General features: G+C 61.3%; 48 protein-coding genes (2 of these 48 running past the window's edge). 18 read left to right on the forward strand and 30 right to left on the reverse strand.

Annotation, left to right across the window (positions count from 1 at the left end; translation table 11 throughout):
• A protein-coding gene (locus J5286_RS27360) for an Lrp/AsnC family transcriptional regulator (RefSeq protein WP_026282647.1) crosses the window boundary here: on the forward strand, positions 1 to 112 show its 3' end. The gene continues 371 nt to the left of window position 1, outside the view; the window shows 112 of its 483 coding nt (coding positions 372-483); its start codon lies off the left edge, out of view; it ends in the stop codon at positions 110 to 112.
• Between the two features lie 75 nt (positions 113 to 187).
• On the opposite strand, the gene J5286_RS27365 is transcribed toward J5286_RS27360, so the two are convergent.
• The 6 genes from J5286_RS27365 to J5286_RS27390 form a co-directional block, all read right to left on the reverse strand.
• The gene (locus J5286_RS27365) at positions 188 to 1786 is read right to left on the reverse strand and encodes an MFS transporter (RefSeq protein ID WP_209193137.1); all 1599 of its coding nucleotides are present in this window, start codon (positions 1784 to 1786) and stop codon (positions 188 to 190) included.
• Entirely contained in the window at positions 1783 to 2220 is a 438-nt protein-coding gene (locus J5286_RS27370; RefSeq protein WP_209193138.1) for a DoxX family protein, read from the reverse strand. The genes J5286_RS27365 and J5286_RS27370 overlap by 4 nt, the downstream gene beginning before the upstream one ends.
• Before the next feature lie 220 nt (positions 2221 to 2440).
• A complete protein-coding gene (locus J5286_RS27375) occupies positions 2441 to 4318 on the reverse strand; it encodes an amidohydrolase (RefSeq protein ID WP_209193139.1) in 1878 nt (625 codons plus the stop codon).
• 99 nt (positions 4319 to 4417) lie between these two features.
• Entirely contained in the window at positions 4418 to 4705 is a 288-nt protein-coding gene (locus J5286_RS27380) for a XapX domain-containing protein (RefSeq protein ID WP_209193140.1), read from the reverse strand.
• A 77-nt stretch (positions 4706 to 4782) separates the two neighbouring features.
• A complete protein-coding gene (locus tag J5286_RS27385) occupies positions 4783 to 5472 on the reverse strand; it encodes a hydrolase (protein ID WP_111560831.1) in 690 nt (229 codons plus the stop codon).
• Between the two features lie 141 nt (positions 5473 to 5613).
• A complete protein-coding gene (locus J5286_RS27390) occupies positions 5614 to 6546 on the reverse strand; it encodes a VOC family protein (RefSeq protein WP_111560830.1) in 933 nt (310 codons plus the stop codon).
• Positions 6547 to 6665: 119 nt separating this feature from the next.
• On the opposite strand from J5286_RS27390, the gene J5286_RS27395 reads away from it, so the two are divergent.
• Entirely contained in the window at positions 6666 to 7565 is a 900-nt protein-coding gene (locus J5286_RS27395) for a LysR family transcriptional regulator (RefSeq protein ID WP_209193141.1), read from the forward strand.
• Between the two features lie 101 nt (positions 7566 to 7666).
• On the opposite strand, the gene J5286_RS27400 is transcribed toward J5286_RS27395, so the two are convergent.
• From J5286_RS27400 to J5286_RS27410, 3 genes are all read right to left on the reverse strand, one after another.
• Positions 7667 to 8623 carry a quinone oxidoreductase family protein gene (locus J5286_RS27400; RefSeq protein WP_209193142.1) on the reverse strand — a complete coding sequence of 319 codons (957 nt, stop codon included), beginning with the start codon at positions 8621 to 8623 and terminating at the stop codon, positions 7667 to 7669.
• A gap of 116 nt (positions 8624 to 8739) precedes the next feature.
• Positions 8740 to 9426 carry a type 1 glutamine amidotransferase domain-containing protein gene (locus J5286_RS27405; RefSeq protein ID WP_209193143.1) on the reverse strand — a complete coding sequence of 229 codons (687 nt, stop codon included), beginning with the start codon at positions 9424 to 9426 and terminating at the stop codon, positions 8740 to 8742.
• A 78-nt stretch (positions 9427 to 9504) separates the two neighbouring features.
• A complete protein-coding gene (locus tag J5286_RS27410; RefSeq protein WP_245206594.1) occupies positions 9505 to 10920 on the reverse strand; it encodes a coniferyl aldehyde dehydrogenase in 1416 nt (471 codons plus the stop codon).
• On the opposite strand from J5286_RS27410, the gene J5286_RS27415 reads away from it, so the two are divergent.
• Both J5286_RS27415 and tehA read left to right on the forward strand, forming a co-directional pair.
• Positions 10861 to 11961 (forward strand): LysR family transcriptional regulator, encoded by a 1101-nt coding sequence (locus J5286_RS27415; protein WP_245206595.1) that lies wholly within the window; start codon positions 10861 to 10863, stop codon positions 11959 to 11961. The genes J5286_RS27410 and J5286_RS27415 overlap by 60 nt on opposite strands.
• Positions 11962 to 12156: 195 nt before the next feature.
• Positions 12157 to 13149, forward strand: a complete 993-nt coding sequence (gene tehA / locus J5286_RS27420; RefSeq protein WP_449090046.1) for a dicarboxylate transporter/tellurite-resistance protein TehA — start codon at positions 12157 to 12159, stop codon at positions 13147 to 13149.
• A 7-nt stretch (positions 13150 to 13156) separates the two neighbouring features.
• Here tehA and J5286_RS27425 read toward each other — a convergent pair whose 3' ends face one another.
• From J5286_RS27425 to J5286_RS27455, 7 genes are all read right to left on the reverse strand, one after another.
• Positions 13157 to 14233: an ABC transporter ATP-binding protein gene (locus tag J5286_RS27425; protein WP_209193373.1), complete on the reverse strand. Its 1077-nt coding sequence runs from the start codon at positions 14231 to 14233 to the stop codon at positions 13157 to 13159.
• A gap of 13 nt (positions 14234 to 14246) precedes the next feature.
• Positions 14247 to 16178: a glycoside hydrolase family 127 protein gene (locus tag J5286_RS27430; protein WP_209193146.1), complete on the reverse strand. Its 1932-nt coding sequence runs from the start codon at positions 16176 to 16178 to the stop codon at positions 14247 to 14249.
• A gap of 20 nt (positions 16179 to 16198) precedes the next feature.
• Positions 16199 to 17062: a carbohydrate ABC transporter permease gene (locus J5286_RS27435; RefSeq protein ID WP_112435368.1), complete on the reverse strand. Its 864-nt coding sequence runs from the start codon at positions 17060 to 17062 to the stop codon at positions 16199 to 16201.
• Positions 17059 to 17973, reverse strand: coding sequence for a carbohydrate ABC transporter permease (locus J5286_RS27440; protein ID WP_047504865.1), 915 nt, complete (start codon positions 17971 to 17973; stop codon positions 17059 to 17061). Before J5286_RS27440 ends, J5286_RS27435 begins: the two co-directional genes overlap by 4 nt.
• A gap of 65 nt (positions 17974 to 18038) precedes the next feature.
• On the reverse strand, positions 18039 to 19277 hold the full coding sequence (locus tag J5286_RS27445; RefSeq protein ID WP_209193147.1) for an ABC transporter substrate-binding protein: 1239 nt from the start codon (positions 19275 to 19277) through the stop codon (positions 18039 to 18041).
• A 41-nt stretch (positions 19278 to 19318) separates the two neighbouring features.
• Complete coding sequence (locus J5286_RS27450) at positions 19319 to 20329, reverse strand: LacI family DNA-binding transcriptional regulator (protein ID WP_209193148.1); 1011 nt, start codon at positions 20327 to 20329, stop codon at positions 19319 to 19321.
• A 145-nt stretch (positions 20330 to 20474) separates the two neighbouring features.
• A complete protein-coding gene (locus J5286_RS27455; protein WP_209193149.1) occupies positions 20475 to 21494 on the reverse strand; it encodes a LacI family DNA-binding transcriptional regulator in 1020 nt (339 codons plus the stop codon).
• Between the two features lie 128 nt (positions 21495 to 21622).
• On the opposite strand from J5286_RS27455, the gene J5286_RS27460 reads away from it, so the two are divergent.
• The 5 genes from J5286_RS27460 (at position 21623) to J5286_RS27480 (ending at position 27322) form a co-directional block, all read left to right on the forward strand.
• Positions 21623 to 21946 carry a MocE family 2Fe-2S type ferredoxin gene (locus J5286_RS27460; protein ID WP_209193150.1) on the forward strand — a complete coding sequence of 108 codons (324 nt, stop codon included), beginning with the start codon at positions 21623 to 21625 and terminating at the stop codon, positions 21944 to 21946.
• A 21-nt stretch (positions 21947 to 21967) separates the two neighbouring features.
• On the forward strand, positions 21968 to 23194 hold the full coding sequence (locus J5286_RS27465; RefSeq protein ID WP_209193151.1) for an NAD(P)/FAD-dependent oxidoreductase: 1227 nt from the start codon (positions 21968 to 21970) through the stop codon (positions 23192 to 23194).
• Positions 23195 to 23261: 67 nt separating this feature from the next.
• On the forward strand, positions 23262 to 24290 hold the full coding sequence (locus J5286_RS27470) for a sterol desaturase family protein (RefSeq protein ID WP_209193152.1): 1029 nt from the start codon (positions 23262 to 23264) through the stop codon (positions 24288 to 24290).
• The gene (locus J5286_RS27475; RefSeq protein ID WP_209193153.1) at positions 24287 to 25069 is read left to right on the forward strand and encodes a 3-methyl-2-oxobutanoate hydroxymethyltransferase; all 783 of its coding nucleotides are present in this window, start codon (positions 24287 to 24289) and stop codon (positions 25067 to 25069) included. The genes J5286_RS27470 and J5286_RS27475 overlap by 4 nt, the downstream gene beginning before the upstream one ends.
• 171 nt (positions 25070 to 25240) lie before the next feature.
• A complete protein-coding gene (locus J5286_RS27480) occupies positions 25241 to 27322 on the forward strand; it encodes a carboxy terminal-processing peptidase (RefSeq protein ID WP_209193154.1) in 2082 nt (693 codons plus the stop codon).
• A 110-nt stretch (positions 27323 to 27432) separates the two neighbouring features.
• On the opposite strand, the gene J5286_RS27485 is transcribed toward J5286_RS27480, so the two are convergent.
• The 10 genes from J5286_RS27485 to J5286_RS27530 form a co-directional block, all read right to left on the reverse strand.
• Positions 27433 to 31431, reverse strand: coding sequence for a hybrid sensor histidine kinase/response regulator (locus J5286_RS27485; protein WP_209193155.1), 3999 nt, complete (start codon positions 31429 to 31431; stop codon positions 27433 to 27435).
• A gap of 124 nt (positions 31432 to 31555) precedes the next feature.
• Entirely contained in the window at positions 31556 to 33694 is a 2139-nt protein-coding gene (gene scpA / locus J5286_RS27490) for a methylmalonyl-CoA mutase (RefSeq protein ID WP_209193374.1), read from the reverse strand.
• Between the two features lie 126 nt (positions 33695 to 33820).
• A complete protein-coding gene (gene nadC, locus J5286_RS27495; RefSeq protein WP_209193156.1) occupies positions 33821 to 34672 on the reverse strand; it encodes a carboxylating nicotinate-nucleotide diphosphorylase in 852 nt (283 codons plus the stop codon).
• 1 nt (position 34673) lies between these two features.
• Positions 34674 to 36212 (reverse strand): L-aspartate oxidase, encoded by a 1539-nt coding sequence (locus J5286_RS27500; protein ID WP_209193157.1) that lies wholly within the window; start codon positions 36210 to 36212, stop codon positions 34674 to 34676.
• A complete protein-coding gene (gene nadA / locus J5286_RS27505; RefSeq protein ID WP_209193158.1) occupies positions 36209 to 37180 on the reverse strand; it encodes a quinolinate synthase NadA in 972 nt (323 codons plus the stop codon). Before nadA ends, J5286_RS27500 begins: the two co-directional genes overlap by 4 nt.
• 67 nt (positions 37181 to 37247) lie before the next feature.
• Positions 37248 to 38147 (reverse strand): NUDIX hydrolase, encoded by a 900-nt coding sequence (locus tag J5286_RS27510; RefSeq protein WP_209193159.1) that lies wholly within the window; start codon positions 38145 to 38147, stop codon positions 37248 to 37250.
• A gap of 45 nt (positions 38148 to 38192) precedes the next feature.
• Positions 38193 to 39218 carry a type I glyceraldehyde-3-phosphate dehydrogenase gene (locus J5286_RS27515; protein WP_348529294.1) on the reverse strand — a complete coding sequence of 342 codons (1026 nt, stop codon included), beginning with the start codon at positions 39216 to 39218 and terminating at the stop codon, positions 38193 to 38195.
• A 202-nt stretch (positions 39219 to 39420) separates the two neighbouring features.
• A complete protein-coding gene (locus J5286_RS27520) occupies positions 39421 to 40926 on the reverse strand; it encodes a L,D-transpeptidase family protein (protein WP_245206596.1) in 1506 nt (501 codons plus the stop codon).
• Between the two features lie 252 nt (positions 40927 to 41178).
• Positions 41179 to 43125 carry a methyl-accepting chemotaxis protein gene (locus J5286_RS27525; RefSeq protein WP_209193160.1) on the reverse strand — a complete coding sequence of 649 codons (1947 nt, stop codon included), beginning with the start codon at positions 43123 to 43125 and terminating at the stop codon, positions 41179 to 41181.
• Positions 43126 to 43699: 574 nt separating this feature from the next.
• A complete protein-coding gene (locus J5286_RS27530) occupies positions 43700 to 45061 on the reverse strand; it encodes an FAD/NAD(P)-binding protein (RefSeq protein ID WP_209193161.1) in 1362 nt (453 codons plus the stop codon).
• A 140-nt stretch (positions 45062 to 45201) separates the two neighbouring features.
• On the opposite strand from J5286_RS27530, the gene J5286_RS27535 reads away from it, so the two are divergent.
• From J5286_RS27535 to J5286_RS27550, 4 genes are all read left to right on the forward strand, one after another.
• A complete protein-coding gene (locus J5286_RS27535; protein ID WP_209193162.1) occupies positions 45202 to 46122 on the forward strand; it encodes a hypothetical protein in 921 nt (306 codons plus the stop codon).
• A 54-nt stretch (positions 46123 to 46176) separates the two neighbouring features.
• Positions 46177 to 47025, forward strand: a complete 849-nt coding sequence (locus J5286_RS27540) for a hypothetical protein (protein WP_209193163.1) — start codon at positions 46177 to 46179, stop codon at positions 47023 to 47025.
• A 162-nt stretch (positions 47026 to 47187) separates the two neighbouring features.
• On the forward strand, positions 47188 to 48204 hold the full coding sequence (locus tag J5286_RS27545) for an Ldh family oxidoreductase (RefSeq protein WP_209193164.1): 1017 nt from the start codon (positions 47188 to 47190) through the stop codon (positions 48202 to 48204).
• Between the two features lie 221 nt (positions 48205 to 48425).
• Positions 48426 to 49238: an arginase family protein gene (locus J5286_RS27550; RefSeq protein WP_209193165.1), complete on the forward strand. Its 813-nt coding sequence runs from the start codon at positions 48426 to 48428 to the stop codon at positions 49236 to 49238.
• A gap of 111 nt (positions 49239 to 49349) precedes the next feature.
• Here J5286_RS27550 and J5286_RS27555 read toward each other — a convergent pair whose 3' ends face one another.
• Positions 49350 to 50510, reverse strand: a complete 1161-nt coding sequence (locus tag J5286_RS27555; protein WP_348529295.1) for an OpgC family protein — start codon at positions 50508 to 50510, stop codon at positions 49350 to 49352.
• Between the two features lie 369 nt (positions 50511 to 50879).
• Between J5286_RS27555 and J5286_RS27560 the strand changes: the two genes are divergently transcribed.
• The 5 genes from J5286_RS27560 (at position 50880) to J5286_RS27580 (ending at position 56492) form a co-directional block, all read left to right on the forward strand.
• The gene (locus J5286_RS27560) at positions 50880 to 52454 is read left to right on the forward strand and encodes a Re/Si-specific NAD(P)(+) transhydrogenase subunit alpha (RefSeq protein ID WP_209193378.1); all 1575 of its coding nucleotides are present in this window, start codon (positions 50880 to 50882) and stop codon (positions 52452 to 52454) included.
• Positions 52455 to 52484: 30 nt separating this feature from the next.
• Complete coding sequence (locus tag J5286_RS27565; RefSeq protein ID WP_209193166.1) at positions 52485 to 53918, forward strand: NAD(P)(+) transhydrogenase (Re/Si-specific) subunit beta; 1434 nt, start codon at positions 52485 to 52487, stop codon at positions 53916 to 53918.
• Positions 53919 to 54085: 167 nt separating this feature from the next.
• Positions 54086 to 54388, forward strand: a complete 303-nt coding sequence (locus J5286_RS27570) for a BA14K family protein (RefSeq protein ID WP_209193167.1) — start codon at positions 54086 to 54088, stop codon at positions 54386 to 54388.
• Positions 54389 to 54480: 92 nt separating this feature from the next.
• Entirely contained in the window at positions 54481 to 55875 is a 1395-nt protein-coding gene (locus J5286_RS27575; RefSeq protein WP_209193379.1) for a sensor histidine kinase, read from the forward strand.
• Complete coding sequence (locus J5286_RS27580; protein ID WP_209193168.1) at positions 55872 to 56492, forward strand: response regulator; 621 nt, start codon at positions 55872 to 55874, stop codon at positions 56490 to 56492. Before J5286_RS27575 ends, J5286_RS27580 begins: the two co-directional genes overlap by 4 nt.
• A 3-nt stretch (positions 56493 to 56495) precedes the next feature.
• On the opposite strand, the gene J5286_RS27585 is transcribed toward J5286_RS27580, so the two are convergent.
• From J5286_RS27585 to J5286_RS27595, 3 genes are all read right to left on the reverse strand, one after another.
• Positions 56496 to 57038, reverse strand: a complete 543-nt coding sequence (locus J5286_RS27585; RefSeq protein WP_209193380.1) for a hypothetical protein — start codon at positions 57036 to 57038, stop codon at positions 56496 to 56498.
• Positions 57039 to 57117: 79 nt separating this feature from the next.
• A complete protein-coding gene (locus J5286_RS27590) occupies positions 57118 to 57405 on the reverse strand; it encodes a hypothetical protein (RefSeq protein ID WP_209193169.1) in 288 nt (95 codons plus the stop codon).
• A 12-nt stretch (positions 57406 to 57417) separates the two neighbouring features.
• Positions 57418 to 57671, reverse strand: partial view of a response regulator gene (locus J5286_RS27595; RefSeq protein ID WP_209193170.1) — the 3' portion only. 157 nt of this gene lie beyond the right edge of the window; 254 of the gene's 411 nt are visible here — the last part of the coding sequence; the start codon falls outside the window, past its right edge — the gene reads right to left on this strand; the stop codon is at positions 57418 to 57420.

Here is a 57671-nt window from a genome sequence, read left to right on the forward strand (position 1 = left end):
TGCGTTCTACCAGAAGCTCATCACGAATTTCGATCTCGCCACGGTGACGGGCTTTTTCTCGATGGAGGCGATCATCAATAATCGTCCGGTGGATCTGACGCGGTTGCGCTGACGAAAGACGTGAGGAAGACCCCAGCTGTTATGACAAATGAAGGGGACCTCGCAGCCCCCTTCTATGTCCCGATTTTCAGGCCTTGCCTGGGCGGTTGATCGTCAGGAAGTGCCGGACGACAGGCTTTTCCGGGCCCGAGTGGTAGGCAAGCACCTTGCCCTGCAGGTCGGCATCGGCATTCGACACCCGCTTGTGCTGCCGAAGATGCTCCGCCCAACTTTCCACCATGAACCACTCGACGATCTTCTCAGGGTCAGCGGAGTCTTCCGTCACGCCCCAGCCATAGGCACCATCGCGGCGGCGTTCCTGCGACATGTCGTTCAGGGCACGAAGGAAGGCCGAACGGTTGCGCTTTTCGACATTATACTCGATCAGGATCAGAACCGGTCCACGATCATGGGCGACGGGCTCGGCGACAAGCGGCTCCGGCCAGTGGCTGGACGGGACCAGATCGGCATCGCCGGCAGGCAGCTTCACACGGTGCATGATAAGACCGGCGACGAGCAGACCGGCGGCACCGATCAAGAGAGCGCCAGGGACGCCGACCGCTTCGCCAACAGCACCCCAGCCGAGGCTGCCGGCCGTCATCGCGCCGTTGAAGACGGTGAGGTAGACGGCAAGACCGCGACCACGCACCCAGTTCGGAAGGACAGCCTGGGCCGCGCCATTCAGCGTCGTCAGAGCGGTGATCCATGCGCCGCCGAGGAAGAGCAGAGCGACGATCGCAACAGCCTTCGGCGGAGCAAGCGACAGGATAGCCATGACGACAGCGGTGGTGATCGCTGCGCCAAGCATGAGGCCATCGGCGCTCAGACGTTCACGCAGCTTCGGCATGACGAGCGCTCCGCCGATCGCACCAGCGCCAACCGCGCCGAGCAGGATGCCGTAGAAGCTTGCATCGCCGCCGAGAAGCTGGCGGGCGACGAGCGGCAGCAGGGCCCAGACGGCGCTGGCGAAGGCGAAGAAGATCGCGGCACGCAGCAACACGACATGCAGCGGGCGGCTGGCACGAGTGTAGCGAAGGCCGGCCCGGAAGGCGCCGAAAAAATTCTCCTGCAGGGCATCGTTGGCGCTCTTGGCGCGCGGCCACCAGATCAGCGCGGCGATGACGACCAGATAGCTGGCAACGTCAGCCCCGTAGGTAAGCCCCGCCCCGAACGCGGCAAGCAGGATACCCCCCGCTGCCGGGCCGATGGAACGGGCGATATTGATGCCGAGCGAATTCAGCGCGACCGCGCTTTTCACATCCTCGCGCTTGACGAGCTCAGGCACGATCGCCTGCCAGGTCGGCCCCATCAGTGCCGCGCCGATGCCACCGAGGAAGGTGAGACCGATCAGGGCGCTGACCGAGAGCATGCCCGTCTGCGCAAGAACCATCAGGCTGATGCTGACGGAGGCGAGCAGCAGCTGGACGGCAATCAGGAACTTGCGGCGGTCGAGAATATCGGTGAGCACGCCCGCCGGAATCGCGAGAAGGAAGATCGGCAGCGTGCCCGCCGCCTGAACCATGGCGACAGCAGCCGGCGAGGCCGAGAGGTCTGTCATCAACCAGGAGCTCGCGACATCGCGCATGAAGCTGCCGGTATTGCCGAGAACGGTGGCCGCCCAGAGAACGGCGAAGACGGGTTGGGCGAGTGGAGCGAAGCTGCCCCCGGAGGATTTTGCGGTGCTCATTGTTCAGCTCCCTTGGTGATGTCGAAGATGGTGACGAGAATGAAGGCGCCTGCGAGGCCGAGATGTTCGAAGAAGGCGTTGGTTGCCATCATCCGTTCCATGCCGGCGGGCAGTTCCCAGAAACGAAGCGCGATGAAGGTCGCGAGAATAGTGAAGCCGGCGAGCGCGAGAGCACCCATCCACCGGAGCTTGCCCGACACCACCATCGCCGATGCGCTCAGCTCGAATGCGATGACGACGACGGCGAAGACGGGGGCCGGGTGGAGACCGAAATGCTCCATCTCGGCGACTGCGCCGCCGAAATCGAAAATCTTGGTGAGCGGGCCTTGGATATAGGCGGCGCACAGCGCGAGCAGCGCGGCGGTTCGCACGGCAGGCGCCGAAGCGACGTCGGCCAGAAGCCTGCGCGGTATTGAAGGTGAGTGGCCGGTCATCGTTGCTCCTGCGATCTTGCCGGTCGGTTCGAGCGGCGCTGTGTTCGTCTGATGGAGCCATATTGACGGGACCCATTGCCGCCAACAATTGCATCAATAGTTTCGATTTAAGTGCATTATCCGCAATTATCCATGAGAGCTTTTTTACGCTTGCAAAACAGGCTTGGGCAGCGGTTTCCCGCTGCCCAAGATGATACGTCGTTCGGTTATCTCGTCAGCCTCAAACGGCCCAGCAGGAGCAACCGAGTGCACCGAAGAAGCCCTTGAGATCCGCGATCGGAAGCTTCGAGGTCCAGGCGCCGGCGTGGTCGTGGCCATGGACACTGCAGTCGCTGGCGCAGCCGCAGGTGGAGATGGCCGTGCGGCGCAGTGAGCGTGCGCCGGCGCCGTCGGGCTCGCCCCAGGCAGCGTAGCCACCGAACTTGCGCACCGGAGACCAGTCCGGCATGGCGGGCGGGATGTTGCTTTCGTCGTACTTGGCGAAGTCACCCGAGCCATAGACGATCTTGCCGCCAACCATCGTCAGATCGGAGGTGAGGAACGAGATCTCGTCCTCGGCGCAGGCAAAGAAGTCCTTGCTCGGCACCACGAGATCGGCGAACTGGCCCTTCTCGATGCGGCCCTTCTTGCCCTCTTCGTTGGAGAACCAGGTGACCTTCTCCGTCCACATCCTGAGCGCCGTCTCGCGGTCGAGGCAGTTTGCGCGCGGATAGAGCTGCATGCCGCCGACCGTCTTGCCCGTGACCATCCAGGAGAGTGACACCCATGGATTATAGGAGGCAACGCGGGTGGCGTCGGTGCCGGCCGAGACGTTGACGCCCTTGTCGATCATGCGCTTGATCGGCGGCGTGGCTTCGGCGACGCCGTGGCCATAGCGCTCGACGAAATATTCGCCCTGGTAGGCCATGCGGTGCTGGGTGGCGATGCCGCCGCCGAGTGCCGCGATACGGTCGATCGAACGCTCCGAGATTGTCTCGGCATGGTCGAAGAACCAGTTGAGGCCTTCCAGCGGAATGTCCTTGTTGACCTTCTCGAAGACGTCGAGCGAACGCGAGATGGTTTCGTCATAGGTGGCGTGCATGCGCCAGGGCCAGCGGTTTTCGGCGAGAATCCGCACGACTTCCTCGAGCTCGCCTTCCATCTCCGGCGCCATTTCCGGGCGCGGCTGGCGGAAGTCCTCGAAGTCGGCAGCGGAGAAGACCAGCATTTCGCCGGCGCCGTTGTGGCGGAAGTAGTCGTTGCCCTGCTTGTATTTGACCGAAGACGTCCAGTTGAGGAAATCCTCTTTCTCGGCCTTCGGCCTCTGCGTGAAGAGGTTATAGGCGAGACGAACGGTCAGCTGGTTCTCGTCGGAGAGCTTCTGGATGACCTCGTAGTCATCGGGATAGTTCTGATTGCCGCCGCCTGCATCGATCACGCCTGTCACGCCAAGACGATTGAGCTCGCGCATGAAGTGGCGGGTGGAGTTAACCTGGTAGTCGAAGGGCAGCTTCGGGCCCTTGGCGAGCGTCGAATAGAGAATGCCGGCGTTCGGCTTGGCAAGCAGCATGCCGGTCGGGTTGCCGTTGGCGTCGCGGGTGATCTCGCCGCCGGGCGGGTTGGGCGTGTCGCGGGTGTAGCCGACGGCGCGGAGCGCAGCACCGTTCAAAAGCGCGCGGTCATAGAGATGGAGCAGGAAGACGGGGGTATCCGGCGCGACCGCATTGATCTCCTCGATCGTCGGCAGGCGCTTTTCGGCGAACTGGTGTTCGGTGAAGCCGCCGACGACGCGAACCCATTGCGGGGCCGGCGTGATCGCCACCTGGCGCTTCAGCATGTCCATGGCATCCGCCAACGAACGGACGCCATCCCAGCGCAGTTCCATGTTGTAGTTCAGGCCGCCGCGCACGACGTGGGTGTGGTTGTCGATCAAGCCGGGCAGGACGCGTTTGCCCTTGAGGTCGACGATCTTGGTATCCGGGCCGGCGAGCGCCATGATCTCGGCGTCGGTGCCGACTTCAAGAAAGGCACCGTCCTTGATGGCGACGGCGCTGGCGGTTGGATTGGTGCGATCGAGCGTGGTGATCAAACCGTGGTGGAGGATGAGGTCGGCGAACATGGGAAATGCTCCAGGCTTCATTATTAATATTGATTTCAACGCTTTGCGCCGGGATTGGCCGGGCTGGGCCCCGCCGCAAGCGAATCTCCTCTTGCGGTGTCAGCTAGCAGACTTGTGCTGATCCTGGCGAGACACGACGACGTCATTGCGGCTCTCGCCCTTCGGCATATGGCCGAACATGTGCGGCTTGATCTGGTTGATCCAGGAGACGGCCGCCGGCTCCTTGGCGATTAGCGTCTTGGCGAAAGGAATGAGCTGCTCGCCAACCAGAATGCCGAGCAGCCCGACAAGGGCCACGATCGGCGGCGCGGGAGAGCGAACATTGAGCAAACTATAGACGATACCGACCAGAAGACCGGCGCCGATGGAAAGAAGGTAGATTTTCATGGGGGCATCCTCGACTGTGAATGAAGCCGCTTCCGCATCTGGACATTCGATCCTGCGGAAACGGCAGTGACGGGTGATTACTTGGCTGGGTTAGGGCCGATGCGCTTGCCGTGGCTGACGCGCTCGGCACCGCCGTGGACATGCGTGACCGCATAGTCGATGCCCATGCCATAGGCGCCGGAATGTTCCTTCACCAGCGAGGTGACCGCGTTGTAGGTTTCCTTGCGGGCCCAGTCGCGCTGCCATTCGAGCATGACCTGCTGCCAGGTAACGGGGATGACGCCTGCCTGTACCATGCGGTCCATCGCATATTTGTGGGCGTCGACCGAGGTGCCGCCGGATGCGTCGGCGACCATGTAGATTTCGTAGTCGGGAACGTCATGGAGGGCGGAGAGCGCGAAGGTGGTGTTGCACACTTCCGTCCAGAGACCGGAGACGACGATCTTCTTGCGGCCGCCGGCGGCGTTCTTGGCAAGGGCGTCACGAACGTTCTGGTCGTCCCAGGAGTTCATCGACGTGCGTTCCAGAATGTCGTTCTCAGGGAACACGCCGAGCAGTTCCGGGAAGGTGTTGCCGGAGAAGCTTTCCGTCTCGACCGTGGTGATCGTGGTCGGGATGTTGAAGATCTTGGCCGCCTTGGCGAGACCGACGACATTGTTCTTCAGGGTCTGGCGATCGATCGACTGGACACCGAAAGCCATCTGCGGCTGCTGGTCGATGAAGATGAGCTGGCTGTTTGCGGGGGTCAGGACTTCGAGCTTGGACATTTGATTTCTCCGTTTAGGTTTTGGTTGCCGATCTGGCGCTTAAGGATTGGGATGCCTCCGGCGGTCGGCTGCCTGCCTCAGGCAGCCGTTCGAAGGCGGAAATTGTTGGTGTTAGAGGTGCGCGGCAGTTTGCCGGGCGGGTTACGCTGCGAGCGGAACGAGGTTCTCTTCGATCTGGCCGCGATAGGCTTCATACCGGGTCGGCAGCTTCAAGGCTTCGCCGAGGTGGGCGGTATCTTCGTCGCGGTCGAAACCAGGCTCGTTGGTTGCGATTTCGAACAGGATGCCACCAGGCGTTCTAAAGTAGATCGCCCAGAAGTAATCGCGGTCGATAACCGGCGTCACCTGGTAGCCCGTGTCCATCAGGGCCTTGCGCACTTCGAGCTGCTTTTCGCGGTTCTCGACGGCAAAGGCGATGTGGTGGACAGAACCGGCGCCTTGACGGGCAAACGGCGTTTTCGGCAGCGATGCAATGTCGATGGTATCGGCACCATTGCCACCGGGAATGATGAACCGCGTGACATCGCCTTCGACCTCGGCGCGCTCATAGCCCATGAACTGCAGCAGTTCCGATGTGGCGGCGGTGTCGTGCAGGTCGAAGCGCGCGCCGGAGAAGCCGCGGATCGCATTGTCTTCCGAGATGCCGTCAGCCAACCATGGGGCGCGGGCGTCTTCGGCGGTTTCGATCAGCGCCAGTCCGTCGCCATCAGGGCCGGCGAAGCGCAGGCGGTTGGCGCCGAAGACCGTGTCGGCCTTCAGACCGACGACACCCTGGGCCGTCAGGCGGTCTTTCCAGAACGCCAGCGATCCCTTCGGGATGGAGAACTGCGTCTCGCTGACTTCACCGACGCCGGGGCGGCCGGTCATCATGTGCGGGAAAGGGAAGTAGGTCATGACCGTGCCGGGCGTGCCGTTTTCATCACCGTAGTAGAGGTGGTAGACGCTCGGGTCGTCGAAGTTGACGGTCTTCTTGACGCGGCGCAGGCCGAGTGCGTTGGTGAAGAACCGGTTGTTCTCTCGGGCATCCGACGCCATCGAAGTGACGTGGTGCAGTCCCTTGATATCCTTGATCATGGCCGTTGCCTTTCTCTGTGGGCGTTGCCGTTTCGATGACCAGAGATGTAACCGGGTTGATTGCATTGCGGAATTGCAATATTCCTGTCGAATGAATTGCGATTTTTGAAATAATTGAGATGAACGACTATAAAGCCCTGAAAACCTTCCTGCTCGCCGCCGAAAAGCGCAACTTCGCCCAGGTCGCCCGCGAGCTCGACATGACACCCGCCGCCGTCACCCGCGCGATCGCGGCACTCGAGGACGATCTCGGCGTCCAGCTCTTCGTACGCACCACGCGCCAGGTATCGCTGACCACTGACGGCGCCGTCTTCGCGGCGCAGATCCAGCCGGCGGTCGAAGCGCTCGAAAATGCCCGCAAGGATGTCAAGAACGCGCACAAGTCCGACCAGGGGCGCCTACGGATCAGCGCGCCGACCTGGCTTGGCAAGACGATCCTCACGCCAATTCTCTCCGGCTTCCGCGAGCTTTATCCGAAGATGAGCTTTGAGGTTTCGCTTTCGGACGGCTTGGTCAACATCATCGACGACGACTACGATCTCGCGATCCGCATTTCATCCGCCCCCTCGGACAAGTTCACCATCTGGCGCAAGATCAGGGCGGTCCCGAGGATTCTGGTGGCAGCGCCCGGCAGCCGCTTCACGGAGATGCAGCATCCGAACGAACTGACGCCCGACGATTGCCTAGCCTATAGCGGCGAGAGCCGTCGCGAGAACTGGGCCCTGTCGGACGGCGGATCGAGTATCTCGATCGCGGCCGGACGCGCATTCAGCGCCAATAATGGCGAAGTGCTCGCTGACATGGCCGCGGATGGCGTCGGCGTAGCGATGCTTCCGGGCTTTCACATCGCCGAGCATATCCGCACCGGCCGGCTGGTTCACGTGCTGCCGGGCTGGGCGCCGCCGGAACTTTGGCTGACGCTCTACTACCCGCCCTATCAGACGCTTCCGCCGCGTATCGCGACATTCTCGAAGTTTTTCGAGGAGCAGCTTCCGGCCCATATGGTCATGCTCGACTAGCAGGCTCCCGAAGCGGGACCGCAGTCAAGACCATCGACAACAATACGCCTCGCCGACCGTAGCGGGCGCGGCGCCTTGAATTGCGCTGCTTCCGCGAGGCTTTAGGCCGTCATGAGCACCCGGCCGATTCGGCCCCGCACTTCGGCGCGGCGGTGTGCGGCAGCAGCGTCGGACAAGCAAAAGGTTGCATCGATCGGCACGCGCAGATCGCCGTTCTTGGCCATCTCGAACAAATCCGTGATCAGGCGGCGGGGTATCTCCTTGCCCATGTCCGGGCCGAGAAGGCAGCCGATCACGGTCTTGCGATGCTTCAGCAAGTCGCCGGCGTTGATCATCGTGCTGCGTCCACCGAACACGCCGATCAGCACGGCGTTGCCACCATCCTTCAGGACTGAGAGGGCATCGACCAGCGCCGGGCCGCCGATCGTGTCGATAATCACATCGACTTCGTTGCCACCGAGAAGAGCACGAACCTGTTCGCTGACCGGTTGCTCGCCGACGACGATGCCATCATCGAGACCGTATTCACGGATGCGGTCGAGCGACTCTTGCTTCGTGCCGGTGCCGATCACGCGGGCGCCCATCCTGGCGGCAAGTTGTACGGTCGCGAGACCAACGCCGCCGGCCGCACCAAGCACCAGGACTGTCTGGCCGGGCTGCAGATTGGCCAGATGCAGAGCCCAGGCGGCCGTGCCGGGACCGACAGGAATGGTCGAGGCGACGCCGATATCCAGGCCATCGGGGATTGCGAAGCAGTTCGATGCGGGAGCCGCGCGAAGCTCTGCATGCGAACCCTTCCAGTTGAAGGTCGTGACCTTCTGGCCGACAGCAAAACCCTTAACGTTCTTGCCGAGTTGAACAATCTCGCCCGCAGCGGCGTAGCCCGGCACTTCGTTCTCGCCCGGCGTGAGATCTCGGCGGCCAACAAGGTCTCCGCCTTCGATGCTGATCGCTTCAACGCGAATGAGGATCTCGTCATCGGTCGGGACCGGGTCCGCCACATCCTCGTATCGAAACACATCCGGGTCACCGGCCTGGTGATAGACTGCTGCTTTCATAACCACTTCCTACTCAAACTCTTGAGATCGCCGGATAAAGGCGATCTCATCCTTATCAAATTGCGCCCACAGCCCGATCAGGAGAGCGAGCAGCTAGTCAACGAGGGATTGGCGGCTTACTTGCCGCCCCTCAATGCGTTGACCAGCAAGCCCGCGGTGGCCACCGACGAACCAGGATTCTGACCCGTGATTAAAAGGCCATCCTGCACGGTATAAGACTGCCAATCACCGACCTTCGAGTAAATGCCGCCCTTTTCCTTGAGCATGTCCTCGACGAGGAACGGTACGATATTGGTCAGCTGGACGGCGTCCTCTTCGGTGTTGGTGAAGCCGGTGACCTTCTTGCCGGCAACCAGCGGCGCGCCATCAGGAGACTTTACGTTGCGCAGCACACCAGGCGCGTGGCAGACGAAGGCAACGTGCTTGCCGGTGGCGTACATGCTTTCGATCAAGGCGATTGAAGTCCGGTCTTCGGCGAGATCCCACAACGGGCCATGACCACCGGGATAGAAGACCGCATCGAAATCACCCGACGAGACCGAAGAGAGTTTTACCGTATTGGCGAGCACCTTCTGGGCGGCTTCATCGGCGTTGAACCGGCGCGTCTCGTCGGTCTGGAAATCCGGCTCATCGCTCTTCGGATCGAGCGGCGGCTGGCCGCCCTTGGGCGAAGCGACCGTGATGTGGGCGCCGGCTTCCAGGAAGGCGTAATAAGGTGCCGCGAATTCTTCCAGCCAGAAGCCGGTCTTCTTGCCGGTGTTGCCAAGTTTGTCGTGCGACGTCAGTACCATCAGAATTTTCATGGAAATCTCCCTTGGGGCGACAAGCCCCGTTTCGTGAATATGGGTTTGAGTAAGTGAAGAGGCGAGGCTCAATTGCCGCTATTTGGCAAAGAAGCCTTCGAGAGCTTCGAGCTTCTCGGCATAAGGTGCCCTGAGGCGCAGGCCGGAGGCACCACTTTCGCTCTGAACGACGACGGGCTTTGCATGGCTGAAGCGAAGGAAGCCATGGACACCGTGATAGGCACCCATGCCGGCCGCGCCCACGCCGCCGAAGGGCAACGTATCGATGGAGGCATGGCTCATGATATCGTTGACGACTAGGGCGCCGGAGGTCGTCTTCTGCGCGAATTGATTGGCACGTTCCATATCCTGGCCGAAGTAGTAGGCGGCCAAAGGCCGCGGATGGGCGTTGATGTAGGCGATCGCGTCGTCATCGCTGTTGCGCGTCACAATCGGCAGAAGCGGACCGAATATTTCTTCCTGCATGATCTTCATGCCGTCATTGGCACCCACCACCGCCACCGGCGCGATCTTGCGTGTCGAGCGGTCGTAAATCGGCTCGTTCTCCGGTCCGAGCTTGGAGATCGCGGCACCCTTCTGCTGCGCATCATCGAGCAAGCTGACGAGACGTTCGAAATGCCGGTCGGTGACGATCGAAGTGTATTCCGGATTGGCCTGGATGGAGGGGAAGCTCTCCGCGACAAGCGCCTTGGCCGCGGCGATAAAGGCATCCGTCTTCGACTGCGCGATCAACACGTAATCGGGTGAGAGGCAGATTTGCCCGGCATTGAAGGTCTTGACGGTCAATGTCCGCTCGGCGGCGACCTTCACGTCCGCATCCGAGGCTACGACAACAGGAGATTTGCCGCCGAGTTCCAGCGTGACCGGCACCAGATTTTCGGCAGCGGCCCGCATGACATGGCGACCGACGTTGGTGCTGCCCGTGAAGATCAAGTGATCGAATGGCAGGCCGCTGAAGGCAGCGCCGACATTCGCATCTCCAAGAACCACGCCAAGTTCCATCGGGTCGAAATAGCTGGCAATCAGTTCGGCGACCGTTTCCGACGTATGGGGGATCAGTTCCGATGGTTTCAGGAGCGCGGTGTTGCCGGCCGCGAAGATGCCGGCGAGAGGGCTGAAAGCCAGGTTGACCGGGAAATTCCAGGGGCTGATGATGCCGACCACGCCGAGCGGCTGATGTTCAATCCATGCCTTGACGCCGACGTCGGGATCGTTGACGTGATCCGGCTGCATCCATGTTTCCAGCCGCTCGATGGAATAGTTGAGGGCCTTCACGGTCGTGGCGATGTCGGCCACCTTCGACTGGTAGATGCTGCGGTTGCCAAAGTCATCACTCATGGCCCGGGCCAGGCGGTCGTGATTTTCCAGCAGCATGCGAACGGCGCGCTTTAGACGGTCCTTGCGCAAGAACGCATCCGGCGCGCCTGCCTTGAGATGAAACGCCTTCATGGCGGCAAGGATGGCATTCAATTCGCCGGCGACATTGGTGCTCATATAAATCTCCATTCCAGTTTTGTTGGAGGAGCGGTTCGCGCAAGCGACCGGTTCCAACTGCTTGAAAGGGATGTAGCAACGACTGGCGCGCTCAAAAACAAAGAGAAATTGCCACTGCCCATAAATTATTTTATGTCTAGAGACATGTATCTTCAGCAATTGCGCACGTTCACCGAGGTTTATCGCCAACGCTCCATCTCCGGCGCGGCCCGCAATCTCGACCTGACACAGCCCGCGGTGTCGCAACAAATCGCCAGCCTGGAGGCCGCTATCGGGCGCCCTTTGTTCGAACGCCATGCTCGCGGCGTGCTACCGACTGCGACCGCGGACGAACTTGCGGCCGACATCGGAGACAAGCTCGACCACGCGGAAACGGCACTTGCGACAGCGCGATCTCGCTCCACCGATATCGCAGGTTCGGTTCAGATCATTGCCCATAGCGACTTTGCAGCCGAGACGATAGGTCCCGTTCTGAAGACATTGCTTGAGGCCGGCGTTCGCGTGCGGCTTCAGACCGGCGACCGAGAAAAGATCCGGATCATGGTGGCGGAGGGGCATTGCGATCTTGGGTTTTCGGCGCTCCCTATCACCGATGCCAGACTGCGGACCGAATCCCTGCACACAGAGAGCATCGTTGCGGTTGCCTCTCCGGAAATCGCGGGAAAGATCATGGCGCAGGGCAGCCTTGTCGACGCACTGAAAGCCGAGCCAGTGCTCGCCTACAACCTGTCCATGCCATTGATCAGGCGGTGGCTTGACGAGAATCACACAGATATCGACGATGACGTTACACCCGCCGTGGTCAGCCAGGACCTCAGGAGCCTGCGTTCGATCCTGATGAGTGGGTTTGGCTGGTCGGTGCTACCGGAATATCTTTGCCGTAATGAACTTGCGCGCGGCAATCTTGTCGAGATCAAGCCGCCGGTCGCTCGACCTCACAACACGTATTACGCGGTGTGGAGCCCCTCCGTGTTGAGAAATCATCGTATCGCTTTCGTTCGCCAGACACTGATCTGGCGGCTCAAGCAGGGCAAGAGTTAGATCCCCGACACAGAGAATTGCGCTCGTCGCAAAGCATGTGAATTCCGATGACTTCGCCACACCGCTTGTTGCAATATCGATAAAAGAAGGTCTTGATGCCGTAGGCCAACTCCCGCTGCGGCATCGTCGCCCGCAAGATCGCATTCCAGTCGTCGTAACCATCCGTTTCCAGCGTTGGAGCCAAGCATGACCGCAATGCCATCGCAAGCTGGTGAGACGACCGCAGCCCCACGAAAGTGGCTGCCTGTCGTTCCCGCGTCTGCCTTCGGCATTGTGCTCGGCATCGCAGGCCTTGCCAACGCCTGGCGGGCAGCGGTCGGTCACTTCGGGCTTCCCACCACTGTCGGGGATGGCATTGCACTTCTCGCGCTTGCCGTCTGGCTCGTGCTCGTTTGTCTCTATGGATTGAAGTGGATCCTCTTCGCGGAGGAAGCGCGCAAGGAGATCGTGCATCCCGTGCAGTGCTGCTTCATCGGCCTCATCGGCGTCGCCACCATGCTTTGCGCAGCGATGGTCGCGCCGTTTTCCGGCGCGCTGGCGCTGGCATTCTATTGGATAGGCCTGCTCTGGACGCTCGCCTTCGCGATATGGCGGACCGGTGCCCTGTGGCAGGGCGGACGCGATCAGACCACGACGACGCCTGTCCTCTATCTCCCGACGGTTGCCGGATGCTATGTCGCGGCAATCGTCGGCGCAGCGCTCGGCTATTCCGATCTGGCGCAACTGGCGTTCGGCGCAGGCTTCTTCTCGTGGCTGGCGATGGAATCTGTCATCTTGAACCGGCTCTTGAATGCAACGGAACTGGCAGAACCCCTGCGGCCGACGATCGGCATCCAGCTCGCACCGCCAGCAGTCGGCGCCGCCGCCTATCTGAGCGTGACGAACGGAGCGCCGGATCTGCTGGCCCATGCCATGGTGGGCTACGCCGTGCTGCAGCTGCTTCTGGCGCTTCGCCTTCTTCCATGGGTCATGAAGCAACCATTCGCGGCGTCCTATTGGGCCTTTTCCTTCGGTCTGACCGCGCTCACCGCCGATCTGATCCGCATGGTCGCCCGAGGCGAACAGGGCATCCTGTCGATGCTCGCCATGCCGTTGCTCTGGCTGGTGACCGCAGCAATCGCCCTGTTGGCGGCGGGAACGATCTTGCTCCTTTTTCGAGGGAAGCTGTTCCCGCTCGCCCGAGCCTGACGCTCTTCTAAGCGCGCATGCGCCCTCCCTCGGCATCGAAGAACAGCCGCTGGCTGGACGACAGATCGAGCGCGATCACCGCGCCGGGCTCGATGTCGGGCCCTGCCCTCTGCTCGACGACGAGGTTCTGCCCGTCTTCGAGCGCGCAGTAGATGTATCGCGTGCCGCCAAGATATTCGAAGAACTCGACGCGCGCGGCGATCGACCGATCGCCGGCCTCGCCGATCACGATATGCTCCGGCCGAATGCCGATCATGAACTCCGCTCCGCGCTGAAGGCTCGCCGGCAATCCCTGATCCTCGAAGCTCTTAGCCGCGATGTCGAAGCGACCATTGCCCTGAGCGACCGCCTTCAGGAAGTTCATCCGGGGCGAGCCGATGAAGCCGGCGACGAACATGTTGGACGGGTTTTCGTAGATCTCGCGTGGCGATCCCGATTGCTCGACCCGTCCGTTTCGAAGCACGACGATCTGGTCGGCCAGCGTCATCGCCTCGGTCTGATCATGCGTCACATAGATCATCGTGTTGCCGAGCTCGCGATGGAGCCTGGCGATCTCGATACGCATGGAGACGCGCAGCTCCGCGTCGAGGTTCGACAGCGGCTCGTCGAACAGGAAGACATCGGGCTCGCGAACGATCGCGCGGCCGATGGCCACGCGCTGCCGCTGGCCGCCGGAGAGCTGGCCGGGACGTCGGTCGAGAAGATGGTCGATCTTCAGGATGCCGGCCGCCTCGTCCACGCGGCGCTTGATTTCCGCCGCGTCTGTCTTTGCCATCTTCAAGCCGAATGCGAGGTTTTCGCGCACCGACATATGCGGATAGAGCGCGTAGGACTGGAAGACCATGGCAATGCCGCGATCGGAGGGGTCGAGATCGGTGACATCCCGCCCCTTGATGCTGATCTCGCCATCGGTCACCTCCTCCAGGCCGGCGATCATCCTGAGCAGGGTCGATTTTCCGCAGCCGGAGGGGCCGACGAAAACGACGAAATCCCCCTCCTTGATGTCGAGATCGATGCCGTGCACGACAGGCAGGCTGCCGTAGGATTTTCGCACGTCCTTGAGCGAGACGCTCGCTGTTTCCATCGAGACCATCGGCCTACTTCCCGGTCTGGAGCCAGACCAGCATGGCGCCCGGCTCGCGATTGTCCCAGAGATGATAGGGCACGAGCGTGACGGTCGCCGGCACCTGCTCGGCCGGACGGGTGCGATAGAGCGAACCGTTCCAGCCGCTCGCGTCTTCCCTGGAAACGTCGAGCTCGACGGCTACCGCACCGTTCAGCCCTTCGATCGTCTTCGTCCGGTGACCGGCGAGCTTCTGCGGGACGACAAAGGCGTTGAGATCGTGGCCGTTGTCGGTTTCCTCGACGCAGTAGATCAGCGGGCCGCGGGCGAGCGCGACGCGGCCGACGTCCTGGCGGACCTTCGGCGAGGCGTATTGCGGGCGAAGCTCCAGCGGAAGATCGAGCGCGATGACATCGCCCTTCTTCCAAGCGCGATTGAGCCGCGCATAGCCGTCGATCACCGACGAGGCCAGATCGACCGTCTCGCCGTTCACCTTCAGCGAGGCGCCCTCGGCCCATTCGGGAATGCGCAGCGCGAGGCCGAACTCGGCCGTGCCCCCGACATCAACATCGACATCGACGTCGATGCGGATATCGCCATTCCATGGATAATCGGTGTGCTGCGTCAGCTTGACGTTGGCGCCCTTGAGCTTCGCCTTGACGCTGCTCTCACCATAGAGATGAACGGCGATCTCGTTGTCGGCAGCCGCATACATGTAGGAGCCGACGGAGGCAACGAGGCGGGCGATGTTCGGCGGGCAGCAGGGGCAACGGTGCCAGACCCAGCGGTGGTGCTTGCCGGTACTTTCGAGCGGGTTGTCGTAGAAGAAGGTCTTGCCGTCGAGCGCAAGGCCGGTCAGCGCGCCGTTATAGAGCGCCTGTTCCATGACGTCAGCGTAGCGGCGGTTCGGGCCTCGGCCAAGCATGCGGCTTGCCCAGAATACAAGGCCGACGGAGGCGCATGTTTCGGCATAGGCGGTGTCGTTGGGCAGGTCGTAGTAATCGGTGAAGCCCTCGTTGATCGCCGCCGGGCCGATACCGCCGGTGACATACATCTGCTTGACCGTGAGGTCGTCCCACAGCGTCTCCAGCGCATTGGTCAGCGTATCGTCATGGTATTCGGTGGCGATGTCGGCCATGCCGGAATACTGGTACATGGCACGCACGGCGTGGCCGACGACCTTCTCCTGCTCGCGCACGGCTTCATGCGCCTGGCTGTATTCGTAGGTCTTGTGCACATAGTCTTTCGGATCGCGGCCGCCGCGGATGGCTTCGGCGGTGAAGAAGTGGGGCTCTTTGCCGCGCTCGTCGATGAAGAACTTGGAGAGGTCGAGGTATTTCTGCTCGCCCGTGACGCGCGCCATCTTCACCAGCGCGAGCTCCACTTCCTGGTGGCCGCAATAGCCGGGTATCTGGCCTTCGCCATGGCCGAAGACCGTGATCATGTGGTCGGCATAGCGGCACATGATGTCGAGCAGCTTGCGCTTGCCGGTTGCCTGGTAATAGGCGACGGCGGCTTCCATGAGATGGCCGGCGCAATAGAGCTCGTGATGGTCGCGCAGGTTTGTCCAGCGCTTGCCGGGCTGCACGCGCTGGAACCAGGCATTCACATAGCCGTCCTCCTGCTGCAGCTTTTCATACATGTCGATGATGGCGTCGGCACGCGCCTCAAGCTCGGCATTCGGCTTGCGGTAGAGCGAGTAAGCGATGGTTTCGATCGACTTGCCGAGATCGGAATCCCAGAACATCTGCGTCGAGCCGGTCCACTTCTCGTCGATCGGGATGACGACGCCGGGGCTCGGCTGGTTCACGTCGATCGCCTGGATCATGCCGGCCTTTTCGCAGCGATCGAGCAGGATCGCCGCCGTGGAATCGCACACCGCATCCTGCCACTTGCCCCAGAAGCCGTTGAGCTCGACATCGGGAACGGCGACCGGGCGGAACTGGCTCTTGTTTTCGGTAGTCATGTTTCAAATTCTCCTTTGAATTACTTGACGGCGCCGGCCATCAGGCCGCGCATGTAGAAGCGTTGCAAAAGCAGGAAGACGAGCAGGCAGGGGATGACCATGACGACGACGCCGGCTTGCACCGCACCCCAATCGATGGCGCCCATTCTGGATGAGCGCACCGCGGTCATCAGCACCGGCAGCGTGAATTTCTCGTTGCTGGACAAAAGCACGAGTGCCGCGAAGAACTCGTTCCAGGCATTGAGGAAGGCGAAGATCGCGACGGTGACGACACCCGGCAGCACCAGCGGAAACAGCACGCGGGCGAGAAGACCGAGATCGCGCGCGCCATCGATGCGAGCGGCTTCCTCGATCTCCTTGGGTACCGCGTCGAACGCATTGCGCATCATGAAGACGGAAAAGGGTAGCTGCAGCGTGACGTAGACGAGCGTCAGCCCGAACAGCGAATTGTTCAGCCCCAGCCGCGAGAGAATGATGAAAAGCGGCGTCAGGATCGACTGGAACGGGATCATCAAGGTGGCGATGATCAGGATGAACAGCACGTTCTTGAACGGGAACCGGTAACGCGAGAAGCCGTAGCCCGCGAGCAGGCTGATCGCCACCGTGAGCACCACCGTCGCGACCGAGACGATCAGCGAGTTCAGCATATGATGCCAGATGCCGGCGCCAAACGTATCGAGTGTTCGGTAGGCATCGACGCTGAGCCGGCTGATGCCGGTGAGCGGCCATGGCGGCAGCGCCGTTTCGCTGCGCGGGCGAAACGATGACATGAGCATGATCGCAAACGGCGCCAGGAAGAACACGACGATCGCGGCACCGGCGACGTGATAGCTTGTGGCGCGCCGCGCATTGCGGCGGGCGCGAAGGACTGTACGGCCGGTCATGGACGATCCTCCCCAACCTTGAGCAGCCAGAGCTGCACGATGCTGAGCGCCACCAGGATGACGAGCAGCGCGATGGAAAGAGCCGCGCCGTAGCCGAGATTGAACGACACGAAGGACTGATTGAAGATGTAGTAGACGATCGAGATCATGCGGTTTTGCGGTCCACCTGATGTCATGATGTAGAACTGGTCGAAGGCGAGGATCGAACCGGTGACCGACAGGATGAGCGCGAGCGCCATGGTTCTGCGCATCAAGGGCAGCGTCAGATGGCGGAAGCGCTGCCAGGCGCCGGCGCCATCGATGCGCGCCGCTTCGGTCAGCTCCGCCGGAATGCCCTGCAGGCCGGTCAGAAGAATGATCATCGTGAAGCCGGCGACCTTCCACACGACCATGACGATGATCGTCAGGAAGGCGCTGTCGAAGGTTGCGAGCAGGTTGCGCCGCCCCTGGGTGAGGCCAAGCATTTCGAAGACGGGCGAGAACAGGCCGCTATCGACATTGGCGAGCCAGACCCAAAGAAGCGACGCTGAAGCCAGGCCGATAACCACGGGGAGGAAGATAATCGTTCGATACGCCGACACGAAGCGGCGCGGCTTGTCGACGAAAAAGGCAAGCGGAAACGCCAGCGCGAAGATCGCGATCGTGACAACAAGCGTGTATTGCGCGGTGAAGCCAAGCGATGTCCAGAAACGCGGATCGTTGAACATGCGCGTGTAGTTGCCGATGCCGATCCAGCGCGGCGATCCCATGAGCGGCCAGCGGTGCAGGCTCATCCAGACGGTGAAGAGCAGCGGCAACACGAAGAACACGGTCACCAGGGCGATTGCGGGCGCGATATAGGCAACGCCCCGCCAGCCCCCTCTCCGCCGCCGCCTGCGCTTCGGAGAGACGGAGATGATTTCAGTCGTCATCTTTGATCTCGTTCTATTTTCGGGAATGACAGGACGGGATCGGGTCGCGATCCCGTCCTGAAGCATTATTGTGCGCTGTCGATGATCGACTGCATGTCGGCCTGGCCGTTGGCGAATGCGCCGTCGACGTCATCGCCGAACATGGCGGCATTGATGAATTGCGACCACGGGCTGTTCGGGCTGTTGATCAGATCGTTGAACTGCAGCGTATAGGGCGTTTTGGCAACCTTGATCGCATCGGCTGCCACGAGCAGGCGCGGATCCTGTCCCTTCAGGACCTGCTCGGCGATATCGGTGCGCGTCGGCAGGCTGCCATTTTTGGCCATGATCGTCTGTCCCTCCTCGGAATAGACGAACTGCAGGAACTTCTGGATCTGGCTGACATGCGGCGTGCCCTTGGTGACGACGATGTTGTCGCCGCCGGCAAAGGACGACGGCTTGCCGTCGACGCCGGGGATCATCGTCACGCCGAAGTCAAGCTCCGGATGCTGCGTGATCATGGTGCCGATGGCGAAAGCGCCAAGGCTCTGCTGGCCGATCTTGCCGCCGAGGAACTTCAGGAAGTCCACGCCGTTATCGGTCGCGGCACTGGCAGGCACGGCGCCCGACTTGACGATCGCACGATAGTCTTCGACGGCCTTTCGCATCTGGGGCGTATCCAGCGCCGCGGTCTTTCCATCCTCGGAGAGGATATCCGCGCCCGCACCCCAGACGAGGGGCGCGAAGGTGAAGATCATGCAGCCACCACAGCCGCCGCCCGAGAAATAGAAGCCGTAGTCATCGCCGCCGAGCTTGCGAATCTTCTCCGCATTGGCGGTGATCTCTTCCCATGACGTCGGCGCCTTCTCGGGATCGAGGCCGGCCTTCTTGTAGAGGCCCTTGTTCCAGGCGAAGACGGAGGTCTCGACCAAGAGCGGCAGGCCGTAGACCTTGCCTTCATAGGTGCCCTGCTTGACGTGAGCGGGCGCCAGCGCGTTGAAGTAGCTCAGCGACTTGGCGAAGTCCGTCATGTCCTCGAGTTGGCCGGCGGACGCAAAGGACGGGGTGTAGATCAGGTCCAGCGAGATCGCGTCGGGCGCCTGGCCGCCGGCAACCGCCGTGGCATATTTCTGGACCATCTGGTCCGAAGGGATTTCCGTGAGCTCGACCTTATCAGGGTTGGCGGCGTTATAAGCGTCGATGACCGCCTTGAAGGCGCCGCCGCCGCTGCCCGAACGCACCCACATGCTGACGGTTTCGGCGGATGCCGCCGAGCACAGGCATATTGACAGCAAAGCCGTCGCTGCAAGCATTCTCTTATGCATGATTTCCTCCAAATCATGGGGCAAACGCGCCCCGCCTCCCGTTAGATTTCCCGGTCTCCACCACAGGACTGGCGAACAACCAGCTTGCATGGAAGCTTGCGCAGTCCGGCCTCCACAGCCCGTCCCTCGGCAAGATCCAAGATCGTCAGCCCGGCCGTGCGGCCGAGCTCCTTCAAATTCATGTCGACCGTCGTCAGCGCCGGCCGCGTCTGGTCGGCGAAGATCTCCCAGTTGTCGAAACCGATGATCGACACATCCTCGGGCACCCGCACGCCCCGCTCACGCAAGGCGTCCACCACCCCTCTCGCGATCTGGTCGTTACCGCAGAAAATGCCGTCCGGCGTCGGCTTGTCGCCGCCCCAAAGCATGGCGACGGCCTCATGTCCCCAGGCCTCCGTCCACGCGCCGTGCATGACGAGCGCATCCGGACCGACGGCCTGGCGAAAGGCATCGGCGCGCTCCACGGCCGAGACGAAACTGTCGGGACCGGTTACATGCACGATCCTCTTGCGCCCGACCTTGCGAAGCCGCTCGACGGCAAGCCGCGCGCCGTCGGAATCATCCGCCGTCAGGATGACGCTCCCGGGGACGCCCTCGGTAAAGGCGTAGACGACCGGCACCGGCAGGCCAGCGAGATCGACCGGGAGAGACCTGTCGACCCGCTTGCCCGTCGCGATGATGCCATCCACCTGCTTGTCCAGCATGGCGTCGACATGAACCTTGGCGAGCGCTGGATCATCCTCGATGGCGCAGAGAAAGACCGAGACGCCATGATCGACTAGCGCCTCCGATATCCCCGACATCAGCGGCAGGGTGAAGCGGCCATAGGTATCGTTGGTGAGGAGCCCCACCGTGAAACTTCTGTTGAAGAGGAGGCTACGCGCCAATGCATTCGGCCGGAAGCCGGCTTCGGCTGCGATCGACTTGATCTTCTCGCGTGTCTCCGACGCCATCCGGCCGGTATCGTTCAGCGCCTTCGACACCGTCGAAACGCTGACGCCCGCAGCCTTGGCGACGTCATGAATTGTGACACGGTTGCTCCGAGCGACCACGCGATCTCCTCCTTCTCGCGGAGGTGAGAAAAGCGTTTCCCAAATGCAAAGTCAACGTGAGAAAACGTTTTCTCATCATTTTCTCAATTTCGACGCTCGGGCAGCGCGTGGCACTTCGGGAACCACTGGCGATCTCGCGATACGATTATTCGAAGCGGACATTCTCGCGCAGGAAAATCCGAGGCCGCTGGGGAGGCGTTATGTCGTCCTTGGCAAAACGACCAGCATAGTGGAGCTGGATTTCAATCGCGCGCCGCGCCTCAAGAAAGGGCTCGCGGTCGATGATCGCGTCGACGACGCCGTCATCCATCAACGCCACCCGCTCCGGCGTCACGGTGTGGGTGATGACGCAGACGGACTGGTCCTTACCGATCGCCTTCAGTTCCTCGGCGAGCACAGGGTTGCCCACCGACATGTTGTAGACGCCGCGCAGCGCGGGGTGGCGGCGCAGGAGCGCGCGGAAATCCTTGCGAATGTTCTCCTGCTCGTAGCTCTGAAACGTCTCGACCACCCGACAGTTCGGATAATCCCGGCCCACGGTATCGCGAAAGCCCACCGCGCGCTGCTCATGCTCCAGCAACTGGTGAAGGCCGACGATAACCACCACGTCGCCGCCGGTATCACCGAGAAAACGCCCCATGAGTGCGCCCGCCGTGCGCCCCTCCTGAACAGCGTTCGAGCCGACATAGCCGATCCGGCCGGTGCCCGGCAGGTCGGAGGCCACGGTGACGATGGGGATCTTGCGCGACAGATGATCCACCGTCGCGGTCACATCAGGGTCATCGAACAGGATGACGACGAGCCCGTCGCATTCGGCCGCAGCCTTCGCCAGCGTCTTGATCGCGGCGTCGGCCTTGATCTGTTCGAAATACCAGAACGTGACGCGGATGTTGTAGCGCTTGTATTGCTGCGCCGAGCGCAGGAAGCCTTCGCGGAGCTTCACGTAATAGGAATTCACATTGTTCTGCAGCACCACGCCGATGCGCAGAATACGCGTCGGCATCATCGTGAGAGCGCGGTCGACGCCGAGCGCCCTTGCAGTTTCGATGACCAGCTGTTCGGTCTTCGGCTTGACGCCGCCACGACCGTTCAGCACCCGATCGACAGTGATACGGCTAACGCCGGCCGTCGCCGCGACGTCGTCCATGCTCGGCTTTCTGGCCACGAAACATCCTCCTTCGCTCCTGACCCGCGAGCTTAGCGAATGATGCATTTGCGTCAATATCGGCGTTGCGCCGCCGTGGGCGCGGACGGATATTCTGTCATGTCTGGAGGAGTGAAGGGAGACACATCATGAGCTGGGTATCAGTCTGTCGTCTTGACGACATCGAGCAGGAAGGCGTCATGCGCTTCGACCATGGCGGTCGCACTTACGCGGTCTACCGCTCCCCCGAGGATGAGGTGTTCTGCACCGATGGTCTCTGTTCGCACGAGGCCATTCATCTCGCCGACGGCCTCGTGATGGATTACGAGATCGAATGTCCCAAGCACTCGGGCGCCTTCGACTATCGCACCGGCACGCCGCGCCGGCCGCCGGCCTGCAAGAGCCTCAACACCTACCAGGCGAAGATCGAAGCGGGCGAAGTCCTGCTCGCCATCCCGCCTGACATCAAGTGAACCGGTAGTACGGAGACAGCCATGTCCTCAATCGTTATCATTGGCGCCGGCGAGTGCGGCGGACGTGCCGCGCTGCAGCTTCGCGAGCGCAATTTCGACGGCACGATCACGCTTGTGGGCGCGGAGCCGCTTCACCCCTACGAGCGGCCGCCGCTGTCGAAGAACGGTATCCTCGAGGGCGCCGATCCGAAGTTCATCATGGATGCCAATGGCTACAAGGAGCGCGGTATCGACGTTCGCCTGGGCGCCGACGCGATCGGGATCGACCGATCGAACAAGACCGTCGAACTGTCGGACGGAACCACGCTCGCCTATGACAAGCTGCTGCTTGCGACCGGCGCCCGCCCACGTCCACTTCCCGGCATCGCCGAACGATCCGAGCGCGTTCTGACGCTTCGCACCCATGCCGATGCGCTGGCGATCAAGCGGCATCTGCACGAGGGTAGCCGGCTCGCCATCGTCGGCGGCGGCTTCATCGGCCTCGAACTCGCGGCCATCGCGCGCGGGCTTGGCGCCACCGTGACGCTCATCGAGGGCCTGCCACGCATCCTCTCGCGCGGCGTGCCCGAGGATATCGCCCATGCGGTCGCCTCGCGCCACAAGACAGCCGGTGTCGAGATCCTGTGCGAGAGCCGGATCGAGAACTTCGAGATTGGTGCCAACGGCGTCTCGATCAGCCTGACCGGCGGCCGGACGATCGATGCCGACATCGCGGTGATCGGCATCGGCTCGATCCCGAATGTCGAGCTCGCGGAAAAGGCGGGGCTGACGATCGAAAACGGCATCATGGTCGATGACCATCTCAGGACGACCGACCCCGACATCTTCGCCGCCGGCGACTGCTGCTCCTTCCCGATCCCGGTTTACGGCGGAAGGCGCGTCCGGCTTGAATCCTGGCGCAGCGCCCAGGAGCAGGCGATGCTCGCGGCGGCCAATCTCATGGGTGCGGACGAGCGGATCAGCGCCGTGCCATGGTTCTGGTCGGATCAATACGACCTGACGCTTCAGGTGGCCGGGCTTGCGGAAGGCACCGTCACGTCGGTTCGCCGCGAAGTCGGCGAGGGCGCCTTCATCATCTTCCAGATCGGCGCGGACGGGCGGCTGCTCTCGGCGAGCGGCATCGGTCCGGGCAATAGCATCGCCCGCGACATCCGGTTGGCGGAAATGTTGATCGCCGCGGGCCGAGCAGTCGATCCCACGGCACTCGCGCAGGCCGACACCAAGCTGAAGTCGCTGCTGGCAGCCTGATCGCAGCGCGACCGATGCCGGCAGATAAAGAATTCGAAACACCAATGACGCATGCGGGAGGCAAGTCATGGACGATTCAAAATTCGGCAAGAGAGACAAGAGAGGCCATTGGACGCCTGATGGCGTGCTGACGCCGGCGCCGGTCTTCGTCCTGCCGCCAAATCCTCTGAAATTCCTGAAGTGGCTGCCGAACTATTTCTTTCCGTGGAACGCCTTCTTCATGGTCACCGCGGCGATCTTCTGGTTTTTCCTGACACCAGGCACCGAGACGACAAAGACCTTCTCCGTCGGCTGGATCGCGCTCGTCTTCGCGCGCAACCTCGCGGCGTTCTTCCTGTTCTACGGCGTAATCGAGCTGCGGCTCTACAAGCTTCGCCGCCAGGAAAACCGTTTCAAGTACAATCCGAATTTCCCGGCCGACAAGAAGAACACCGTCTTCCTATTCGGCTCGCAGGCCTATGACAGCATCATTCGCGGCGTCGGCACCGGCGTCACGATCTGGACCGCGATCGAGGTCGTGACGCTCTGGGCATTCGCCAACAACTACGTGCCGATGGCGACGTTCCAAGACAATCCGGTCTGGCTTGCCTGCATCGTGCTCTTCGTGCCTGTGTTCCACGAAGCCTACTTCTTCGCGATCCACCGCGCGCTGCATATTCCTGTTCTCTACAAGCTCGTGCATTCGGTGCACCACAACTCGGTCAATCCGTCGCCCTGGTCATCGCTTGCCATGCACCCGGTCGAGCACCTGCTCTTCTTCGGTGAAGCGCTGATCCATCTGGTGATCTTCTCGCATCCGCTCGTCGCCATCTACAATCTGCATTCGCTGGCGCTCGGCGCGGTGGTCGGCCATGTCGGCTTCGACAAGATCGAGGCTGGCGAGGAAGGCGGGCTCGATACGCATGCCTATGCCCACTACCTCCACCACAAGTATTTCGAGGTGAACTATGCCGACGGCCTGATCCCGTTCGACAAGTGGTTCGGCACCTGGCACGACGGCACCAAGGATGGCGATGAAGCGATGAACGCGCGCTGGCAGAAGAAGCTGCAACGCGAAAACGCCCGCAGGCAAGCCCAGGAAGGCAACCAGGCATGACCCGCGCATTGACCGTGGCCGATCTCAGAGCGCTCAAGGGCAAGCGTCAATTCCTGACCATGCATGTCGACAGCCCAGCGGAGGCCGCCGCCGCCACTGAAGCCGGCATCGAGATGTTCACCTGCGAAGTCGACGAGCAGCTGCCAAGGATACGCAAGGCCGCCCCCACCGCCTTCATCCAGGCAGCCCATGTGCAGGGCGCCATCCACGATGAATCGAGCGCCATCCGCGAGGGTTTTCGCGCGCTCGATCTCGGCGCCAGCTGTATCTATTTCGCCGGTTCGCTGCGCCTGCTGGAGGCGATGGCGAAGGAAGGCATTCCCGTCAGTGGCCATGTCGGCCTCGTGCCACGCTGGGCCACCTGGACCAACTTCCGCGCGATCGGCACGACGCCCGAGGAAGCGGCCTCGATCTACCGCCGGGTGAAGGACTATGAACAGGCCGGCGCCTGGGCAGTCGAGATGGAGGTAGTCCCCGTCGCGATCGCCGAGTGGATCACGCGCTCGACGCCGCTGATCACGCTTGGAATGGGCTGCGGCGCCGTCTGCGATTCCCAATATCTGTTCTCCTGCGACGTGCTCGGAACCGGCACCAGCCGCGTGCCGCGCCATGCCAAGCAATATGCCGATCTGGCGGCGGCGGAGGCGCGCCTGCAGGATCTGCGCGTGAACGCTTTCCGGGCGTTCGCCGAGGATGTTCGCGACCGGAAATATCCCGAGACCCGCCACGAGGTTCATGTCGGCGAAGAGGTCCTGGCAGCCGCCAAGACGCTCGTTTGAGGTGACGGGCCGGCGAGAACATCGTCTGCCTTCACAACCGATCTCACCAAAAGTTGTAGATGATATCGACGTCAGCGTTTATCCGTCCAATCAACCCGGTTGCTAAAAAACCATAATTGCTCCACCTACATTGTAGACAAACGCGAGCAGTCGGAATTGGATCACAGCTTGATGCGCATTAAATACGGTTTCCTCGGCATTTTCCTGGCGATTGCGCCCACGGCCCATGCACTGGACATGGGACCGGTGCCGGTTTTGGCGCCGCAAAAGCAGCAGGAGCAGGCGGCGCAGCTGAGCGCGCAATTCTTGACGCGCTACAGCTATCGGCCGGTCGCGCTCGACGACAGCCTCTCCGTCAAGATCATGGATCGCTTCATCAAGTCGCTCGATCCGGATCGGATGATCTTCCTGCAGTCGGACATCAACACCTTCATGGCCGACAGCACCAAGATCGACGACGCCATCAAGAAGGAAGACCTCAAGCTCCCCTTCTCGATCTTCAATGTCTACGAACAGCGCATTGTCGATCGCATGACCTATGCCCGCGATCTCCTGAAGAAGGGCTTCGATTTCACCGCGCAGGAAGATTACGCGCTGGTGCGCGACGGCAAACCCTGGCCGCAATCCGAGGCCGAGAGCAACGATCTCTGGCGCAAGCGGGTGAAGGCCGATTGGCTGCGGCTGAAACTCGGCGGCCAGACGGAAGCCACCATTCGAGACACGCTCGACAAGCGCTACAAGAACGCGCTCGAGCGCGCCTATAAATACAAGAGCGACGACGTCTTCCAGTCCTTCATGGACGCCTATTCGACGTCGATCGATCCGCATACCGATTATTTCGGCGCCACCGCATCGGCCGATTTCGATATTTCGATGAAGCTTTCGCTGGTTGGCATCGGCGCGGTGCTGCAGGAGCGCGACGATTACACCACGATCCGCGAACTCGTTCCCGGCGGCCCAGCACAGCTCTCCGGCAAGCTCGCGGTCGGCGACCGTATCACCGGTGTCGGCCAGGGCGCCGACGGCCCGATCAAGGAAGTGATGGGCACGCGCCTCGATGAGGTCGTGCAGTTGATCCGCGGTGCGAAGGATTCGATCGTTCGCCTGGATATCCTGCCTGCCGACGCCGGCGCCGATGGCGGTCATCGCGTCATCAGCTTGGTGCGCGACAAGATCAGCCTCGAAAAGCAGGCGGCCAAGAAGGCCGTTCTTCCGGTCAAGGATGGCGACGTTACCCGCAAGATCGGCGTGATCACGCTGCCGGCCTTCTACGAAGACTTCGAAGCCCGCCGAAAGGGCGATAAAGACTATAGAAGTGCCAGCCGCGACGTCGCCAAGCTCTTGACCGAGCTCAAGCAGGAGAATGTCGACGGCGTGCTGATCGACCTGCGCAACAATGGGGGCGGTTCGCTTGCCGAAGCGATCGACCTCACCGGCCTGTTCGTCGGCAAGGGCCCGGTGGTTCAGCAGCGCGGCGCCGATGGCAAGGTCGAGGTTCAAAGCGACGATCTGCCGACACCGGCTTGGACCGGCCCGGTCGGCGTCTTGATCAATCGCGGCTCGGCGTCCGCTTCCGAGATCTTCGCTGCCGCCATCCAGGACTATGGCCGTGGCGTGATCATCGGCGAGCCGAGCTTCGGCAAGGGCACCGTGCAGACCGTGGTCAATCTCGACCAGGTCGCGCGCAACGACAAGCCGAAATTCGGCGAGCTGAAGCTGACGATCGCCCAGTTCTTCCGCGTCAACGGCGGCACCACACAGCTGCGCGGCGTCACCCCTGACATCGCCCTTCCCGGCCTCTCCGACCCGAAGACCTTCGGCGAAACCAGCTATGACAACGCGCTACCCTGGGCGCAGATCAAGCCGGCGCGCTACAAGCAGGCCGGCAACCTCAAGGCCGAACTGCCGAAGCTGCAGGCCCTTCACGACAAGCGCGTGGAGACCGACCCGGACTTCCAGCGTCTTATAGAGGACGTTGCCGAATTGAAGGCGCAACGCGACAAGGGCGTAATCTCACTCAACGAAGCCGACCGCCGCAAGGAGCTGACAGCGCGCGAAAACCGTTTGAAGTCTCGCGCGCAGCTGGATGATGGCGTCGACACCACCAACGACGACGGCCTGCAATCCAACGAGCGCAGCCTGACGGCCGATATCGCGCTGGAGAATGCGCGCAAGAAGGCCAAGGACGTTCTCCTGAACGAAGCCACCGCGATCCTTTCCGATGCGGCGGGCCTGCAGGCGGGCGCTCGATAAGGGCGCGACTGGTCAATTGAAAAAGCGGACGGCCAAGGATTTTGGCCGTCCGCTTTGAAATTTTAAGGGCAGAGTATCGCCGATGCCCCCTGCCGAGCGGCATCGCCCGCTCAGATTGCTCCCCCGACAGCGTCCAAGGCATTCCTCAGCTCATCCAGCCCGTGTGGCTTGAGCAGCAGAACTGTCCTGGAACTGTCGTCCATCTCGGGCTTCTTCTCCGAACCCGTCGCGAAAACGATGCCGATCTCAGGCCAGCGCTTGCGCACCTCGCGACAGAAATCGTCTCCCGACATGCCTGGAAGACCGAGATCGGTCACCAGCACATCGATCGGCTCGCTGCCAAAGAGCGGGAGCGCCTCTTCGGCGGATTCTGCCTCGAGCACCTCATGGCCAAGTTCGGCCAGCATATCGGCGGTCGCCATCCGGATCAGCGCATTGTCTTCGACCAGAACCACTCGCAGCGCCTGTGACGCGGTCGGAGGGGCGGGCGCGGGCATGGCGGAGATAGATGTCTCCTTTCGACGCTCCGCGTTCTTCTGCGTTTCGTCGATCACATGTCGGATTTTGCGGGCGAGCGCCTCGCGCGTGTAGGGCTTGGAGAGCAGCTGCACGCCGGGATCGAGCCGTCCGCCGTGGACGATGGAGTTTTCGGTGTAGCCGGAGGTGAAGAGCACGGCGAGGCCAGGCAGCCGCTCCTTCGCCTTCTTCGCCATCTCGCTGCTTTTCAGCGGTCCGGGCATGACGACATCGGTGAAGAGCATGTCGATGTGGATACCGCTCTCGATGACCGAAAGGGCGGCCGCCGCATCGCCTGCCTTCAGAACCCGGTAGCCGAGTTCCTGCAGCATTTCGACCACGGTGGTGCGCACGCCCTCATCATCCTCGGCGACGAGAATGGTCTCCGGCCCGCCCTCGACGGGGGCGTGCGGATCTATGACCTGAAGGTCTTCCTGCTGCAGCGAGCGCGGCAGATACATCTTCACGGTCGTTCCGTGTCCAACCTCGCTGTAGATTTTCACATGTCCGCCCGATTGCCGGACGAAACCATAGACCATGGAGAGGCCGAGCCCCGTCCCCTTCCCTTCCGGCTTCGTCGAGTAGAACGGCTCGAACACCTTGTCCAAGAGGTCGGAAGGTATGCCCGCCCCGGTGTCGGTCACCGAAATCGACACATACTGGCCGGGCACGACATCCTGGTGCTGCCGCGCGTAGGCGTCGTCGACATAGGCGTTGCCGGCCTCGATCGTCAGATTGCCGAAGCCCTCCATCGCGTCGCGGGCATTGATCGCGAGATTGAGCAGCGCGTTCTCGATCTGCATCGGATCGACCAGCGTGTTCCACAGCCCGCCCGAGACGACCGTCTCCACCTCGACGCCTTCGCCGATCGTGCGCCGGATCATCTCGTCCATACCGCGGATCAAGCGGCCGGCATTGACGACGCGGGGATCGAGCGCCTGCCGGCGGCCGAAGGCGAGGAGCTGGGCCGCGAGTTTGGCGCCGCGTTCCACACCGGCCAGCGCGTTGGTGATCTTGCGCTGCGCCTTGTCGTTACCGATAACGTCGCGCGACAGAAGCTGGAGATTGCCCGCCACCACTTGCAACAAATTGTTGAAGTCATGCGCGACGCCGCCGGTCAAATTGCCGATGGCCTCCATCTTCTGGGCCTGCTGTAGGGCAAGCTCGGTGTTGCGGAGCGCGATCGCCGCCTCACGCTCTTCCGTCACGTCGCGGCCGACCGCATGGATTGACGCGTCATAGGGAACCGCAGTCCAGGAAATGGTGCGGTAGCTTTTATCCTTAGCCTGGTAGCGATTTTCGAAGGAGAAGGTCGTGGCACCCTCGCTGAGCTTGCCGACTTCGGCCAGCGTCGTCGCCATGTCCTCGGGATGGATGAAATCGAGGAAAGACCGGTTGATGAGCTCGCTCTCCTCCCAGTCGAAGACCGTCTTCCATGCCGGATTGACGGCCGTTATCCTGGCCTCGAAGTCGGCGACCAGCATGATATCGGTCGAGAGCCGCCACATCCGGTCGCGATCGGCAGTGCGCTCGGCGACGCGCTGCTCGAGCGTTTCGTTCAACGCCTCGAGCTTCGCGCGGGTCTCGCGCTGATCCTCGATATCGGTGTTGGTGCCGATCCAGCGGAAAACGCGGCCATCCTCGTCGCGCGACGGCACTGCGCGGGCGATGTGCCAACGATAGGAACCATCGGCCCGCCGCAGCCTGAGATCAGTTTCATAGGCCTGGCCCGACGACAAGGCGGCTCGCCAGCGGTCGGCCATGGCGGTGAAGTCGTCGGGGTGGACGATCTTGGTCCAGGCACCACCGTCGAGCTCGCCCGGTGCGGCACCGGCATATTCGTAGACACGCTCGTTGAACCAATCGAGCTGGCCATCGGGCCGTGCGGTCCAGACGTGATTGGGGATCGCCTGAGCAAGCGCGCGGAAGCGGGCCTCGCTTTCCCTCAGTTCGCGCTGCGCCTTGCGCCGGTCGGTCACATCCTGCACGACGCCGACGAAGCGCAATGGCTTACCACTGGCGTCGCGCTCGAACTCGCCCTTGCGGGCGATGACGCGCTTCTGGCCGTTGTCGGCGCGGCGGATGCGATACTCGACGTTCAAGGGCGAGGCGCCGGCCGCGCGCGTCCTGCCGTTGGAGCTGATCTCGCGGTCTTCCTCGACAATCAGCCCTTCCAGCGTCTCGATGCGGACATCGCCGGCATCTTCATAACCGTAGATCTTGCAGAATTCCGGCGTGGCGTTGAGGATATTGGTTTCGAGATCGAGCGAAAAAACGCCGACACCGCCGGCTTCCTGAGCCCGGCGCAGCCGCGCCTCGGCTTCGCTCAGCGCCTGCGCCGTCAGGTGTTCTTCCGTGCGGTCGCGCAGAACCTTGACCAGACCGACGGGCGTTCCGTCCTCGTCCCATATCGGGCGTATCTCGCCATTGGCCCAGAAGCGCTCGCCGGATTTGCGCAGGTGCCAGCGGTCATGATGGGCGTTGCCCTGTCTCAGTGCAGCCGCCATCGCCTCGCTCGCCTTGTCGGCGGCGCGATCCTCGGGCGTGAAGAGAAGCTGCCAATGCTTGCCGGCGACCTCGTCTTCGGTCCATCCGAAAATGCGGCGCGCGCCCTCGTTCCAGCGCAGAATGATCCCATCCAGATCGAGAGCGAGAATGGCATAGTCGATGGCGCCGTCCATGATCTGGCGGCTTTGCCGCTCGGCTGCCCGCAGCCCCTCCTCGGCCGCAACGCGGTCGGTGACATCGGACCCTTGCACGAAAACGCCAACGATGCTGCCATCCGGTTCCGTTACCGGTTGATAGACGAGGTCGACATATTTGCGTTCGACCGGATCGTCGGGGGAGACCTGCAGATCAACCGGCAGCGCCCGCCCCTCATAGGCGACGCCCGACGTATAGACCTCATCGAGTAGTTCGTAATAGCCCTGTCCGTGTAGCTCCGGCAGCGCATCGCGCACCGACATGCCGATAACATTACGCCCGCCGACAAGCTGGTTATAGGCCGCGTTAGTCAGCTCGAAGACATGGTGGGGGCCGTGCATCATCGCGACGAAGCCGGGCGCCTGCTCGAACATGCGCCGCAGCCGCTCCTGCTCGCCGTTGCGCCAGCGCTCGGCCGCCACCTTGGCGGTCGTCTCGACCACGATCGCGATCACGCCGCACGGGCGACCGTCCTCATCCATGACAGGCGAATAGTCGAGGTTCATGAAGACCTGTTCGGGCTTGCCTGTCCGGAAGAGCGTCAGCTCCTGATCCTGATAGGCGAGCGTCTTGCCGGCCAACCCCACCTTCATGACATTGTCGTTGAAATCGGCGACCTCCGGCCACCCCTCGCGCACCTTCGATCCCAGAAGCTGCGGATGCCGGCCGCCGGCGAAGACCGAATAGGCGTCGTTATAGATCATGACGCCGTCTTCGCCCCAGAGTGTCACGATCGGCACCGGCGACTGCAGAATGGTCGAGGTCGTGACCTTCACGGCGTTCGGCCAAAGCGCAGGTGGACCGAGAGACGTCTTCTCCCAGTCGAAGCCGCGGATAAGCCGGGCGAGCTCGCCGTCATGGGCGAGAAAATCAAATTCATCAGGTTTCATGGACGTCGACCGGTTTCTCCCGCCAGTTATGTAGCGGAAACATCGACTTGGGGAAGTGGGGCGGAGCGCAAGCCGGCGCTTTATATTAGCGGCCGAAGTGGTGGACCCGGGGTAGATGACAACCTCACTGGTTTCGACGCTTGCCCTCCAGCAGGTCGAGCACCGAATTGGCGGCGTCCATGACGTTGGTTCCGGGCCCGAACACCGCCGCAACGCCATGCTCTGTGAGGAAGGCGTAATCCTGCCGGGGGATGACGCCGCCGACCACAACGATGATGTTTTCGGCGCCCTTCGCCTTCAGCGCGTTGATCAGCTGCGGCGCCAGCGTCTTGTGGCCGGCGGCCAATGACGACATGCCGACTACATGCACCTTGCTCGATATCGCGAGATTCGCCGCTTCCTCCGGCGTCTGGAACAGCGGCCCTGCCAGCACGTCGAAGCCGATGTCACCGAAGGCCGAGGCGATGACTTTGGCGCCACGATCGTGGCCATCCTGTCCGAGCTTCGCGACCATGATTTTCGGCGCCCCGCCCAGTGCTTCCGAAATCGCATTCATTCGCGTGCGCAACTGCTGCAGCTCCGGCTCATCGCTATAGGCATCGCCATAGACGTTTTTGACGACCTCAGGCTCGGCCGTATGGTCGCCGAAAACGCTGCGCATCGCATCCGAGATTTCACCGACGCTGGCGCGCGCCCGCGCTGCTTCTACCGCAGCGTCGAGCAGATTGCCCTTCCCGCTCTCAGCCACCTCGCGCAACCGGTCCAGCGTTTCCGCCACCTTGGCCGTGTCGCGACGGTGCCGCGTTTCTTCCAGACGCTTGATCTGCGAGGCCCGCACGGCACTATTGTCGATATCGAGGATGTCGATCGGCTCTTCGTTTTCCAGCCGGTACTTGTTGACGCCGACGATGATCTCGTCGCCCTTGTCGACCGCCGCCTGCCGCCGGGTTGCGGCTTCCTCGATCAGCCGCTTCGGCAGCCCTTCGTTGACGGCCTTCGTCATGCCGCCGAGCGCCTCGACTTCCTCGATCAACGCCCAGGCCTTTTCGGCAAGCTCGTTCGTCAGGCTCTCGACATAGTAGGATCCGGCCAGCGGATCGACGACCTTGGTGACGCCGGTCTCGTGCTGGAGGATGAGCTGGGTGTTGCGGGCGATGCGCGATGAGAATTCGGTGGGCAGCGCGATCGCCTCGTCGAAGGAATTCGTGTGCAGCGATTGCGTGCCGCCGAGCACGGCAGACATTGCCTCGAAGGCGGTGCGGATGATGTTGTTATAGGGATCCTGCTCCTGCAGCGATACGCCTGAGGTCTGGCAGTGCGTGCGCAGCATCAACGACGACGCCTTCTTCGGCGCGAACTCTTCCATAATCCGCGTCCAGAGCAGACGCGCGGCGCGCAGCTTGGCGGCTTCCATGAAGAAGTTCATGCCGATCGCGAAGAAGAATGACAAGCGGCCGGCAAACTCGTCGACGTCGAGACCCTTGTTGATTGCCGCCCGCACATATTCACGCCCGTCGGCCAGCGTGAAGGCAAGCTCCTGCACCAGCGTCGCACCCGCTTCCTGCATGTGATAGCCGGAAATCGAGATCGAGTTGAAGCGCGGCATCTCCCTGGAGGTGTACTCGATGATATCGGCAACGATCCGCATCGAGGGCTCGGGCGGATAGATGTAGGTGTTGCGGACCATGAACTCCTTGAGGATGTCGTTCTGGATGGTGCCGGAAAGGGCTGCCCGCGACACGCCCTGCTCCTCGCCGGCGACGATGAAATTCGCAAGGATCGGAATCACCGCCCCGTTCATCGTCATCGACACCGAGACCTTCTCCAGCGGAATGCTGTCGAAGAGGATTTTCATGTCCTCGACGCTGTCGATCGCAACGCCCGCCTTGCCGACATCGCCCTCGACGCGCGGATGGTCGCTATCGTAACCGCGATGGGTGGCGAGATCGAAGGCGACGGAGACGCCCTGCTGGCCTGATGCCAGCGCCTTGCGGTAGAACGCGTTGGATGCCTCGGCGGTGGAGAAGCCCGCATATTGCCTGATCGTCCAGGGCCGGCCCGCATACATGGTGGCGCGCGGACCGCGCGTGAAGGGTGCGAAGCCCGGAAGCGAGACCGGCTGCGAGACACCGTCCAGATCGGCTTCGGTGTAGAGCGGCTTGACGTCTATCCCCTCGGGCGTTTTCCACACGAGCGTATCCGGCGAGGCGCGAAGCTCCTTTTCGGCAAGCGCCTGCCAGTCCCGCAGTGTCTTCTCCCCCAACGTCTTCTTTGTCATCTCAAGCCTCCGTAGTCTTCTTTTACGGCAGGCTAGCATTTTATCCGCGCCGGATGCGAGGGCGATCACGCGATAATGTGGCGGTTGCTTTCGACCTCAAGCAAGCGACGTTCAATCACGGTAGTCGAGACCGATATCGAGGATCGGCGCGCTATGCGTGATCCAGCCGACCGAAATCAGATCGACCCCCGATGCCGCGATATCGCGCGCGGTTTGCGGCGTGATCCGTCCCGAGGCCTCCGTGATCACACGACCGGCCACGATGCCGACTGCTTCCCGCAACTGATGCGGGTTCATGTTGTCGAGCAGAACCGCATCCACCCCCTCGTCCATGACCTCCCGGAGCTGCTCGAGCGTGTCCACTTCGATCTCGATTTTCAGCATATGCCCTGCTGAAGCCTTGGCGCGGCGCAGAGCCTCTCGGACACCCCCGGCGATGGCGATGTGATTGTCCTTGATCAGCATCGCGTCATGCAGCGCGAAGCGGTGGTTCATCCCACCGCCGGCGCGAACTGCGTATTTTTCGAGCGCCCTCAGTCCCGGCGTCGTCTTGCGGGTGCAGGCGACGGCCGCACCGCTACCGGCGACCGCTTCGACGATCGATGCCGTCAGCGTTGCGATCCCGGACAGATGGCTGAGGAAGTTGAGTGCAGTGCGCTCACCGGTCAATATCCCTCTGGAGGGTCCGCTGATGGTGGCGATCACGTCACCGGGCCCGACCGGGGCTCCCTCACGCAGGTGCCGGGAGACTGATATCGCGGGATCGACCAGCTCGAATGCAAGGGCGGCCGCATCCAATCCGGCGACAACGCCGGGCTGACGCGCGGCCATGACGACGGTCGACATATGATCTTCAGGAATGACCGCGACCGAGGTGACGTCGCCGGCCATTCCCAGATCTTCGGCAAGCGCTGTTCTGACCGCGGGTTCGATGAGGAGACGTGGAAGGGATGTAACGTGCATTTCATGCACTCCTTGCAAAGTTTGATGCGCTTGCGGCGCGGGCGATCTGCAACGCCTGCTCAAGCGTTATCCGGCTACGCTGTGCAACCGGGTGCTTCAGCGGATAGTCGGTCCGGGCATGCGCCCCGCGCGATTCCGTGCGCAGGCTTGCGGAGACGGCGATCAGCAAAGCGACGATTGCGGGATCAGCCCCGATGTCATTGCCTTCTGCCATCGGCAGCAGCTCATCGATCACCTGCTGGATGCCGGCCGCGTTGCGCAGAACACCAAGGTTTCGGGAGACGATCGGGCGCACGGCCGTCGTCTCGGGCGCGCTTGGCATGGGCGGGATTTTTCCGAGAGGAACCGACATCGGCTCCGATTTCATGTCGTTGGCCGCGCGCATGCCCATGACGGCGGCTTCCAGCAGCGAATTGCTGGCGAGCCTGTTGGCGCCATGCAATCCGGTCGAAGCGGCTTCACCCGCGACCCACAGACCAGGCACTGTGCTTCGACCGGCCCGATCCGTCGCGACGCCACCCATGTGATAATGCGCGGCCGGGCGAACGGGGATCGGCTGCTCGGCGGGGTCGATCCCGGCCGAGCGGCAGGCGGCATGGATCGTCGGAAAGCGCGAGGCGAAGCGCGCGCCAATCGCTTGGCGCGCATCGAGGAAGACGCGGCCGCCGCGGGCGATCTCGGCGCTGATTGCTCGCGCGACGACATCACGCGGCGCGAGCTCGGCACCTGCTACATGCCTCATGAAGCGCTCGCCGCGCTCGTTAATCAGCACGGCCCCCTCGCCCCTCACCGCCTCGCTGATCAGCGTCAGCGGGCGCTGATTGCCGTCGAGTGCGGTTGGATGAAACTGGACGAATTCCATATCGGCAAGCACTGCGCCCGCGCGGACCGCGAGTGCAATCCCCTGGCCGAAGTTGTCGGCCGGATTGGTCGTGGCCTCATAGAGGCCACCAATGCCGCCGGTGGCGAGAAGAATGCGCGACGACGGCAAGACCATGCCCCCACGAGAATTGACGCAGAGCAGCCCGGAGACAACGCCATCAGTCGTCAAGATCCGCCGCGCCTCCACCCCTTCGATGACAGTGATTGCGGGATCGGCAAGGACCGCCTTTGTGAGGGCAGCGATGATGGCCGCGCCCGATCCATCGCCGCCGGCATGTACGATGCGCCGACGCGAATGCGCCGCCTCAAGGCCGAGCGACAGAAGCCCATCGCGATCTCGATCGAACGAGACGCCGAGGCGTTGCAACGCGGCAATCACGGACGGCGCTTCGGCGATGATTTCGGCGGCAGCTCCTGCATCGCAAAGCCCATCGCCGGCAGCAAAGGTGTCGGCCAGATGCAGGTCGGCACTGTCATCCACACCGATGCATGCCGCAATGCCGCCCTGCGCCCATCCGCTCGAGCTCTCGGCGCCGAGATGTGCGCGGGTGACGATCACACAGGGTTCGGGAGACAGAGTCAACGCCGCGATCAGCCCGGCAAGCCCGCTTCCGACAATGACCGGGCGATCCGCGAGGTTTTGGAGGATCTCGGTCATATCGCCAGCATCCTTTCGACAGCGCGGCGGGCAGCAGTCGCGACATTCGCGTCGACGACGACTTCGTGCTGGTTTTCCTCGAGCGCGGTTCGAATGTTGCGCAAGGTAATGCGCTTCATGTGCGGGCAGAGATTGCAGGGGCGAATGAACTCGACATCGGGATGATGCACCGCGACGTTATCGCTCATCGAGCACTCGGTCAAAAGCACGACGCGGGCCGGCTTCTTCTCTCCGACATAGTCGGACATGACCGCCGTCGAGCCTGCGAAATCTGCTTCCGCCACGACATCCGGCGGGCATTCGGGATGGGCGAGCACCGTGACGCCGGGATGGTTTTCGCGAAGCTGGCGAACATCCTCGGCGGAGAATAGCTCATGCACTTCGCAGTGTCCGTGCCAGGCGATGATTTCAACGTTGGTTTCCTTGGCGACGTTGCGTGCCAGATATTCGTCGGGGATCATCAGAACCCTGGGAACACCGAGCGCTTCCACGATCTGCTTGGCATTGCCCGATGTGCAGCAAATATCCGAGGCTGCCTTCACCGCGGCAGATGTGTTGACGTAGGTGATCACGGGAACGCCGGGGTAAGCCTTGCGCAGCAGGGCGACGTCCTCGGGCGTGATGGAATCCGCCAGCGAACAGCCCGCCCCGGTGTCGGGGATCAGCACTGTCTTCTTCGGGTTCAGCAGCTTGGCCGTCTCTGCCATGAAATGCACGCCAGCGAGCACGATCACGTCTGCGTCGACGTCGATTGCCTTGCGGGCAAGCGCTAGGCTGTCGCCGACGATATCGGCGACACCGTGGAAGATCTCCGGCGTTTGATAGTTATGCGCCAGAATGACCGCGTTGCGTCTGCGCTTTAGCTCCAGGATAGCCTCGACATCCTCCTCGAAACTCATCCATTCCGCTTTGGGAATGACCCGGCTGACGCGATTGTAAAGCGACTCTGCAGACACTGCGGTATTCATATCGTCCTCCATTATACTCATTTTGAGTATATTTCGGACAAATAGATATTCTCACAATGAGCATATGTCAATTGCGGGCGAGAGGAAGCTTTGTCCCTGAAAGCGCGCGTTCTTCGACGACCGTTTGTCGGAAGCGGAAGAGCTTGGCGGGGCGGCCGCCGGTTTCGCTGGCGATGCCACCGGTTTCCTCCACAAGCTCCTGCTGCTCGATAAGGCGGCGGAAATTTTGCTTGTGGAGGCAAAGGCCAGCCAACGCCTCGACCGTTCGCTGCAGCTGCAGCAAGGTGAAAGCGCTTGGCATCAGCTCGAACACGACCGGGCGGTATTTTATCTTCGCGCGCAGGCGCGCTATGCCGGTCGCCAGGATCCTGCGGTGATCAGCAAACATCGGCCGGCCGAAATTATCGCTCACATCACCTGCTTCCGCCACCAGCCCGGCTTCGTATAGCAGCTCGTATCGTTGCAGCGTAAGATCCTCGTTCCAGCCACCGTGATCGAGGCCGAAGGTGAAGTCGGCGCGCTGGTGACGCTCGTCGCGACGCCTCGGGTCGGCATCGGCCCAAACCCTGAGCTTCTCGATGATCGCATCGAGAATTTTGGGCCGCCCCTGCCGATTATCCTCCCACGGCAGATATTCGTACCATCCGTGCCATGCCGGACGGCCCGCGCCCGGCGCATCCTGTTCGAGCACCAGCCCGAGATAGCTGATCGAGATCGTCCGTCCGCCGCGGATGTCGTTGTTACGGTCCCGGTCGGCGAATGTGTAGAGCTGTTCAAGATAGCCGATCGGGTGACCGGTCTGCTCCTGGATCCATTCGCGCAAGCCGCTCTGCAGCGTGCGATGTCCAAGCTCGAAAGGGCCGGACGGCAAGGCTTCGCCGGAACGCACCGTCATCACACGTGGCTCGTTGCTGGTGACGGCTGCCACAACAGCCATGAGTTCCGCGTGGGCAAGCCCGATCGTCAAGCAATTCTCCCTGAATTTCGCAACATCAATTGCATGCCGGCCGCTTTACCGCCTGCCCGCAACCTTTTGCCCCAAGAGGCCTGCAACGTCGAGCATCCGGTTTGCGAAGCCGAATTCGTTGTCGTACCAGCCGAACACGCGAAGCAGCCCACCCGGCGCGATCGATGTCTCCGGGCCGGAGATGATCAATGACTCCTGGCGCGCCCGCATGTCCACGGAAACCACTTGCTTCTCCGTCCACCCAAGAACACGCGACGCGGCGACTGCCTTTTGCATCTGCGCGCGCGCATCGGACAGCGACGGGGTGTCTCTCAAAGAGACCGTAAGATCGATCGCTGAAACACTTGCCGTCGGCACTCTTATGGCGCGCGCCTCTATCGCGCCCGCGAGCGACGGCAAGACCTTGCCGAGAAGCTTGTGCGCGCTGGTGGTTGTCGGAACCATTGAGAGCGCGGCGGCGCGGCTTCTCGCGAAATCGTCACGCGGCTGATCGACCGTGGGCTGGCTGCCCGTGTAGCAATGGACAGTGGTCATCTGACCGCCCACCACGCCCCAGGCATCGTCGATCACCTTGAGCAAGGGAGCGAGCGCATTGGTCGTGCAAGAAGCGTTGGAGACAATGAGGTGGTCCCCAAGCATTTCCTCGTTGGCGCCCAGTACCACGGTCACGTCGGCCGCCTCAGCAGGCCCTGAGATCAACACGCTTTTCGCGCCGGCTTCCAGGGCACGGGAGATGAACTCACGTGTATAGGGCTGGCCCGTACATTCGAGAAAGACATCGACACCGGACAGATCAAGCTGGCGGACATCGCGAATATTGTGGAATGCAATCAACCTGTCGCCAACTTGCAGCGCTTGATCGCGGGCCACGACCTCTTCCGGCCAGGGGCCGAAAACACTGTCGTACTGGAAGAGGTAGGCGCAGCTTTCCAGCGCGGCGACGTCGTTGATCAGGACGAGCTCGAAGTCCCCACCTTTGCTCAGCAGGATACGCAACACCGTTCGGCCGATGCGACCGAAACCATTGATGGCTATTTTCGTCTTCTGCTTTGTCATCGGCGCGAGGCTCACATTGGTTCTCCTTGCTCGGTACGCCGGTCACGTCGATTTCGCAACATGACCCTGTGCTCCGCATGACGATCTGTTGCAGGCGCGCGCCGCATAGGCAATCACCACGATGTCGCAGGAGCATTCAAGCAATATGATAGCCCTAGCCCGGCCAGGCGGCCGGGTTTCACGAGCAGAGATCAGAAGCGAACCGCTGAGAGGGCTCTCAGAGCGCAGCGCGGCTTGCCGACGTGGCTGTTATCGCATTCAGCGTCTGCGCATCGCGACCGTAGATGTCATCGTAATAGTGGATGATGCCGTCAGCCGTCGGCCACGCGGTGAAGTAGGAGACATAGACCGGAATTTCCTCAGGAACCGGAACGTCCTTCTTTTCACCAGCCGCTATCTCCTGATTGACCGAATCCACCGACGTTTTCAGCACGGCCGCCGCCATGGCGCGCGGGTTTTCCAGACGGACACAGCCGTGGCTGAACATCCGGTCCTGAGAGGCGAACTTCCCGCGTGCCGGCGTGTCATGCATGTAGATGGCGTGCGGATTTGGAAACAGGATCTTCAACTGGCCAAGAGCATTATCGGCACCTGGCGGCTGCACGACGGCGATGTTTTCCAGCGGTTGCGTCCAGTCGACCTTGGCCGAGGGCATTGGCTTGCCGTTAACGGCGACCTTGTAGCCCTCGCGGTCGAGATAGGACGGATCCTTCTTCAAGTGCGGAAGCATCTCGTTCTTGATGATCGATTGTGGGACGCCCCAATCCGGATTGAACTCGACCGTCTTGATCGTCGCATCGAAGAAATTCGTCTGATGGTCCTGCTGGCCGATAACCGCTTTCATCGAGAGCGTGACGTTGCCGTTTTCGGTGTAGTAGGCCATGTAAGCGGGTTGATTGATGAATACGTATCGGTCCGGAAACTCCTGCGGCATCCAGCGCAGTTCTTCCATCGCCACCGTCACCTTGTTGATGTTGACGGTCGTATCTCCACCCTGACCGGAGTTTCGCAGCCAATGCAGCTCCGCCGCGAGCTGGGCGAACTTCGGGCTGCTGGGCATGAAACGATCGACGGCCGACATCAGATCGGGGGCCGCGGCCAATCGGGCAAGCGTCGCCGGCAGATCGACGGGCTTGCGCTTGAAATCGTAGTAGTTCGAAAGCTTGTTCGGATCGATGCGGCCCCGGAAATTGTCCTGGAGGAACATCAGCATCTTGTTCGACAGGGAGAGCTCGAACGTCGCCAGAGCCTTGGATTGATCGGCAGAATTTTGCCGACCCTGAGCCGGCGCTTCCGTGATGGCGTAATCGGCCGCGGTCAACCCCCAGTCATCCGCTTGCTTTAGGAGCGCCAGCGCCTGGCGGGCTCTGGCGTTCGGACCCTTCGCGTCGACCCAGATCAGCTTGGCTTTTGGTTGGCTGTAATAGGCTTCGAGCGATGCGGCTATGTCGCTGTTCATCTGCAGAGACAGACCGCCCATCTCCCGCATGATCTTCGCGGGATTGCCCGCGCCACCGTCGAACAGCGTCGATAGGACGGAATCATCGCCTGACCGCGTGATGTGAACCAGACGGCGCTCCGGGACGGCATAGCCTTGCGCCGCGGAAGCCTGCGTTGCCGGAGCCATCGACTGCGGCTCGGCGTGCGCACCGATCCCGCTCGCCACAAGCGCCAGCATGCTCACCAGAGTTAGCTTCAGGCGTGAAGCCGACATGTCTGCCATTGAATATCCCCAACACTTAACGCGCGAAACCATGCGAAATGGCACATGTCTTCGCGATCCTTTACCAAGAACTAGAAGCGGCAACATTCAGGCAGAACCTTGGCGGATGCAGATCACGAGAGGTTGAAAACGATGCTTCGGGGGAGCGCCGCTTTCTGCAAAAAGCGACGTGTAGCGAAAATGTCGCACAAATTGAAGTCGCGGAGGCAGCACCTGAGCGTCGGACGACGCCCGGGTGCCGGCTGACAATAATCAGAAGTCTTCCCAGGCCTTCTCCGCGGCGGCCGACGCTCGGCCACCGAAGGCCGTCGCAATCTTTCGCCCGAGCGCCCGCGCGGGGGATGCAACGCCGAGGCTCGTGGGTGACGCTTCCCGCACCACGCCTGCAACGGCCGCCGGGCGCTGAGCCTCTTCGCCAAGATTGAAGCGCGCGAGCAACTGGTTGAGCGAAGCCGCGTCTCTGGCAAGGCTGTGGCTTGCCGCAGTCGACTGCTCCACCATCGCAGCGTTCTGCTGGGTGCCCTGGTCCATGGCATTCACGGCCGTATTGATTTCCTGCAGACCGATCGACTGCTCGCGCGCCGACTTCACGATCGCGTCCACATGGCGATTGATCTCCTGGACCTCGGCAACGATCACCTCCAGCGCCGTTCCCGTGTTTCCGACCAGTTCAACACCTGAACGGACGTGATCGCCGGACATGATGATCAGCGCCTTGATCTCCTTGGCGGCCTGAGCAGACCGTTGGGCGAGTTCGCGCACTTCTTGGGCAACGACCGCGAAGCCCTTGCCGGCATCGCCGGCACGGGCGGCCTCGACGCCAGCGTTGAGCGCCAACAGGTTCGTCTGGAAGGCGATCTCGTCGATGACGCTGATGATGTTGGTGATCTCGCCCGAGGAGCGTTCGATTTCCTTCATCGCCACGACGGCATCGCGGACGACCAGTCCGGACTTTTCGGCTCCGGTGCGCGCCTGCGCAACGAGATTGCCCGCATCTTCCGCCCGCTTGGTGGCGTCCTTCACAGTGGTGGTGATCTCTTCCAGCGCTGCAGCCGTCTCCTCGACGGAAGCGGCCTGCTGTTCAGTGCGTCTCGAAAGGTCGTCCGCCGCCGAGCGGATCTCGTTCGCGCTGGCATCGATGCCCCGCGCGTTGCGGCCGACCGCCCGCAGCGCTTCGCTGAGATTGCCGGCGGATTCGTTGAAGTTTGCCCTGAGAGCATCGAGATGCGCGACGAACGGCGTATCGATGCGATAGGCAACATCCCCCTGCGCCAACCGGCCAAGTGCATCGCCCAACCGGTCGACAGCGAACTGCGTGTCGGCTTCGTCCCTCGCCTTTTGCGCATCACGGGCGGCCCGCTCCTTGTCCGAAAGACTGCGATTGGCCTCCGCCTCGCTTTCCAGACGGCTACGATCGAGAGCGTTGTCACGAAACACGGAGACGGCCCTCGCCATCTGGCCGACTTCATCGCGTCGATCCTGGCCATCGACATCGCTGGCGGCATCGCCGCCCGCGAGCGATATCATCCGCTCGCGCAACTTCGCGATCGGCGCCGTGATGCCGCGTGAAGAGACGAAAAGGGCCATGCCGATGCTCGCCGCGAACACGATCGTCAGGACGACAAGCGAGATCAGGATGGTCGATCGTGTTTGATCGGTCAGTTCGCCGGCGCGGGTATTGATGTTTTTCTTCATCAATGTGGTCAGATCACGCATGTCAGCCAATAACGGCTTGATCAGTAGATCGGCGCGAGCCAACGCGCTCTTCGCTTCGGCTTCCCGCCCGTCAGCCCCCAGTTTCACCGCATTGTCCGTCTGAGCGATGACCTCTTTTGACTTTGCAATGAACCCATCGATTGCAGCGGCATCCTCCGGGCGCCCGCCTTTCGATTGTTCCAGTCGGCCAATCAGGCTGGCTGTATTTTCATTGTAGAAGTCGTTCGCAACTTTGAAACCCGAATCCCGAGCATCGTAAGCCAGTGTCTGGTAGGCTGCATAGCCGATGGCAACCAGGCTTCGCGTCGACGCAACGAGGTCCACTTCCGCCTGATAATCCTGTGAAATGAATTCGGAATAGGTGGAATCGACCGTCTTGAATTTATCGGACATGAAGAGGGTGGCACCGATGCCCACCACGCAGATTGGGATAATGAGAGAAAGAATTTTGGTGCGAATACGCGCGTTTTTCAGAAATGACATATGCCCTCTACGTGACAGGATCGATGATCGACTGTTGCGAGGTCGCAATGGCTCACTCGCCAACGCAGCGCCGGGCATCGGGTGTCCCAGTCAACGAATGACGCGGACAGTCCAATGGCAAAGCCGCCAATCAATTCATCGATCGGATGGGTGATATCGACATGGCAGAGATCGTGGCCATCATGGCGGCTCGGGCGGATTCTACCAGTTACGAAACTCGGCCCGAGGTAAGGGATTTTGCAGCAAGTATTGTTGGAAAGCACGGCGCCTTTCGGGACGCCAGTCAGCACAGTCCCCACGGGCCGACTGGTCAAGCGGTTGCATTCCAAGGATATTTTTAAATAGCATCGACGTCGCGCCACAATCAGTCTTTGCTGGAATCAGTTTTCATAAAAATTGAAGAATATGGTGGGTCGCATTGACGCGGACACACTGGGTGCGGCAGTGACGACGCGCAGTTGCGTGACAAACTCGCCGCCGACGGAATCAACCTGCAAGCCTGAAATCTGAACGAGGAACACACGCTGGCGAACGCCATCTAACCCCTCGTTGTCGCCCGTTGCGGGCGGCACCGCTATTTCGCTGACGTCAAAGCACTGATCCGCTGCGCGACAACACGAGCCTGGGTCCGAATATCTGGAACCGCCGTAATCTCCCAGAATTGACCGGCCGTCAAAGCGCCCACAGCGTAGAGGGCTGGCGCACACGGATTGTCCTGTCGAACGGCCGAGGCGGCGTCTACGCCGATGCCGAGACCCAGCGTGTCTGCCTTGATTAACCCTTGGCGCATCATCTGCTGCAGCAGGGGTGAGTGCGCGATACCTGCCCGCTCGACACCGGTGCAGTTGACCAGCCAATCACACCTAAGCGACCGAACGTCATTGGCTCCTCGCTTGCGGTAGCGCAGCATCAGCTGGCTATCGACCAGCAAGGCGTCCCGCAGATATCCCGCATGGATAGAAACCTGACCGCTTGCGACCATGTCGCGGAAACGATCGTCGACGTCAGGCGCCACGCGGTGACGGTGGATGTTCCACCATGGTAGTCCATGGCGCAGGAACCGCATGCGTTCTGCTTGCGACAGCCGCTGCCAGAGCGCCTGTGTTTTCGGCCGCAGGGTGTCCATGACGCTGCGCCAATCGCCGGCGCGCCGGCTCTCACGACGCAACTGACGCAAGATTTCGCTCATCGTCTCGGGAAGATCGGCTGGATCGAAATCGGCGGGAGGCTTCGGCGCTGTCGCATGGCCGTGCGGGACAAGGCCCCGGCGCGACAGCACATCGATCTTTCCACGAAACCCTTGCGCGAACAGAGCCAGCACCTGATCGATCATCGTGAGACCAGAACCAAGGATGCAGACCCTATCGGACGGCTCCACCCGACGCAGCCACGACAGGCGCCACGGGTTGTCGATCATTCTGTCGCGCGCCTCCGCCGGGAGCCCGGAAAAATGGGCTGGAAGCGGCGCGTTGCCTACGCCCAGGCAAAGCACGACATGGCGCCCGACAATTTCGTCGCCGTTGTCGAGAAGAAAGCCAAGTGTCGCGCTGTAGCGCTCCACGCAGCCGGTCGCCTTCGCGCGGACGAAATCAACCTTGCAGCGCGGCCGCTTGTCTCGCAGCAACGCGGCGAGCGTGTCGCGAACATACAGGCCATAATCCTGGCGCGAGGCGAAATCACCGTCTCTCAAGGGACGTTTGCGCTCCGTGAGCCAGGTCACGAATGCATCCGGCCTGTCTGGAAACAGGCTCATTCTGCCGGCCGGGACGTTCAGCCTGTGCAGATAAAGTTCCGAACGATAGGCCGTGCCGCGACCAAATCCCGGATCATCCCCAACCACGGCGATCTTCGCCGACGGAGGAAGCAGTTCGATCAGGTTGCAAACAGTGGCGATGGCCGAAAAGCCTGCGCCTACTACCACCACGTCATAACTCATCCGCACCCCCTGCTTTCAAGGAAGGACGTGGTTCGCCTTTCGCGAGTTTCAAGGTCGAGGCCGATTGACGTGCACTCTCGCATGCCCAGATGCGCATCAGCCTCGATACAGCTTAGACGGTTAAACCATGTAAAGCAGCGATGCTCGTATTGGCCGTCGAATGCGCGCAATTGCCGTTCAGCAAACTGGTATCTATCTATATGGACAAGCTACTTTTTTCGATCATTGCCGATGGCGGTTCGGATATTCTCGAGCGTCAGATCTCCTCAATCAATCGCTTTTCACCAGGGTCTTTTATTTGCATCCATAATGCAAAAGACACGGCCTTTTCAGGAAGAGAAGTCCTCGACCGCATCGCTGCCAGCAACGTCTTCCTCAATCCTGATTCCTACGTGATCCGACCGCAGGAGGGTGTTTTACACGCCCACATCAGCAACTTCCAACATGCGATTGCCCAGTCACTCGACTTCGACAAGATCGTGCTCTTTTCCCAGCAAGAGTTGCTTACAAAGTCCGGATTGGGCGAGCATACGAAACGTTTCACAATCGGCGCGCAGACCGAGTTATACGAAAACATAGATACGGCGAATAACTGGGCCGGGTTCCGGCCGGAGGTGTTGAACTTCCCCGGCATCAAGCGCGCTCTTTCACTTCTCGGGCTGCCTCTTTTTGCCGCTGGGCAGGCGGAAGGGCAGTTCTTCAGCCGTGATGTCTTCGCCCACCTGGAACGCGTCTTCGTAGACTCTTTTCCGATGGAGCCTTGCGGATTTCCAACCGAACAGATCGTGCCTTCGACGCTTGCGATGCGCTACGGTTTTGCCGGTACGAACATTTCCCTGCCGATCACATTCTCGGCGGGCAACTCTCAGCTGGAAATATCCGAGGACGTTATTCGTCAACTCAAGAAGGGCGATGGAGCGCTGCACGCGCGCGCAAGACCGGGTGCTCTGCGACCGGCTCATGTCGGTGCGTGCGTGTTGAAGGATGTCTATGCTGTCAGTTTGCCGGCCGATCGATACGAAACCTGGAGCAAGGTCATGGCTCAGCTGGAAAACACCTGATCCGCCCCCGCCGTTTCATTCAACGCAGTCAATTCTCTAAGCCTGGGCCTGTTGATGACCAAAGTGCTATTTTCTTTGCCAGTGCATGAAATGCCCGCCATCGTGCGGGACCAGATTGAAAACATAAATTACTTCTGCCCGAACTCCACGATCGCCATCCACATATCGGCGGGAGCCGCCGCGCTGGAGGACGAATTTCGACGGCAGTGCGATTTTCCGAATGTCCTGATCAATCCAAGCTCGTACGAGACCAGATGGAACGAAGGTATCTTTCACACGCACATCAGCAACTATCTCTATGCGCTCGAGAGAGGCGTGGCCTTCGATCGCATTGTTCTGCTGTCATCCAATGAGCTTCTCGTAAAGCCCGGCCTTTCTGAATACATGTCGAAATTCGCCATGGGCTCCCACGTTCAGATCTACGACCTTGCCGCAGATTGGGGAGGCTTCCGAACCGATGTTGCGAGCGACCGGTCCGTCCGCAAATTCGTCGCCAGCCTGGGTTTGACATCGTACTTCGCCGGTCAGGCAGAAGGGCAGTTTTACAACGATCGCATCTTCGCCCGGATTGCGCGTCTGTTCGTGGAGAATTTTCCGATGGCGCCGTGCGGATTCAACAGCGAAGAGGTCATCCCGCCGACGGTCGCGGCAAGTCTTTCGATCGCAGGCGTGAATTACGCTCATCCGATTACCTTCTGCGACTACTCTACGGCGATCAGGATCACGCCGGAGTTGATTGACCAGATCAGATCGGGCAAAGGCACGGTCTACGCGCAACGCATACCCAGATCGATGCGCTCTCCCCATATCGGTGTATCGACCTTCGAAGGAGTTTTCAGCGTCAAGCGTGTCCCCCGTGAGGAATGCGAACTGCGACACTATGTGCGCAGCCTGATGGTGTAGGATCGAACGAGGCAGTCCCAGACGAAGCTGGCAACGCTTGGTGATCGCCAATCACCTTCCACACAGCCAAGCTTCATCCATATAACGCGCTTGCAAAGCAATCTTTATCGGCGCATTCCTTGAGCAACAAACATAGCGGGAGCAGTACAGCGAGAGAATGAAATGAGCAGTACTGCAATCCATCTCCCCTATGCTGATCTTGTTACCCTGCTCGAACGGGTTTTTGTCAATAACGCAGTATCCGCACACAATGCCAGGATCTTGGCCGAAAATTGCGCGCGTTGCGAGCGCGACGGCTCGCTCAGCCATGGCATCTTTCGCATGGCGGGTTATGTTTCGTCTCTGAAAAGCGGTTGGGTCGATGGCCAAGTGGTACCGGAGGTGGAAGACGTGGGCCCTGCCTTCGTGCGCGTGGATGCCAAGGGTGGCTTTACCCAACCCGCCTTTTTCGCCGCGCGACCTCTGTTGATCGAGAAGGTCAAGGCCAACGGTGTTGCCGTTCTCGCCATTCGCCGCTCCCACCATTTCAGCGCGCTTTGGCCGGACGTCGAGCCCTTCGCGGAAGAAGGTCTTGTTGCGCTCAGCGTCGTCAACAGCATGGCCTGCGTCGTGCCGCATGGCGGCAAGAAGGCTGTTTTCGGGACCAATCCCGTTGCCTTCGCCTCTCCGCGCGCGGGCGCGGCCCCTTTCGTGTTCGATCAGGCGTCTTCGGCCATCGCTCATGGCGACGTGCAGATCGCGGCACGTGCCGGCCATGACCTGAAGCCTGGCATGGGCGTCGACCGCGAGGGCCAGCCGACGAACGATCCAAACGCAATCCTCGACGGCGGCGCGCTTGTGCCGTTTGGTGGCCATAAGGGCAATTCCATCGCTCTGATGGTGGAGATCCTGAGTGCCGCGCTGACAGGAGGCTATTTCTCCGGCGAATTCGATTGGAGCGGCCACAAGGGTGCTCAGACGCCGTTCACCGGCCAGTTCTTCGTGGTTATCGATCCGGCGCGTGGCGGCAACGACATATTTGCCGAACGTGTCGCCGGCATATGCGATCTGGTTCTGGAGTCTGGTCAAGAGCGTCTGCCCGGTGATCGTAGACATGCCACACGCGCCAAGGCGGAAAAAGACGGCATTCCGTTGGCGGCAGAACTCCATGCGCGGCTCTTGGCAATGGCGACGGATTGAAAAGATATCGCCGCCTTCGCCGACAGAGCGGCGACGAGAAGCGAAAGATAGCAGATGTTGTCGGCCCAGGTGAAGCGAGGCACCCAACCGTTGGCGAAAGCCCAGAGAAGGGCAATCTCCACAGCTCCAGTGATGACGGTTGCGATTGATTGGTGATCGATGTATTTCAAGGAATATATTGATCGTGGGGCGTTCGTCCGATTTTTGCCTGGAGCTCTTGTTTGCCTTTCGAATTTCTGGTCTCCCAGGGCCGTATTGCCGACCGTAGTCCAGGCGCTATTCGCGGTGCGCGGCTGGCCGCCGACGCGCTCAGAAACCTGGTCGGTCTGGAGCCCCTCGTTATTGGCGCACCTTCCGCGCACAAGATCGACGATTGGTCATCCAGCCTTCCGGAAGCTCTCGAAACACTGAACGCGCTACAGCATGCAATTTCCGCGATTTTCGCGAGGGGCAACATGCCGCTGATCGTCGCCAATACCTGTTCGGCAAGCCTTGCGACCCTGCCCATCGTGGCTAGAAACTGCCCGGATGCCGCGGTACTCTGGATCGATGCACACGGCGATTTCAACACACCGGCAACGACGATGAGCGGATATCTTGGCGGCATGGTGCTGGCCGCCGGTTGCGGGCTCTGGGATAGCGGGTTGGGAGCTGGCATCGCCCCCAAAAATGTGGTGGTCGCCGGAGCCAGAGACATCGACCTTGAGGAGCAATCGGCATTGCGTGACGCTGGAGTTCAGGTCTTCAGCGTTGGAGAGACACGGCCGGAAGCAATCCTCAAGGCGATCGGTGATAGGCCCGTTTGGATTCATATCGATTGGGATGTGCTTGAGCCAGGTCTAATCCCGGCCGCCTACGCAATCAGCGATGGACTGGCGCCAACCGCTCTGCGCGCACTCCTGCAAGCCATACCGCGTTCCCAGATTGCAGGCATTGAACTTGCGGAGTTCGAAGCCTCCGATGACGAAGCCGTCAACGCCGCGGCTCTGACCTGTATGGTCGAAACGGTTTCGCCACTTTGGTTGAACCGGTGATCTGACTTATGGCGCCTCCGCCTTCGCACCGGGTCCCTAGCCTCAATCCTTAACGCGTAGAGATCAACCAGCTGACTACCGCTCAGGCCGTTTGATTTGCCTGGCCGCTAGCTAGCGCTGGGCAGCGATCGCAGCCGCCGCCTTTTCGTTCTGCAAGTGGAGAGCGACCGTGTATTGAATGGCCAAGCCGGCCGCAAGTGTCGCGAAATCGACCACGGGCGAAAATTGATACGCGTCTTTGAAGACTTGCAGCGTAATGCAGACGAGCGAGCCCCAGGCAAACACCGCAAGCCCTTGCTTTCCAAGCAGCGACACCCAAGCCAGTCGGGCACTACCGGCAACTGCCCGGAACACCGTGAACTGCGAGATCACGTATGCCAACGCAAGTATGTGCAGCAACCGCGGCAGTGGAAGCATGCCCTTGTCGAAGCCGACCAGCAGCGCGGGATTATCGCCCCAAGCAGTCAGATCGTAATGTTGGCCGTTGATGACGAACATTGCAAAGGCAAGATACGTGATCGCAACCGCCATCAAAACAGGACTGTAGGCAACCAAGGTCTCGCGCTTCTTGGCTGAAATACCTGCGCAAAGCCCGATGCAATAGATCAGCTGCCAGGAAAAAGGATTGAGGAACCAAGACCCGTCGGTGGGAAAGTTGGGTAGATTGATGTTGTTCCACCCGGCGATTGCCCAGATCGATACCGACACCGCCAACAGGAGAGCGCGGCTGCGGGAGGCAAGCGCAAGGAAAAGCGGCGTGGCTGCCAGAAGCAGCATGTAAAGCGGCAGAATGTTGAAATAACCCAGTTGGTGCGTCATGCCGAGAACGCCCAAGGCAGTGGTCCACGGAGCATCGAGATAGGACATCATGTTGACACGTTCCGACAAGGCGGTCGTGCCCAGGAAATTGTGGCCAGCCATGAGGATGATGACCGCCAGCACGGTTGTTAGCAGGTGAACGCTGTACAGCCGGCTTGCGCGCCGCAATATGCGAACGATCGCATGAATTCGGTCGCGAGCAAATGCATTGGAATATGCGAGACCGGCGGACATTCCCGACATCAGAACGAAAGCCTCTGCCGCGTCCGAAAAGCCGAAATTCTTCGACGTCATGCCTTCCATCATGTTGCCAGGCACGTGGTTGATGAAGATCATAACCAGAGCAAGGCCACGGAAGAAATCAAGGCGCGGATCTCGGCCGGCCGATGGAGCGGCAGGGTGCTGCATGATTAACTTGTCCCGCTGATTCATTGCTGTTGTTGATGAACCCACGGTAGCAATCGTTCGATGAAGCCTACATGAACGCGCGGTTCACGTTTCCGACAGTGACCTCGCCGTAGCCAAAGCGCTACTGAGTTCAGACCGGTACACTCTCTATCCATCTGCGTTTATTGACCTAATTCGCCTACGCCGGCTGGACGATGAAAAGTGCCGGTGGTCGAAAATCTGGCGCGCTCGGCCAAGCGGTTCGAAAATTAAAATCGATTAGCAGCTTTTCAAAGCGACAGAATTGGTCGGATTAGCACTTTTCAGTACTGGACAGGTCCCGTTCTCTTTGGTTCATCAGCGGCCATCATAGCCGGCTACGCAGGTTTGCGGAGTGGGGTTCGATCGGCCATTGGGGATAAAACAAAGATGACAGTGAAAATCGGCAGCCCGAAGGAGCTATTCTCTGGCGAAAGTCGGGTGGCATTGACGCCGGCTTCGGCTGAGCAACTGCAGAAATTGGGTTATAGCTGTCTGATCGAGACAGGTGCTGGGGTCGGAGCGGGCTTTTCCGACGACGCCTATCGCGCAGCAGGCGTTGAGATCGCGCCGACAGCCGAAGCGCTGTGGTCTTCGGCCGACGTCATGGTCAAGGTTCGTCCCCCAACGGATGCCGAGGCGCGTCTGCTTTCGAGCGGCAAGACACTGATCTCCTTCTTCTATCCCGGCCAGAACGCCGCTCTGCTGGAAGAGGTGAAGGCGACCGGCGCCAACGTCATCGCCATGGACATGGTGCCGCGCATCAGCCGCGCGCAGAAGATGGACGCCCTGTCGTCGATGGCCAACATCGCCGGCTATCGCGCCGTCATCGAAGCCGGCAACAATTTCGGCCGCTTCTTTACCGGTCAGGTGACGGCCGCCGGCAAGGTGCCGCCTGCCAAGGTGCTCGTCATTGGCGCCGGCGTTGCCGGTCTCGCCGCCATCGGCACCGCGACCTCGCTCGGCGCCATCACCTATGCCTTCGACGTTCGCCCCGAAGTGGCCGAACAGATCGAATCCATGGGCGCCGAATTCGTCTTCCTTGATTTCAAGGAGAGCCAGCAGGACGGCGCCGCAACCGGTGGCTATGCAGCCCCGTCGTCGCCGGAGTTCCGCGAGAAGCAGCTGGAGAAGTTCCGCGAGCTGGCGCCCGAGATCGACATCGTCATCACCACGGCACTGATCCCCGGCCGCGATGCGCCGAAGCTGTGGCTGGCCGACATGGTGGCGCTGATGAAGCCGGGTTCGGTCATCGTCGACCTCGCGGCGGAGCGTGGCGGCAACTGTGACCTGACGGTCGCCGACCAAAAGATCGTCTCCGACAACGGCGTGATCGTTGTCGGCTATACCGACTTCCCGAGCCGTATGGCCGCGCAGTCTTCGACGCTCTACGCCACCAACATCCGCCACATGATGACGGACCTGACGCCTGCCAAGGATGGCAAGCTCGTCCACAACATGGAAGATGACGTCATCCGTGGCGCAACCGTCGCCTTCGAAGGCGCGGTGACCTATCCGCCACCGCCGCCGAAAATCCAGGCGATCGCCGCCCAGAAGCCAAGGGAAAAGACCAAGGAACCGACGGCTGAGGAAAAGCGCGCGCGCGAGGCAGCCGCCTTCAAGGCGCAGACCAAGAGCCAGGGCTTCCTGCTTCTGATCGGCACCGCGCTGCTGCTCCTGGTCGGCGCCTATGCCCCGGCAAGCTTCATGAACCATTTCGTGGTCTTCATGCTCGCCTGCTTCATCGGCTTCCAGGTGATCTGGAACGTCTCACATTCGCTGCATACGCCGCTGATGGCAGTGACCAACGCGATCTCGGGCATCGTCATTCTCGGCGCGCTGCTGCAGATCGGTTCGGGCAATTGGCTGGTCGTCATCCTCGCCGCTTTGTCGGTGCTGGTCGCGACGATCAACATCGTCGGCGGCTTTCTTGTCACGCGGCGCATGCTCGCCATGTTCCAGAAGTCCTGATCGGGCCAGGGATATCAAGGGATTTTCAATATGACGATTGGTATCGTTTCGGCCGCCTATATCTCTGCGGCTGTGCTTTTCATCCTCTCGCTCGGCGGCCTGTCGGGCCAGGAAAGCGCCAAGCGCGCCGCCTGGTACGGCATCGTGGGCATGGCGCTCGCCATTGTCGCGACCATTTTCGGCCCCGGTGTCAGCAACTGGTTCATCATTCTTCCGATGATCGTGGCCGGCTCCATCGCCGGCTATTACGTGGCCAACCGCGTGCAGATGACGGAGATGCCCCAGCTCGTGGCGGCGCTCCACTCCTTCGTCGGCCTCGCCGCCGTCTTTATTGGCTATAATGCCCATATCGAGGCATGGCGCGTTTCCGGCATGGATGAGGCGGCGCGCGCCGCGCTCGATGGTTTCGCCGGCATTCTCGCCCACAAGACCCCGGTCGAGCTTGCGATCATGAAAGTCGAGGTGTTCCTCGGCGTCTTCATCGGTGCGATCACCTTCACCGGCTCGGTCGTTGCCTTCGGTAAGCTGGCCGGCAAAGTCGACGGCAAGGCGAAGAAGCTGCCGGGCGGGCATTTCCTCAATGCCGCCGCCGCGATCCTGTCGCTGATCCTGCTCCTGATGTACGCCAACGATGCTGGCGTCTGGACGCTGATCCTGATGACGCTGCTCGCCTTCTTCATCGGCTACCACCTAATCATGGGCATCGGCGGCGCCGACATGCCGGTCGTGGTCTCGATGCTGAACAGCTATTCCGGCTGGGCGGCCGCCGCCATCGGCTTCACGCTCGGCAACGATCTCCTGATCGTCACCGGCGCGCTGGTCGGCTCCTCGGGCGCGATCTTATCCTACATCATGTGCAAGGCGATGAACCGCTCCTTCGTCTCCGTCATCCTCGGCGGCTTCGGCGGCACCACGGGTCCCGCGATGGAAATCGAAGGCGAGCAGATCGCCATCGATGCCGAGGGCGTCGCATCCGCGCTCAACGATGCCGATAGCGTCGTCATCGTGCCCGGCTACGGCATGGCCGTTGCGCAGGCGCAGCAAGCTGTTTCCGAGCTCACCCGCAAACTTCGCGCCGCCGGCAAGACCGTGCGCTTCGCGATCCATCCGGTCGCCGGTCGTCTGCCCGGTCACATGAACGTGCTGCTCGCCGAAGCGAAGGTCCCTTATGACATTGTGCTCGAAATGGACGAGATCAACGACGACTTCCCCGAGACCGACGTCGTCATCGTCATCGGCTCGAACGACATCGTCAATCCGGCCGCCCAGGAAGACCCGAACTCGCCGATCGCAGGCATGCCGGTTCTCGAAGTCTGGAAGGCCAAGCAGGTGTTCGTCTCCAAGCGCGGACAGGGCACCGGTTATTCCGGCATCGAGAACCCGCTGTTCTACAAGGAGAACACCCGCATGTTCTACGGCGATGCGAAGAAGTCGGTGACAGAGCTCGTCTCTCAGATCCAATAGTCTATCCAAGAAGCCAGCGGGCGGCTTAGTCGTCCGCTGGCAGAATAGCAGCAAGACCACAAAGAACGTTACCTGGTAACCCGTACGTGTTTCCCGGCTAGACAGGCCCCACGGAACAAAAGTTAACGCCTATCGTTGTTTCCCCGAGATATATTCCGGAGGCGGCGATGGCCATGACCTTTAAAATAGTAGCACCGTTTTTCGCGACCGTTGTTTTGGTCGCTTCGTCCGTCGGAACGGCCCACGCCTTCAGCATGGCCGGCGCCGCCGAAGGGATGAAGGCTCGCTCGCAAGGTGCCGTTGCCGCCTATACGCAAGAAGGCGCCGTTGGGGATGGCGACAATTCCGTCCTGTCGCCCGCCGAAATCAGCCATATCCGCTGGTGCGCCGAGCGCTATCTCTCCTACCACGCGACCGACAACACCTATGAGAGCTCTGCCGGCAAGCGCTCGGCCTGTGTTTCCCCTTAAGCCTATTCCACACGGGCGCTCGGCATGATGCGCGCCTGGAAAAGTTCTGTATGAGCGATAGGTATCGGGGACCTCGTTACAACTGGTTGATCATGAACTGGATTTCCCGCTGGACGGCCCGCTCTCTCGCGCTGCGATTTGTCGTAGTCGGCGGGCTTGTTAGTTTGGCGGCCATGTTCATCGTTGGCTATCTCGTGTCGAAGGTCATCGAGGATGCCGTGATCCACAATTCCGGCGCCGCGACCGCCCTTTATGTCGATAGTGTCGTTGCTCCGCTCCTTCCCGACATGCAGAAGGCTGCACCGCTCGACGAGGCGAGCGCGCTGGCGCTCGATGAGACGCTTGGGCAAGGAGCGCTTGGACGGCGATTGGTGTCGTTCAAGCTGTGGCGCGGCGACGGGACAATTCTCTACTCCAACGACAAGGCACTCGTGGGCAAACAGTTCACTGTCAACGACAAGCTTCGCCAGGCATTCGCCGGAACGCTGGTTGCGCGCTATGAGCTCGCTGACGACCCCGAGAGTACCACCGAGCGTTCGCTCGGCAAGCCCTTGATGGAGATCTATAACCCCGTGCTCCAGCCCTGGTCGGGCCAAGCCGTTGCGGTTCTCGAATTTTACGAGACGGCCGAAGGGCTGGGTGAAAGCCTGACGCGGGCGAGATTGTGGGGCTGGTTTGGCGTCGCAGGTCTCACATCCGTATTCTTCGCCGTCCTGTCAGGACTGGTTTTTCGCGGGAGCCGAACGATCGAGGACCAGCAAAGGGATCTCGCCAAACGCGTTGCAGAACTCTCCGCATTGCTTGCCGAAAACAAGGGGCTGCAGGGTAGGCTCCAGCGTGCATCCCAGCGTGCTGCATCCTTGAACGAGACCTACCTGCGCAGCATCGGCGCCGATCTCCACGACGGTCCGGCGCAGCACATCGCCTACGCGTCGCTGCGGCTGGACAGCGAATTGCTGATCAGCGCGGAAACGCTGCCCGACGAGCGTGAGAAGGAGCTCACCTGGATCCGCTCCAGCCTCGCCGAGGCGATGACCGAGATCCGGGATATCTGCAAGGGACTGGTGCTTCCGGAGATCGAAAAGGCTTCATTTGCCGAAATCGTCAACCGCGTCACCGAGGCCCACCAAATGAGAACCGATACGACCGTCAACACGGTGATCGAGCAGGACGGCTCGGAGCCTGTGGCGGCGGTCAAGATCTGTATCTACCGGTTCATTCAGGAAGCCTTGAACAACGCCCATCGCCACGGCGGCGGCATCCAGCAAGCCGTTTGGGCCACCCTTCATCGCGGGCATGTTACGATTGAGGTCAGTGATCGCGGCGAAGGCTTCAACCCGAACCATGTGAGGCCATCGAGCCTCGGGCTTGTCGGGCTCCGCGAGCGGGTCGATAGTCTTGGCGGCACGTTCGAAGTGAAGACCGGGGACAAGGGCACGATCCTGACGATGACCTTCGAACCGATGGAAACGGGAGAGCAGAGATGACGTCCATTACGGTTGGGATCGTGGATGACCATCCATTGTTTCGCGAAGGCGTGACGCGCAGCCTTTCCGAGATCAAGGACTTCCTGGTTGTGGGAGAGGGTGCCACCAGCGACGACGCGGCGATGATCGCGGCCGACCAACATCCCGATGTCATGCTGGTCGATGTCTCGATGCCGGGCGGTGGCTTGAGCGCGATAGGCGAGATCCTGCAGCACAGCCCATCGACGAAGGTGCTGATGCTGACTGCTTCCGAGGAGATCGACACGCTCTTGGGCGCCCTTCAAAGAGGCGCGATGGGATATGTTCTCAAAGGTGTTGGCTCCAGGGGGCTAGCGGAGGCGATCAGGACCATCCTCAAGGGAACCCGCTATGTGTCTCCAGCGATGTCCGCGAAGGTGGTCGACGTATCACTGGACAAGGACCCATCCAAGAACAGCCTGACGCCGCGCGAACGCGAGGTGATGGATTTGGTGGGAGAAGGCCTGTCCAACAAGCATATCGGACTGCGGCTTGATCTGCAGGAAAAGACCGTCAAGCATCACATGACGCAGATCCTGACGAAACTGGGCGTTTCCAATCGAACCGAGGCTGCCCTGCGCTGGCGCGGCCGAGGTTAGAGTCTACGGAACAAACTGGTTCAGCCGGCGAACATCAGTGGCTGTCGCCTGCCTGTCCACGATCGTCCGGCCTTTCGAATCCCGCATGATGTAGCGGCCGCGACGCAGCGTTTCTGTTATGCCGTTGCGGTGGCGGACATCGACACTTCCGTCAGAACTTTCGCTCGCCTGAGCGCCTGAGGCTGATGATGCGGAGTTAGACGACGGCGACGAACCGCCGGCCTTGGCAGAGTTGCCGCTTGCGCCGGTGCCTCCGTTGCTTTTTCCATTTCCACCAGCATTGCTGGAGCTGTTGCCGGCGTTGCCCGAGCCGTTTCCATTGCCGGCGCCGTTGCCGCTCCCATTGCTGGAACCGTTTCCATTATTGCCGCCGTTGCCATTTCCGCCGCCATTGCCGTTGCCGTTATTGCCGTCCTTCGCATGCGCGGCATTCGTCGTCGGCGCCGGAAACGGCCCGAAGCTCAGCGTCAGTGGCATCGCAGAGATAACAAGGGCGACCGTCGCCCCGCATCCCAATCTCACCAGGCAGCGCCTTGAAAGCATGATTGCGCCCTTTCCAGCCTTATGCGCTTGTCTACGCAGATGACGGCGCATGGATCTGCGCTGCGCCGATCTTTCGCGTCGTTCATTTGACCTCTGGGCGATCGGTCCGCTGTTTGTGGCGAAATTCGACCACCTGCCGCATCTGCGCCAGGCGAAGCTCAAGTGCGGTCCGATCCATCGATGGGGCAAGCTTGGCGAGTTCATCAGCCAGAATGTCCATCTCCCGGAGGAAGAACAGCAGGTCGAAGCCACGTTCGAGTTCGGTGGCCATGTCGTTGGCACTAGGCGAACCGCTCCGCAACGACGCCCGCTCCGCCAACATGATCTCGGCGACCGCATCGCCGGCGTGCCTAGCTCGAATGTTTGTCACGATGTGCTCCTGTCAGTGCTTTTGCGGTTTCGACGTGGCATTTCCCACGCCGTCTTGTGCATTCTGTTGCCGCGCACGGCGGCTGCGCCACGCCGCGGCCTGGCGCAAGCCATCAACCACGCTCGGTGCACTTGGTGGTTTGAAGACGACGTGTACGCCGTCCCGGTCGCCAACAAGATCAGGATTGCCTGTCAGGTAGACGATGCCGACGTTGAAATGTTCGACCAGTTGCTTAGCGATTTCCGGCCCTGTCAGCCCATCGGCGA

The sequence above is a fragment of the Rhizobium sp. 16-488-2b genome, assembly GCF_017741815.1.
In the GTDB taxonomy this organism is placed as follows: Bacteria; Pseudomonadota; Alphaproteobacteria; order Rhizobiales; family Rhizobiaceae; genus Rhizobium.

Coding starts and splice junctions, on each gene's coding strand:
- J5286_RS27365 (WP_209193137.1), bottom strand. CDS start 1,786: ATGAGCACCGCAAAATCCTCCGGGGGCAGCTTCGCTCCACTCGCCCAA.
- J5286_RS27370 (WP_209193138.1), bottom strand. CDS start 2,220: ATGACCGGCCACTCACCTTCAATACCGCGCAGGCTTCTGGCCGACGTC.
- J5286_RS27375 (WP_209193139.1), bottom strand. CDS start 4,318: ATGTTCGCCGACCTCATCCTCCACCACGGTTTGATCACCACGCTCGAT.
- J5286_RS27380 (WP_209193140.1), bottom strand. CDS start 4,705: ATGAAAATCTACCTTCTTTCCATCGGCGCCGGTCTTCTGGTCGGTATC.
- J5286_RS27385 (WP_111560831.1), bottom strand. CDS start 5,472: ATGTCCAAGCTCGAAGTCCTGACCCCCGCAAACAGCCAGCTCATCTTC.
- J5286_RS27390 (WP_111560830.1), bottom strand. CDS start 6,546: ATGATCAAGGATATCAAGGGACTGCACCACGTCACTTCGATGGCGTCG.
- J5286_RS27395 (WP_209193141.1), top strand. CDS start 6,666: ATGAACGACTATAAAGCCCTGAAAACCTTCCTGCTCGCCGCCGAAAAG.
- J5286_RS27400 (WP_209193142.1), bottom strand. CDS start 8,623: ATGAAAGCAGCAGTCTATCACCAGGCCGGTGACCCGGATGTGTTTCGA.
- J5286_RS27405 (WP_209193143.1), bottom strand. CDS start 9,426: ATGAAAATTCTGATGGTACTGACGTCGCACGACAAACTTGGCAACACC.
- J5286_RS27415 (WP_245206595.1), top strand. CDS start 10,861: ATGAAACGCCTTCATGGCGGCAAGGATGGCATTCAATTCGCCGGCGAC.
- J5286_RS27410 (WP_245206594.1), bottom strand. CDS start 10,920: ATGAGCACCAATGTCGCCGGCGAATTGAATGCCATCCTTGCCGCCATG.
- tehA (WP_449090046.1), top strand. CDS start 12,157: ATGCCATCGCAAGCTGGTGAGACGACCGCAGCCCCACGAAAGTGGCTG.
- J5286_RS27425 (WP_209193373.1), bottom strand. CDS start 14,233: ATGGAAACAGCGAGCGTCTCGCTCAAGGACGTGCGAAAATCCTACGGC.
- J5286_RS27430 (WP_209193146.1), bottom strand. CDS start 16,178: ATGACTACCGAAAACAAGAGCCAGTTCCGCCCGGTCGCCGTTCCCGAT.
- J5286_RS27435 (WP_112435368.1), bottom strand. CDS start 17,062: ATGACCGGCCGTACAGTCCTTCGCGCCCGCCGCAATGCGCGGCGCGCC.
- J5286_RS27440 (WP_047504865.1), bottom strand. CDS start 17,973: ATGACGACTGAAATCATCTCCGTCTCTCCGAAGCGCAGGCGGCGGCGG.
- J5286_RS27445 (WP_209193147.1), bottom strand. CDS start 19,277: ATGCATAAGAGAATGCTTGCAGCGACGGCTTTGCTGTCAATATGCCTG.
- J5286_RS27460 (WP_209193150.1), top strand. CDS start 21,623: ATGAGCTGGGTATCAGTCTGTCGTCTTGACGACATCGAGCAGGAAGGC.
- J5286_RS27465 (WP_209193151.1), top strand. CDS start 21,968: ATGTCCTCAATCGTTATCATTGGCGCCGGCGAGTGCGGCGGACGTGCC.
- J5286_RS27470 (WP_209193152.1), top strand. CDS start 23,262: ATGGACGATTCAAAATTCGGCAAGAGAGACAAGAGAGGCCATTGGACG.
- J5286_RS27475 (WP_209193153.1), top strand. CDS start 24,287: ATGACCCGCGCATTGACCGTGGCCGATCTCAGAGCGCTCAAGGGCAAG.
- J5286_RS27480 (WP_209193154.1), top strand. CDS start 25,241: ATGCGCATTAAATACGGTTTCCTCGGCATTTTCCTGGCGATTGCGCCC.
- J5286_RS27485 (WP_209193155.1), bottom strand. CDS start 31,431: ATGAAACCTGATGAATTTGATTTTCTCGCCCATGACGGCGAGCTCGCC.
- nadC (WP_209193156.1), bottom strand. CDS start 34,672: ATGCACGTTACATCCCTTCCACGTCTCCTCATCGAACCCGCGGTCAGA.
- J5286_RS27500 (WP_209193157.1), bottom strand. CDS start 36,212: ATGACCGAGATCCTCCAAAACCTCGCGGATCGCCCGGTCATTGTCGGA.
- nadA (WP_209193158.1), bottom strand. CDS start 37,180: ATGAATACCGCAGTGTCTGCAGAGTCGCTTTACAATCGCGTCAGCCGG.
- J5286_RS27520 (WP_245206596.1), bottom strand. CDS start 40,926: ATGGCAGACATGTCGGCTTCACGCCTGAAGCTAACTCTGGTGAGCATG.
- J5286_RS27525 (WP_209193160.1), bottom strand. CDS start 43,125: ATGTCATTTCTGAAAAACGCGCGTATTCGCACCAAAATTCTTTCTCTC.
- J5286_RS27530 (WP_209193161.1), bottom strand. CDS start 45,061: ATGAGTTATGACGTGGTGGTAGTAGGCGCAGGCTTTTCGGCCATCGCC.
- J5286_RS27535 (WP_209193162.1), top strand. CDS start 45,202: ATGCTCGTATTGGCCGTCGAATGCGCGCAATTGCCGTTCAGCAAACTG.
- J5286_RS27540 (WP_209193163.1), top strand. CDS start 46,177: ATGACCAAAGTGCTATTTTCTTTGCCAGTGCATGAAATGCCCGCCATC.
- J5286_RS27545 (WP_209193164.1), top strand. CDS start 47,188: ATGAGCAGTACTGCAATCCATCTCCCCTATGCTGATCTTGTTACCCTG.
- J5286_RS27565 (WP_209193166.1), top strand. CDS start 52,485: ATGACGATTGGTATCGTTTCGGCCGCCTATATCTCTGCGGCTGTGCTT.
- J5286_RS27570 (WP_209193167.1), top strand. CDS start 54,086: ATGGCCATGACCTTTAAAATAGTAGCACCGTTTTTCGCGACCGTTGTT.
- J5286_RS27575 (WP_209193379.1), top strand. CDS start 54,481: ATGAACTGGATTTCCCGCTGGACGGCCCGCTCTCTCGCGCTGCGATTT.
- J5286_RS27580 (WP_209193168.1), top strand. CDS start 55,872: ATGACGTCCATTACGGTTGGGATCGTGGATGACCATCCATTGTTTCGC.